This window comes from Shewanella sp. 30m-14 (genome assembly GCF_052977125.1).
Genome location: NZ_JBRILW010000022.1, coordinates 1 through 57,671, shown reverse-complemented (window position 1 = coordinate 57,671; position 57,671 = coordinate 1). Strand labels below are relative to the sequence as shown.

Here is a 57,671-nt window from a genome sequence, read left to right as displayed (position 1 = left end):
CGTTTAGACGCGGCTAAAGCTGAAACAGCAATGCGACCTAGCGCAACGCTCAATAGCATTGTTGGCTAAAGCGCTTGATCAATGCTTAAACACAAAGGCCTGCATTCATGCAGGCCTTTTTATTTGAGAACTGTTTATTGAGAGACGGTTATTGACTAACGGCTATTGAGAAAGTTTAGGCAATAAAAAAGCAGAGTAGCTAACTACTCTGCTTTTTTGTTTCTCTCCAACTTAATACCAAGCTAAATAAGTATCTGAATACTTGCTTATCTAGATGCTTACCTAGATAGGTATTAGTTCGTTGGCGATATTGCTGACGCGTGCATACCTTTTGGACCTGCTTCTACTTCAAAACTGACTGGTTGGCCTGCTTTTAGAGTTCGATAGCCTTCCATTTCAATGGTAGAATAGTGTGCAAAAACATCTTCACCGCCAGCATCAGGGCATATAAACCCGAATCCTTTGGCGTTGTTGAACCATTTAACAGTTCCGCTTGCCATACTTCCACTTCCTTCTGTTGTTCACTTCCCAGTAAGATAGTAAAACTTATCAGCGGGGAAACTCCTCGCTTAATGAACAGAATGAAAGCTGGATAAGTGGTTGTCAAGATAAAGTTAACAAAAAGATAACATTTTTTAACAAGTCGTACCTGAGTATAATTTGATAGAATTTGTTCAACAAACAGACTGAGTTACATAATCGATTGGTACAAGCCAAGACTAGAGGCTAATATTGGGATATGAGTAGAACAGAAAACATTGAACATGTAGAAGAGAGTGTTGAAGCCGAATTTAAACAGCCTTCTATGTATAAAGTTGTTTTAAACAATGATGATTACACACCGATGGACTTTGTCATTGAGATTTTACAACTGTTTTTTAAGAAAGATGAGCAGCAAGCAACGGAAATCATGCTGGCAATTCATCATAAAGGCAAAGGGATCTGTGGAATTTACCCCTTTGGAATTGCAGAAACTAAGGTTGCGCAAGTAAATCAATTTGCAAGACAAAACCAACATCCGTTACTGTGTTCATTAGAGGAAGCCTAATTGGGTTCGCTCTGTTGTTAATTTTTTTAGGGGGTGCTTATGTTAAATAAAGATCTTGAAGTCACCTTAAACCTGGCTTTTCAACAAGCCAGAGATGCACGTCATGAATACATGACGGTAGAGCATCTATTGTTGGCGTTAATCGATAATCCTGCCGCACAAGAGGCGTTAGTTGCTTGCGGAGCAAATTTAGAAAAACTCAGGGATGAAGTGGCTAGCTTCATTCAACAAACGACTCCGATTATTTCCGATCCAGAAGACGAAAAAGAAACTCAACCAACGCTTGGTTTTCAACGTGTTTTACAAAGAGCGGTGTTTCATGTGCAGTCTTCAGGGCGCAATGAAGTCAATGGTGCCAACGTCTTAGTTGCCATTTTTAGTGAGCAAGAATCTCAAGCTGTTTACCTGCTGCGCACAGGCGATGTGACACGTTTAGATGTTGTTAATTTTATTTCTCATGGTTTTTCAAAAAACGATATCGATACCGACTCTGAACCTAATAGGAGCGAGGAGCAAACTGAGGCAGAAGAAGAGCGCAGTATCTTGTCACAGTTTACCGCTAACCTAAATGAATTAGCCAAGAGCGGCAGTATAGACCCACTTATTGGCCGCACAGAAGAGATTGAGCGTTCGATTCAAATTCTTTGCCGTCGCCGTAAGAATAACCCATTGCTTGTCGGTGAAGCGGGGGTGGGTAAAACGGCAATAGCCGAAGGCTTAGCTTATCGTATCGTCAAGCAAGAAGTACCTGAAGTGATGAGTCAGGCCACTGTCTATTCGCTCGACTTAGGTGCGCTGCTCGCGGGTACAAAATACCGCGGCGACTTTGAAAAACGCTTTAAAGGTTTGCTAAAAGAGCTGGCAAATGACGAACATGCGATATTGTTTATCGATGAGATCCACACCATTATTGGTGCAGGCTCCGCGTCAGGCGGCGTCATGGATGCCTCTAATTTGCTAAAGCCGTTGTTATCTGGCGGCAAGTTACGTTGCATGGGCTCAACAACGTTCCAAGAGTATCAAAGTATTTTTGAAAAAGATCGTGCCTTAGCCCGTCGATTCCAAAAAGTGGATATTAACGAGCCCTCGGTTGCTGAGACCACCAAGATTTTACAAGGTCTTAAGTCAAAGTACGAAGAGCACCATAATGTGCGTTACACCATGGCTGCGCTGAGTGTGGCGGCGAAATTGTCCGACAAGCACATCAATGATAGACATCTACCTGATAAGGCCATTGACGTGATTGATGAAGCGGGGGCGCGTATGGCGATGCAGCCAGCGAGCAAACGTAAAAAGACCATTGGTCAGTCAGAAATTGAATCGATTATCGCGAAGATGGCGCGGATCCCTGAGAAGTCCGTATCGAGCTCTGACAAGGATATGCTTAAAAACCTTGAGCGTAACCTTAAGATGGTCGTGTTTGGTCAAGATATGGCGATTGAAGGGCTTAGCTCTGCGATTCGCTTGTCTCGAAGTGGACTCAGTGGCGAAAACAAACCAGTGGGTAGCTTTTTGTTTGCAGGCCCTACTGGTGTGGGTAAGACCGAGGTGACCAGCCAGTTAGCCAAGTGCTTAAGCCTTAATCTCGTTCGTTTCGATATGTCTGAATACATGGAAAGTCATACGGTATCGCGTCTAATTGGTGCGCCGCCAGGTTATGTTGGTTATGACCAAGGTGGATTACTCACTGATGCTGTGATTAAAAACCCGCACTGCGTAGTGCTTCTCGATGAGATTGAAAAAGCTCACCCAGATGTTTACAACTTACTATTGCAGGTAATGGATCACGGTACCTTGACTGACAATAATGGTCGCAAGGCTGATTTTAGACACGTCACCCTAGTGATGACCACCAATGCGGGTGTACAAGAAACCATCCGTAAGTCTATAGGCTTTAAGCAGCAGGATCATACTCAGGATGCGTTATCGGAAATCAATAAGGTGTTTTCACCTGAATTCCGTAACCGTTTAGATTCAATTATCTGGTTTAACCACTTAGATATGACGGTGATTGCGAAAGTGGTTGATAAGTTCTTAGTTGAATTGCAAGCGCAGCTCGATGATAAGTCAGTGACACTCGAAGTGAGTGATGAAGCTCGAACATTACTGGCTGAGAAAGGCTATGACAAGTCCATGGGCGCGCGTCCAATGGCCAGAGTCGTGACTGAACTGATTAAGCGACCATTAGCCGATGAAATCTTATTTGGTGAACTTGAGAAGGGCGGTATTGCTCGGGTTGACACTAAGGGAGATGAGATAGTTATCACCACTGAATCGTTAGAGAAAGTGACGCACTAACCTTGGTTTATACCAATCAGTATAAGCTAGGGTATTGAATGTACCTTGTATGAGTCAGTAACCCGTTTACTGGCTCCATGCACGAGCATAATGAACAGGTTCATTGCACCATCAATCAATGCAGTGTATCGAGTCATTATGATGATAGGGGGGGATTATAGCTGTAGTTCAGATCCAACTATTGATACTAAAAACGACACAAAAAATCGAACACAGAAATAGAAGACAACAAAAAGCCGGCGCGAGCCGGCTTTTTTATAATTTACGTTACATAGGCTAATAACTTAGCGTGCACGGAAGACGATGCGTCCTTTGCTCAAATCGTAAGGTGTTAACTGAACCGTTACCTTGTCACCCGTAAGAATACGGATGTAGTTTTTACGCATTTTTCCTGAAATGTGTGCCGTTACGACATGACCATTTTCAAGTTCTACACGAAACATTGTATTTGGCAAGGTTTCAAGGATTGTGCCTTGCATTTCAATGTTGTCTTCTTTCGCCATTAATCAGTTATCCTGTTAGCCTTCAAATAATAAAACGGGCATATCATGCCGCAAATTAACCCAACTGTAAAGCAATGGTTGAGTATATACGCTATCTGTAGCTTCGTTATGGTTTAATTCACTGGTTTTTGATTGTTATCTCGGTAACCCATCCAGAATGAGTTAAGATCTGGTGTGGTCTGTAATCGCGTTTGTAGTTCATTTTTCTCGATTCATCAATTTGATAGCCTAGATATAGAAACTGCTTTTTCATCATTTTTGCAATTTCAGTTTGCAGCAAAATAAGTAGACTTCCTAATGAACGTTTATGGTGCTCGGGAGCAAAGTAGCTATATATGGCAGATAAACTGTGTGGCAGCACGTCGGTCACGGCTACGCCGATTAATTCATCGCCTTGCCTTAGCTCGATAAATAACGGTTGCATCCAAGTCGCGGTGGCAAAACTATCGTATTGCTCTGGGGTCGCTGGAAACATTGGGCCGTCGTGATGGCGAGTATTAACGTAGCGTTCGTACAATTGATATTGCTGCTTAGTTTTATGGTTAACAATCTTCCAGCTTAAATCTTGGTTATTTTTTAATGTTCTCTTTTGTCTTTTAGAAATTGTAAACTCATTAATGGGCAATCTAATGGGTAAACAGGCACTACATTGAGGGCATTGGGGTTTATAGATCATGCTGCCGCTACGACGAAAACCAAGCGCCAACAGTTGCTCGAATAAGTTAGCGTCAATAACATCTTCTTGCAATACCATTAATTGCTCTTGCTGATTGTCTAAGTAGCTACAAGCAAAGGGCTTTGTTCTGCCCACCGTGACGGGTCTAGATTTAGAGTTCAATAGATACCTCGGCCTTACTCCAGCTATCAATGCTCACTTCGCCATCTCTTAAGTGGGTTAATAGCCTAAGAAAATCATCGCGCCTAATCGACTTCGCACCAAGGCTATCTAGATGAGGGTTTACCACCTGTGCATCGATTAGTTTAAAACCGCAGCGCTGTAAATGCTGCTGTAATACGATCATAGCAGCTTTAGAGGCATTCGTTGCACGATGAAACATCGACTCGCCGCAAAATACTTGCCCAATAGCCAAGCCATAAAGCCCACCAATAAGCTGTTTATCTTGCCAAACTTCCAGAGAATGGGCATGACCTTGTTGATGTAAAGACAGATAGGCTTGTTGGATTTCAGTTGAAATCCAGGTGCCATCTTGTCCTGCTCTGGGCTCAGCACAACCAGCGGTAACCGCCTCAAAGTGATGGTTTATGGTATAGGTCCACTGTTGTTTTTTAAGGTACTTGACTAGGCTACGGCTAATTTTCATATTGCCAGGTACAAATACCGCACGGGGATCTGGCGACCACCATAGAATAGGATCATCTAGATTAAACCAAGGAAAAATCCCGTTATAATAAGCGGTTAGTAAACGTTCTGGGTGTAAGTCACCACCAACCGCTAATAAGCCATTAGGATCGCTTAATGCTTGCTCGGGCGGCGGAAAACCTTGTTGATCATGATTTAAATAGGACAGTGAGTTCACAATTGAGTAAGATTAATAAATATACTTACCCTTAAAGTTAGCGGAAAAAGTCCTATGTTGAAACCTCATCTTATTGTTTTCACGGTTATCTGTTTAATTTTTGGTATGCAGACCGCAATTGCCGCACCATATGATCGCAATCAAGCGGTTCCAGTTGAAAAGGTGGAGTTTGGACAAGTGGTTTCTGTGCGTAATATTACGCAAAAGCAGCTGGTTGAAGATAGAAACACCGGTTGGAAGACATTTGGCGGCGCGTTGATAGGTGGGGTGATAGGTCATCAGTTTGGTGGCGGCTCTGGCCAAGATGTTGCCACGGTTCTGGGCGCATTACTGGGTGCTGGAGTTGGTAATCGCTACGGAGATAGCTCTTACTATGAAGAATTACGCTTAGTAGAGATGATGATTACTTTAGAGTCTGGCGAGCAGGTCATGGTGATCCAAGACTTAGATCCAGGAATGATATTCAGTGTGAACGATGATGTGAGAGTCGTTTACTTGCAAGGCTATGTTCGGGTCGATCAGCAGATGTAGTGCTGGAATCACTTTTTTCGAAAGTACTTTCCTCAAAGTATTTTTCCGAAAGTATGATGTCCCAAGGCACTCGCCTCACCAACAATCAACTATCGATTTTTTCTGTGCACAGGGGCAAGTTAAGCTTCTATCTATCCATTAGGCTCGAAGTGTGGCTAAAGCGAATGCCGACCACATGGGTATAGAGTTTTGTATCGTTGGTATATAGCACCTATGTCGCTCTTAATGTAGCCCTGTAGTTTTTAAATCAGTATGCGCAAGAACAATAGCACTTTTAAACTAACTTCGATTTACATGATTACTCGATTCTATTTTCGTTTATCTAAGTTCTCGATTTAGCGAGAGCGAATGCTCAAATTGAAGATTGTTTTCGCCGCCTGAACCTGGAAAAACGACTCTAACTTGTCACTTAAATTGCAGCTCAATGGCATTCATTTCTTCTTTCAACAGGTGCAGCAACGTCAGCAGTCAGAATCAATATCTCCTCCGAAAAAGCCTGATGAGCAGCCACTCTGAACATCGATTTCGTCGATAAAGCTCGCTATGTTATTGCTCCATTATGACTGGCTATAGTGTTTAATTCTTATCCATGATGACTTTTTTTACTTGTCGGCGTAACTCTTGGTGAGCTTTGTTATTGATGTTTACTCGGTGGTAAAGCAATTCAAATTTTGCTTTGGATAACTTTACTGGGCAAGGAAAAAAGTCTAACCCTAAAGGCGCAGCGTATTTGGCGATTCTTGTGGTAGTCAGGCCTAGCGCTTGGCTATTTGCAACATAAGTGAGTTGGGTCATCATTGTACTGGCTGTAAATACGATATTTCTAGGTTTAGGGTTATCGGCAAGCAAGGTAAAGGTATCAATATCTTGGCGGCGAGCTTTAATTGCGACATGTTGCTCAGCATAGTATTCATCCACTGTCATGTCAGCTTTGATTCGCGGGTGGCCCTTGGCTACGGCAATTAACATGGGTTCTTCATACAAAAACTCGCTGATAATACTAGCATCATTGGTTGTCACCAGATCCACCACTAAATCGACTTTACGCCTTCGTAAATCATCAAGCAGTTGTGATTGGCTATCTGGGGAGGCAAGAATATTAATATTCGAACCAACTAAATCAAAAGCAAACTGCTCTTGTACATAGATTTTATGGCCTATTTCATATAGGGCTTCACGAACTAAGTGTTCCGCTGGTTCTAGCTTTGTCATCATGTAGTTAGCGTGTGCAGTGGCTTCAATTGAGCGTCCTTTGCGAATAAACAAAACTGTATTTAAGTTTTGTTCTAAATGCTTTATGCGCTGAGATACCGCTGCTTGGCTTATATTTAACTCGTTAGCTGCTTTGGTGTAAGAAAGGTGTTTGTAAACCTTAGTAAAGGTGCCTAGTAAGTTTAAATCCATGAATTACTGTCCACTTAGTATTTATTTAATATTTAGTTAACCTGTTATTAACACTTATTGTGTATTGTGGCATGCTTGTGAGTCATTTTTTAGATATAAGTATGGCTTATGAGTAATACAATTGTGAACTCATGTTTTTAACTATTCTTCCTGATTATCATGGATCCATTAATTGGGTAATGAAGTTCGCCTTTATGACGCAATTAGTCCCGTTAATTGTGTTGCTTCATTGAACTACTTCTTAAGCACCCTAGCGTTTATTATTAACTAATAAAAAGGTCATTTATGAACAAATCAATCATCGCAGTAGCAGTCATTGCTAGTTTGTCTAATGTATTAACTGCGAATGCAACGAGTCATTCTCACCAACATGAAGATGGACACCAATGTGAATTAGAGCATTTTACCCCAGCACAGTTAAGAGACATGGATGGTAAGCCTGCCACACTTGCTACCATAGAAGCTAATAAGCAGGTGGCAAAAACATTAAATTATGCAGATACCAAGGTATTTGAAGATAATAATCGTGGCTTGATTGCGGTACTTGATACTGCGACCGGTGAAGTGATACGCAACAAGTTCAGCACTTTTATTGATGTTACCCCTAAAGCGGCCAAAGCATATCCTGACAGTGTTAACCCATCACTTTGGCGTCAAGCTGTTGCTAATCAGGCTGCAAATGGTTTGTACGAAGTGGTTCCGGGGCAAGTTTATCAGGTGCGAGGTGTTGATTTAGCATCTGCTACATTTATTCGCGGTAAAACGGGCTGGATTGTTTATGACGTCTTAACGACTAAAGAGTCAATGGCTGCGGCACTTAACTTTTTCTTATCCGAAGTCCCTGAGGGGGGAGATTTAAAGGTCGTTGCCATGCTTTACTCACATTCTCACGGTGATCACTTTGGTGGTTCACGCGCAGTATTGGAGCACAACCCTGATGTTAAAGTTTATGGTTCTCGAAATATTACTAAAGAAATCGTTGATGAGAACGTATTAGCAGGCAACGCCATGTCAAGACGAGTCACCTATCAATACGGTAACTCACTAGGACGCAATGCTCATGGTATTGTCGATGCTGCACTTGCAAAAGGGGTCGCTAACGGTGAGTTGTCTTATGTACTTCCCGATAAAGAAATGAACTGGGACAGTGAGTATGAGGTGCATTCAATTGATGGTGTTGAAATGCACTTTTTAGATGCTTCTGGTACTGAGGCCGCATCTGAAATGGTGACATTTATCCCTTCTTTGAAGTCTATTTGGACAGGCGAATTAACTTATCAAGGTATGCATAATATTTATACATTACGTGGTGCCAAGGTTCGTGATTCACTTAAATGGTCTAAGAAAATCAATGAGATGATACAATTGTGGGGCCATGAGGCAGAGCATTTGTTTGGCTCTCACTCTGCACCTATTTGGGACAAAGATAATATAAATGAATATTTAAAAATGCAACGTGATGCTTATGGTTTCACACATAACCAAACATTACGTTTAGCTAATAATGGTATGGTTATGCAAGATCTTGGTGATGCTATTTACCAAGTTATGCCTGAATCTATTCAGCAGTCTTGGCATACCAACGGTTACCATGGTAGTTACAGTCACAATGCCCGTGCAGTATATAATATGTACCTTGGCTATTTTGATATGAATCCATCCAATTTAAACCCTTTACCCGTAGATGCTGAGGCACTTAAATTTGTTGAATATATGGGTGGGTGTGATGTCGTAACAGAAAAAGCAAAAGCGGACTTTGTTAAAGGAGAATATCGTTTTGTTGCGACTGCCATGGACAAAGTTGTGAATGTCTGTCCTGACAATCGTTCTGCACGTAGTTTACTCGCCGACACATATGAGCAGTTAGGCTATCAAGCTGAAAGTGCTGGCTGGCGAAATGTTTACCTAACGGGTGCACAAGAAACCAGAGTTGGCATTCAGCCAGGTTCAATAAAAGCGGCCAGTAATGATGTGTTGTCCAATATGGGGATTGATAACCTACTCGATTTTATTGCTGTAAAAGTAGATTCCACAGTGGCGCAACATACGCCGTTTACGTTTAATATTGATGTGACAGATACAAAAGAGTTCTACGTTACTGAAATGGCAAATGGTAATTTTAATAATTTTGAATGGTCAAAATATGCCAGTGAATTATCAAATGTGGAGAAGCCAAGGGCGGATGCAACATTACGTATTACTCGCCAAGATGTGGCAAAAATACTGATGGGCGCAGTAAGCATTAATGATTTACTAAAATCAGGTAAAGCTGAATTTATTGGTGACCAATCAGTACTCACCAAGCTAAAATCCGCTCAAGTTGATTTTGATGAGAAGTTCGAAATCGTCCCACAGCCAACTGCAGAGCAGGCTGTAGACAGTGAACTTTATATTAAGTAACTGCTAACTAATTAGTTGCTTAATTGAATAAAGCAGCTCTTCGTTAGTCATACCGATCATTTAGTCTATAAATGATCGGTTGACGAAGAGTTAAACTTGGAGCCATCCTTAACGTTTTAGCCACCTCTGTTCAAAATCAAATTGCCCCTTGCTTTGTATCAAAAATGCTAATCACACCACGAAACGCGCCGCTTTGAAGAAGATCACCTAGGTAAAGATCAAGATTACCAATGGTAAGGCTATTGCCTTTCTTTGTGGGTTAGGTGTTTCTTGCGACGAGCCGCTTGTGTTCTAAAACGAGCTGTATTTACTTAAACTTATATTTGTTACTTATATTTGTTAGTTAGCTACATATCTACTTACTAGTAATATGTTCTAGCCGAACGCAAAGCTCTCACCACAGTCAAGCCAAGTTGGGTATTTACCCATAACCGCACTAAATTCATCACTTTCTATCTGGGCCTTTAGCCAGCGCTGCACATTCAGGTAATCGCTATTATCAAACCAGCTTTTATCTACGCTAGCGAATTGGCGAATAAACGGGAAAATAGCGTAATCGGCAATTGACACTTGATTACCCATAAGTTGCGGATGCTTTGACAAGATACTTTCAAGCTGCGCGATATACTGCTCGCCTTGCTGTCGATAATATTGCTTGCTGTGCTCTGGGTGCCTATCGGCATACTTGTATTTATCTAGCCAAGGTTTAAAACTGTGGTCATTACTATGGATCAGCGCTTTAGCGATTTCTTGTTTTTGCGGATCATTGCGCTGCAATAAATTGTGCGGATCATTCTTCATCAGTGCCCAGCACATGATCTCTAGGCTCTCTTCAATCACAGCACCGTCTTGTAGGATCAGCACTGGCACAGTGCCTTTGGGGGAGGCTGCTAACATAGGCTCTGGTTTATGTTTTAGCACTATTTCTCTGAGACTAACATGTTGGCCTGATAAGAAAATGCCGAGTCTGGCGCGCATCGCGTAAGGGCAGCGTCTGAAGGAGTAGAGTGTGGGCAGAGGCATATTTTGGTCTTAAATAATTGTGCTATGCCGCTATTTTCAACGCTTATTTGTTAAATAACAATCATTAATATTAATTATAATGCTAATGAATAGGGCTTTATTTGTTTGTTTTCCGGTAAGTTAAGCATAACTTACCTTCATTCAACCCTTCATTCCATTTTTCACTCAAGCTAAGTAACCCTACTTTTTATCCCTGTTTGTGCTGGTGTGATCCGTGTAGAATTCGCGGATAATTTTGCGTGGTGGCTCATGTTTTGCTGCCGATAATAGATGCACTGAAGGTTAAGCTTCAGCTAGCAGTAAAAGGATGAATATGTCAAAAGTAGTTGTTTGTGCCCTGTATAAGTTTGTGACCTTGGCTGAGTTTGAGAAGTTACAAAGCCCGTTATTGAAGGTGATGGAAGAGTCGGAAATTAAAGGCACATTACTGTTAGCACAAGAAGGGATTAATGGCACGGTTGCGGGATCACAAACCGCTATCGATAATTTATTGGCTTGGTTAGCGAGCCAGCCAGGTTTAGACAATATTGTTTATAAACTCTCTTTTGACCCAGTGATGCCATTTTACCGCACTAAAGTAAAACTTAAGAAAGAGATCGTTACCATGGGCGTAGAAGGCGTTGATCCTAATAAAGTAGTCGGCACCTATGTTAAACCAAAAGACTGGAACCAGTTGATTTCAGATCCTGACGTCTTGCTTGTCGATACCCGCAATGATTACGAAGTTCAGATTGGCACCTTTAAAAATGCCGTCGATCCCAAAACAGAAACTTTTAGTGAATTCCCTGAGTACGTGAAGCAAAACCTCGATCCAGTAAAGCACAAGAAGGTGGCTATGTTTTGTACTGGAGGCATTCGCTGCGAAAAATCGACCGCGTACTTAAAAGAGCAGGGCTTTGATGAGGTCTATCATCTTGAAGGCGGGATCTTAAAATACCTTGAAGAGGTCAAGCAAGAAGAAAGCTTATGGCAAGGTGAGTGTTTTGTATTTGATAACCGCGTAGCGGTAAACCATAGCCTTGAAAAAGGACAATACGATCAATGTAATGCTTGTCGTATGCCTATCACTTCTGAAGAGATGGCTTTGGATAGTTTTGTTCAAGGAGTAAGCTGCTTGCATTGTATCGATAAGGTCAGTGATAAGCAGCGTCAGCGATTTATGGAACGAGAGCGCCAAGTGCAGCTATCTAAGCAGCGCGGTGAAGCACATATTGGTAGTGATGTCAGTCAGGTGATTGAACGTCGTCGAACTCACAAAGAGCGGCTTAAAAAAGCACAAAATGAAAAGAGCGCATAGGGTTTAAAATTAAGCCTGCTAGCTTAAAGATGAGCTAAATTTACAGACATATTAACAGGCAGCCTTTGGCTGCTTTTTTTATTTATCAAAGACACTTTTTCCCTGAGCCTGACTGTGCTATTTTGCACGGCTTTTTTACGCTTTAAAGGATAAGGGAATGTTTGTAGGTTTTGACTACGGTAGTGCTAACTGTGCGATTGGTGTTATTGAAGACGGTGATGTGCGTTTGGTACCCTTATCTGGTGACTCTAAGTATTTGAGCTCAACGCTTTACGCGATGGATAGGGAACTCATTGCTGAGGCAGTGTTAAAGCAATTACCTCAAGCAGAACAGGCTGAGTATACTCGTTTACGTTCGGCGCAATTAAGCCGCGCCGCAGCTGCCCGTCGAGAGTTGGATCTGTTGCCTAACGAACAAGCGGTGTTTGTCGGTGAGCAAGCGATCGACGCTTATTTAGATATGCCTGATGAAGGCTTTTATGTGCGTTCGCCTAAATCATTTCTTGGCGCAACAGGACTAAGAGAGAGCCAAATTGCGCTGTTTGAAGATATCGTCACCTTGATGATGATGCATATTAAAACTCAAGCGGAAAAGAATTTAGGTACGAAAGTCATTACTCATGCTGTGATTGGTCGTCCTGTTAACTTTCAGGGGATAGGTGGCGAGCAGAGTAATCAACAGGCTGAAGCGATATTATCGTTAGCGGCAAAACGCGCAGGATTTATCGACGTTGATTTTCTGTTTGAGCCACTAGCGGCAGGGATGGATTATGAAGCGTCACTTGATGAAAACTTAACCGTGCTGGTGGTTGACGTTGGTGGCGGTACGACTGATTGCTCTATGGTGAAAATGGGACCTAATCATATTGATAACCGTGACCGTAGCGCAGATTTTTTAGGTCATAGTGGCCAGCGTATTGGTGGTAATGATTTAGATATTGCGCTTTCTATGGCGTCATTTATGCCGCATTTAGGGCTTGGAAGCTTAATGGTAAATAAGCTGCCAGTGCCAAGTAAACCTTTTTGGAATGCAGTGGCAGTAAATGATATCAGTGCGCAGCGAGACTTTAGTGCTTTGGCCTCTAAAAAGCTAATCGAAGACTTGATTAAAGAGGCCCAAAACCCACAGCTTATTCAGCGTCTGCTAAAAGTTCAAAAAGACCAATTAGGTTATAAATTAGTACGCAGCGCCGAACAAAGTAAGATAGCGTTATCAAGCAGCGATAGCGTCGATACGCCACTTGAATATATTGCTAACGGATTACATGCTAGGGTGAGTGAAGCTGATTTTGAAACTGCGATAACGATACCGTTATCAAAGGTCGAAGCCTTGATGCGGGAAGCACTTGAGCAATCAGGGGTGATGCCAGACCGTATTTATGTGACTGGCGGCACCGCGAGAAGCCCGGCTATTTACCAACGCATTTCGGGCTTATTCCCTGAGATCCCAATTGTGGTAGGGGATCACTTTGGTAGTGTAACGGCTGGACTGACTCGCTGGGCACAAAGGGTATTTGCTTAACGGGCAATGAAAAATAGCGCGACTCAGCGCTATTTCGTTTACTGTTAGCGCTGACTATTGGCGTTTAGATTGACACAAATAGTATTACATCAGTCACAATGACTCATTGATTGACTCAATCGCTAAAGGAAATGGATATGAAGGGCTTAACTAAAGGGCTGTTAATTAGCTTGGGACTGTCACTGACCGTAACACTTGGTCTAAGTGGTTGTGGCGATGATGTGGGTAAGGTGAGTTTAGGTTTATTTACCACCAAAGATGTGATTATTGATGCTAGGCACGACCCTAAAATCCCTGGTGTGACGTGTCATGTTAGCCGTATTGAGGCCGATTTAAGCCTGGCGGACCCATCGGATATGAGTATTTCTTGTCGTCAAACAGGGCCGATCACCGCTGCTGAAATTGCCAGTATCGATAAGAGTAAAAACGGTGAAGTGGTGTTTAAAGAATCATTAAGCATCTTATTTAAATCGCTAAAAGTACGCCGTATTTATGATGCAAAGAACCAAACATTACTGTATTTGTCTTACTCAACCAAAGAGACCAATGGTAGCCACAAGCATGCGCTCTCAACCGTGCCACTTTATGGCACACAAGCGTGGGTCCCTGGTGGAGCAGTGATTAACAACTGATCTGCTTGCGGCTCAGTTTTGCTCTTCACTACTCACTATTGAACAATGAGGCGAAATGGGCTAGATAAGAGTGCTTGATAAGTGAGTTAAGTCAATCAGCCTTAGCACACGAAAACAGTACAAGCACACAATCCATCTACACAATTTAAGTACACAATCTAAGTGCATCATATAAGCACTATAAAGGCGGATCATATCCGCCTTTATGCTTTGAGCGAAAGCAATAAATTGGCTGCTAGCTTGTAAAGCTGGGCTTAATCGTTAATAAGCGCAATAACACTACCAGCGACTGAGTCATAGAGGATTTTTATATCGGCTTGTTGGCGGCTCTTGGTATCGCCAAGGGTGCGCAGTACATAAGTGCACTGTGTTTGACCATCGGGATTGCTAGCTGCTTGATGACGATAGGCTTGAAAGTCACTGCTATTGTCTATGCTAGATAACGAAACACTGGCTGGATCTTGTTGTAGGATATTCCATAAATCAACACAGCCTTGCTCACCTTGGCCGATATTTTTTGGTTGTCCCATCGGGTTACCTTTACCAATACCAAGGGGATAACCAAAGCTGTTCATATCAAGCTCCCCTCCGGCAAAGTCAGGTAGATCGTTCAACGCACCAACTCCTGCGATAAGCTGCCATTTAGTGTGGGAGAAGGTAACTGATTGCTGCAATGCAGCGGCAACGGCCTTGACCCGAGCTATTTCAGCATCACGCTTAAAGTCTACATATTTAGCCGCAGCGATAACTGCTAATATGCCAAGCACAATAATCACGATAACAAGTTCGATGAGGGTAAAGCCTTTTGAGGCGGTGGCGCGCTGCATTAAAAAGATTCTCTAGGTTTGGTCATTTACGCTGTTAATAATAAAGCATTTAACCTAATAGCTAAAACAAAGAATCTTTTTCTGTGACAAATGCAAACAAGCCGACAACATGGCCGGCTTGTTTTGCTAAAAGCTAAATAGAGTTCGCTTAGGTGTTTAATACTCGATTATAGCGTTCAAACGCGGCCTCAAGATCGGCAATGAGATCATCGACGTTCTCTAAGCCGATATGCAATCTAATGAGTGGTTTACTGCTATCCCACTTTGTTGCAGTGCGCAGTTTATCGATGCCAAATACGCCTAAAATTAAGCTTTCAAAACCGCCCCAAGAAAAGCCCATTTTAAAGTGCTGCATATTTTCAACAAATGCGGTAACAGACCTAACATCACCTTGTTTTAATACAAACGAAAACAGTCCGTTTGAGGCGCTAAAGTCGCGTTTAAAAAACTCATGGCCCGGACATGACTCAAAAGCGGGGTGACGCAGGTGATCCACTTCAGGGCGGGTTGCAAGCCAGTTAGCCACTTTTAATGCATTTTGTTCATGCTGGGCTAAGCGAATACCTAAGGTTCTTAGGCCTCGGCTAGCAAGATATACATCATCTGGTGAGGTACATTGGCCTAGAAGGTAACTATTTTCTCGTAGCTGTTCCCAGTGTTTGTCGTTCGCGGTAGCAGTGCCCATCATCACATCTGAGTGGCCGACGATATACTTTGTCGCCGCTTGAATCGAAATATCGACCCCCATCTCAAAAGGGCGCGAGTTTATTGGTGATGCCCAGGTATTATCGAGCATCACCACGATATCGTGCTGGTGGGCGATACGGCTCAGAGTGGGGACATCTTGTATTTCCATGGTGATTGAACCGGGAGATTCTAAGAACAGCACCTTAGTATTAGGCTGTATTAAGGCTTCTATGCCATCACCAATCATAGGGTCGTAATAAGTGGTTTCGATGCCGTAACCGGCAAGCAGCTTATTACATAGATCACGAGTGGGCTCATAGGCGCTATCGACCATAAGCAGGTGATCGCCCGCTTTTAAAAATGACAGCAGGCTATTGCTGATGGCGGCGCTTCCTGATGGATATAGTGCTGTGCCCACTCCGCCTTCAAGTTCTGCAATCGCCGCTTGAAACGCAAAGTGAGTAGGGCCACCACGACGGCCATAGAACATTGCGCCATTAGCCTTATTTTTTGCAGCAAAACGCATATCTTCCATAGTATCGAACACCATAGTCGATGCGCGGTAAACAGGCGGGTTTATCACCCCTTGGGTCCATTTTTTATCTCGGCCTAGACTGATTATCTGCGTTTCTTTTTTCATCGGGCGAATTCCATCAGTTTAAATATCGATATCATTTTAGCCATCTTAACATCTAAACGGCTAAAATAAAGTGTCATTATTTTCAGTATAAACTTTCAGTCACTATTTTCTCTGTCGTCATAATTGGGATAGTTACAACTGCTTTAAAGACTTTCTTTGCTTATTGGTAGCTTAATCGTGATCTTAACGCCGCTGATATTCCCGGCCTTATCTTGGGTATTACTGGCGTTAATTTTACCGTCATGGAATTGGCAAATAAGTCTCGCAATATAAAGGCCTAAACCTAGATGCGGCTTATCTTGCGCTTTTTGTGCTCTCACAGACACCATAGACTCAAAAATCTGCTCGGCCATATTATCCGGTAGTGCGGGGCCTTGGTTACTGACGCTCAGCTCGGCATATTTATGCTTGAGTGTCAGCGCAACATTAATTGGGCTATCAGGATGACTAAACTCTAAGGCGTTAGCGATAAGTTTATCCATCAGCTGAGCGATATACTCCGGCACTCCTAACATCGCAATACTGTCCTGGGTAATATCGAGCTCAAATGCTTGTTGGGGATAGGTCATTTGATAGCCTTGCATACAGCCATTGATGACTTTTTCGAGCGGAAAAATAGTCGTTTCGGCATGAGATAAGCTCTCTTCTAAACGAGTGGCTTCGCTCATGTTGTTTAAGATCATATTGAGACGGTTAACGCCTTCTTGTGCCCGGTCAACATATTTGCGGCTATCAGGGCTAAGCTGTTGTAAACCAAGATGCTCAAGCGACGAGCGCACCACGGCGACAGGGGTGCGCAGTTCGTGAGATAAACGCGAAGACATATTCTCTAAATAATGAGTGTATTGGCTCAATCGGCTAACGATACTGGCAAAACTTCGTGATAGATCGCCGATCTCGTCGCGAACTTTAGAACCCTGAATCTCATTTTTTATTCGCCCTTGGCTGTCGATCGCTTGCTCAGCTTCATCGCGTAGTTTTCGAATACGGCTTGAGATGTTTGAAGCAAAGAAAAATAGCGCTAAAGTGCCCATACTCATGATGGTTAAAATCACATTAAACAGCTTCTCTAATGCTTTGTTGCGCAGGGTTCGAATACCATGAGTGGTTTCTTCGGCAATCACTACCCCCATTACTTTATCATCAATCCAAATAGGACTAGCAGCAGCGAGCACAACCGCTTTGCTGTCGGGAGTTAAGCGCCAGGTGGAACCTTGCTCGCCGCTTAAGGCTTTAGAGATATGACTGCCTTGCAACACTGTTGAGTCTTGCAGTGAATCAATAAAGTCTTTGGCTGGCGTGGTTAAAATTTTGTAGTAAAGCGGGTGCAAGTATTTATGTTTAAACTGCGTCCAACCCGAGTTGTCATCGTTATCGATATTAGTCCGTGACCAGACGCTGTTATCTGAACGAATATCGCCCGATTTTGCTAAAACGCGACCATGTTTATCGACCACCCAGATCCGCGAACTATTATGGCTCATGCCTTTAATAATACTTTCGATTTCAGGTGAGGGGACAAGTACGGTCCCCAACTTGCTTACATCATCAATTGCTGAGGTGCCAACGATGGTATCTAATACGCGGCTTTTTTTATCGTTTACGTCATAAACAGCAAAGCCCAGTTTACTGCCAACCATATTAAGCGGGATCCTAAGCTCGACATTGTAACCTTGCTTACTCTTGGTCCACTTTCCTTGAATTTTAACTTCAGGCGTTACAGGGGTAGACAGGTTGGGATCTTCTGGCAGTTCGAAGGCACTTATCCAACCATCTTGTGTGGTGGCGACAATATAGCGTCGAAATTTGCCATCCGGTGCGAGTGTCGCGATGGCGATATGATCGTTATTGTCTATGCTAAGGCTATTTTTTCCACGGTAGATCACGTGTGGATCGCGAACTTCGAAAAAGGCGTACAGGTAGCCGGCATATTTACCCACCATATGGGTAAAGCTGAGGTTTAACGGCTGGCCTTCGTCACGTTTATAAACCTGATAATCAGCCGCGTAATTAAGTGCACGATGGCGGTAGCTACTCCAATCTGACAATTTACCGTCTAGTTGAATAGGCCCTGAAAGTGGATAAGCGTATAGATCGCGCCCTTTTTCAACCTGTGTTAAAAAGCTCGCTTGGCTATCAAATAGCTTAGGTCTTTCGTGCAGTGCGGTTGCCAGTGCCTGAGTAGTGCCTTCTAAGGTTTTTTCTTGGCCGTGACGCAGATATTTCTCCATCTCCCACACGTACTGATAACCTAGCCACGGCAGGCAGAGTAAGAATAAAGACAATACTGCGACTTTACTTCGCAGCCCTATTGGCAAATTAAACATGGCGTAACAACTACCTAAATGATGGCCATCAACAATGACCTGACTATGACCTAAATGATCAGGCAATGACCTAAAACTACTTGACCATGACCAAAAATGACTCGATTGATGAACTAATTTATCAGCGGACGACATTCCACAAGCGAGGGTTCGCTTAGCATCAAGTTTCGATGCTCAATGCTCAATGCTCAATGCTAATGCTCAAGGTTAATTGTGGGAATCCCAGCGATAACCCATGCCATACACGGTATCGATACAATCAAAGTTAGGGTCCTGGGCAATAAACTTCTTTCTAATCCGTTTTACATGGGAAGTAATCGTCGAATCATCGACGAATATTTTGGCCTCTTGCATCAACTCTTGGCGCTGGCGTACATGTCCTGGGCGCTTTGCGAGCGCATGCACCATCCAAAATTCGGTTACGGTAAGCTCAATCTGTATTGAGTTCCAAAATACCTGCATGCGATTCACATCGATTGTCAGCAAACCATGTTCAACGATATGACTTTCATCGTTACTCGCATTTTTTAGATCTGAGCGTCTAAATAGCGCAGCTAATCTGGCTATTAGGTGTGGGAAACTGACATCTTTACTTAAATAATCGTCGGCCCCCAGTCGCAGACCGCATACGGTATCGAAATCACTGTCACGTGCGGTCAAGAAAATAATCGGCAAGGTACTCGACATGGCTCTTAATGATTGGCATAGAGTAAAACCGCCATCGATTTCATTTTCAAGGCCAATATCGATAATGGCAAGATCGGGTAGGCGCGTGTTAAATGCCAACATAGCTTGTGGGCGGTTGGCATAAGCTTGTACACAATAACCTTGTTGCTGCAAAACCTCTTTGTAGTTTTCTCTAATTGCAGCTTCATCTTCTACTATGGCAATTCGTTTCATAACGTCTTAATGAGGGCCTTAACTGTCTAATTGATTGTGACTATACAGGAAAATATCTCTGTTTGAAGACGTGAACCGTGATTGCCATTTTGTTGCCACAATTGAACCTCAAAACGCCACTTTTACTCCCCTTAAAAGCCATTTCGGTAGGGTTTAATAGCCCTATCGAATAAAGCGCAGTTAACAACTTTAAAACGGCAAGCTTTATTAGCCAATTTGAATTTAGTTTAAAAATTACTATCCCAAGGGGAATAACATGAAAAAACAACTTATCTCAACACTCGTCATTAGCGCGTTAGTATTTTCAACTCAAGCATCAGCACAGCAGGTTGTAGACACCGAGCGTAGCAATAACGAAGAACTCATCGGGTTAACTTCAGGCATTGTGCTTGGGGCTGTGGTGGGTGGGCCCGTCGGAGCCATTATCGGCGCATTTACTGGCACCTTGGTGGGTAAATCAGTGGGCGATGATGATGCGTTGCAAACACAGCAAGCCATGCTTGATGAAAAAGAGCTGGAGCTTATTGTACTAAATCAGCAAAACCAATCATTGGTTGAACTTTCAGATCAGTATGAGCAAGCGCAGCAACAGCTTACCAGTTTAAAAATGGCGCAAGAGCAGAAGTTAACTGAATTGGCACTGGGACTGAATGTACAGTTTAAAACGGGTTCATCAACGATTGAGCCTCACTTTCAAAATCAGCTAAATGATATTGCTTTTGCGATGTCACTCTCACCTGAATTGACATTGGACTTGACGGGGTACGCTGACCGCCGTGGTGATGGTGATTATAACCAAGCCTTGTCAGAACAGCGTGTAGCAGAAGTCAAAAGCTATCTTATAGAGCAAGGCGTTACCGAGGCGCGTTTGCATAACCAAGCCTATGGTGACTCTTCTCCTTTGATGGCAGAGCAAAGCTTTGAGAATGACTTTTTTGACCGTCGCGTGACATTGAAGTTGCAAAATCAAGACAGCGCTTTAGCGGCTAATTAACCCCCAGTCATGTAACCGTAAATTTAACTGCCAATTTAACCGAAAGTGACCTGTTTAGTTGAATGTTTTAGACAGGTTTTCGGTGCCACAGAGTCTGCCTCATCGCATCTTTGGGGTAAACAGTCAAAAGGAGTAACAGATGACTGCGTATATATTAAAGCGTGGATTAGCGAATGTTTTAGAGCCTATCGCTAAGCAGAGTCATCGCCAAGGAGGCTCTATTTTTGAGGCGCTTATGGCAAAGAGAGTCGCAATTGGGGCATCGATAGGATCGCTGCAAGCTCGATTACTGCAAGGGGTATTATTGCAGGGGTTATTATTACTTAGTGTATTCGTGCCGCAAAGTGCGATGGCATTAGCGTCAACGGAACCAGTTTCTTTAGATAGCATTACTCAAGGTAGTTTGATATTTGAAAGCGCACAAGGGCAGGTCGCGATTGCGCTACCAATGAAAACCGACATCAGTATGCATATATCAGGCTGGGTGAACCGAGTTTCTGTACGCCATGAATTTAAAAACACGTCGACAGAGTGGGTTAATGGTCAGTATCTATTTCCTTTACCTAATGAAGCGGCGGTTGACCAGCTTAAGCTACATATTGGCGATAGGGAGATAGAAGGACAGATCCAGCCTAAAGCTAAGGCTAAAGCCATATATGAACAAGCAAAGGCTGAAGGTAAAAAAACCAGTTTACTTGAGCAAAAACGTGCCAATATCTTTAGTGCTCAGGTGGCAAATTTAGCGCCAAATGAAGTGTTGATTGTGGAGCTCACTTATCAAGAAACCTTAGACTATAAAGATGGTTTGTTTAGTCTACGTTTTCCGATGGCGATAGCGCCAAGATATACGCCGAAACAAAGTGGGCATAGCGACAAGCAACGTGGTGAGTTACATCAACAAGTCGCTGCATTCAAGTGGACTAATGCTAAAGAGCAAGCGGGCCGAGAGCAAACAAACACGGAACAAACCATCGCTCAAAACTTAGTTTCGATAACCGTAAAGTTTGACGCCGCAATGGCAATAGAAAACATCGACAGCCCCTACCATTCTATTAATGTCGAAATGGTCGAAGATGCTGCAGCGCAAGTGAGCTTAGATAACAATGCAGTTGCTAATCGTGATTTTGTGCTGACATGGCAGCCCGTACAAGGCCGTGAGCCTACCGCGGTAGTTTTTTCTCAACAAGGTAAAACCCACGCTGCGTTAGCCTCACAAGTTGTGCAAGGCGATAGTCAGTTTAATCAGGGAGTCTCTAGAAGTAAGCCAAAGTATCAACCTCAGTCACAGTCACAACTACAGCCACTGCCACAGTTAGAGCTAGAGCAGCATAGTCACAACCAACGAACTGACTCAAAAAAGGCGTTAGAAAAATATGCTTTGGTGATGTTAATGCCACCTCAAGGTAGCGTAACTGAGTCATCGTCGATTTCACGTGAACTGATCTTGGTTATCGATACATCAGGTTCGATGTCAGGAGATGCCATCATTCAGGCTAAATCGGCGCTTAAGCATGCGTTAGCGGGATTAAAGCCCCAAGATAGCTTCAATATTTTGCAGTTCAACTCAACTGTTGAGCAGTGGTCTAAGTATGCAATGCCAGCAACGGCTAGCAATCTTGCTCGAGCACAAGGTTATATCAATGCACTACACGCCGATGGCGGCACTGAAATGTCATTAGCGCTCGATGCTGCATTAACTCGTCTTGGTAATAATAGTGACCATGAAAGAGATGAGCAAAACGCCGCGGCGTCATTACGTCAGGTGTTATTTATTACCGACGGCGCAGTTGCTAATGAGTCTGTGCTATTTGAGCAGATAAAAGATCAATTAGCTGAAAGTCGTTTATTTACTATCGGAATTGGCTCAGCGCCTAATGCCCATTTTATGCAAAGAGCTGCTGAAGTCGGTAGGGGGACTTATACCTACATTGGCAAACTTGATGAGGTTAACCAAAAAGTGGTGTCGCTATTGGAGAAAATAGCGCAGCCTCAAGTCACCGATGTTGATCTTCGTTTTAGCGATGGCAGTGTCCCTGACTATTGGCCTGTACGTATTCCTGATCTTTATGCTCACGAGCCTATCTTGGTCGCTGTAAGAATTCCAAGCTTTGTCAGTAATGACTTACTGATCCAAGGGCAATTAGCGGGGCAATTTTGGCAGCGACGCTTAGAGTTTAATACTGGCAGTCAAGTTAATAACTTGGAGCAAGCCAAAGGTTTAGATTTAATATGGGCAAGAAAACAGATCGCTGCACTAGAGCTGACTAAGCAAGCTGCGAATAAAGAGAGGATTGAAAAGCAGATCGAGGCCATAGCGATGAATTTTCATATTATGAGCGCTTACACTAGCTTAGTCGCAGTGGATGTCTCGCCAATAAAACCTGCCAGTATTGAAACAAAGGAGGCGAGGGTGATGCAGCATCTGCCAAGCGGATGGCAAAAGCTATCACATACGCTTCCGCAAACCGGAACAAATAGTGTTGTGTTGATGATTTTTGGCTCGACTCTGTTGCTGCTAGCGGCTCTATATCGTTTATCGTTTAGGCGTACGGACACCAGTGGATCTGACTATGAGTAGTATTACTGAGCAAGGCAATAATTTTAATGCTGATGCAAGGTGTGATAAACGCCTTATTAGACGATTTCATCGGTATGCGCCGTGGTTGTTATTGGTCGCGGGAGCCGTTTTAGTAATACAAGGTGGATATATGCAAGCTAAAGCACATTTTGCCCAATTTCTTATTCAGCAGGCTTGGCAGAAAACACTTGCAGACCAAAAGCCGCATAAACCTTGGTCATGGGCCGATACGCATCCAGTTGCCAAACTCGACTTTTTTCCGGTTACGACTCACTTAAGCAAGGATTTTGTTGAGTCGGGCAAAAACAACAATATTAATAACCATGACAGTCTATACGTACTAGCGGGGGCATCGGGCCGAAACTTGGCTTTTGGTCCTGCACAAATGTTATCGTCGGCGAGCGTTAATAGTCAGGGTAACACCGTTATTGCTGGTCATAGAGATACGCACTTTGCAAGACTTAATGGTATTCAAGTCGGCCAGTTGATCCAGTTACAAAACGCATCAGGTAAGAGCCGTATCTATCGTGTGGCTACAGCGCAAGTGACTCACGAATCTGATCTAAGTGTGATTGAAGATAATGGTCAGAGCATATTAACCTTGGTGACCTGTTATCCATTTGGCGTTGAGTTTGCTGGTGGGCCACTGCGGTTTGTTGTTAAGGCGGAGCCTGTTAATTAGAGTGAGCCTTGTTAACGATAAAAAGTACGTGAGTAAGGCTGGCGCTAGGAGTTGTTGTAACCTTAGCGCCACTTCACTTAGTCCATTTTATTTAGTCCACTTAACCTATCACCACAAAAGCTTGCGCTACTTTTCTTCGTGGCACTTATTCCTGTGTGAGTTAATCGAACCTAATGTTATTGCATCTAAGGTCAGCTTAGGCTGAGATTGGCATGACACGGTTTCGGCCTAAGCGCTTAGCTTCATAAAGCTGTTTGTCTGCGCGCTCTATTAGCAGGCTATCAGTATCGTTTAACTGACATTGAGCGACACCAAAAGAGGCGGTGATGTTATTGATAGTGTCGCCTTTTCGTTTGTCTTTCAAAATCAACTTTTCTAGGCTTCGACGCATAGATTCGGCCAGTTGTCGTGTTCGGCCTAATTGGCTCTTTGGCACGATTAAAGCAAACTCTTCACCGCCAAATCGATACAGTTTAGTGCCATCTTGGCAAGCTTCACTTAGGCGTTTTGTCACGGCTTTTAACACTTGGTCGCCAAGCTGGTGGCCATAGGTGTCGTTAAACACTTTAAAATGGTCAATATCGGCAATGATTAAGCATAATCCTTGGGGGTGTTGTTCGATAATCCCTTTGAGGTCTTGATTAAATGCGCGTCGGTTTAATACATTGGTTAAGGCGTCAAAATGCATCTCATGTTCAGATTGCTTTAATTTTAGTTTCAAAGCATCTATTTCAGATTGTGCTTTGGCTAGTTGGGCTGTGAAATGCTGGGCACTTTCGCGGATCTCGTTTGAATCTTTAACAAGATGTTTAACGACCGATAGTACTTCTTCAATGGTAAAGCCATCATTTTCGATCTTATTAAGCTTGTTGTAATTATTATCAATTTTGCTATTGAAATGGTTTGCATCAATGTTGGTGTCTTTAAGCGATTGGGAGAGCTCAGTGACCATAGCATCGAGATTAAGGCGCATATCGACGACATCAAGTTCGACGGCATCCGAGAGAAACTCTTGGTAAAGGCGTTCACTTTGACTTGGCGGACAGGTGTTGTAGTGGCTGACGACTTGATCTAAATGCTTATTTAGTTTGACATTTTTTTCACCAACATAAGCATACCATAGCGCATAGTTTATCGGTGTCGTTGGAATTTGATATTTAAGCATTAAAGGAATGGCTTTTTTTAGCTTAGATGCCGATTCCTTTAGCAGTGGACTAGCCATTATGGTCCCTTATTAACAATAGATTATTGGCGCGGTTAATTATATGCCAATGTAAAGTAACGCTATTGTGCATTTTATTTGGCCATTCTATTACGTTTTGATCTGATACAAAACTTGAAAAACGTTTAACTCGTACATAAAAACAGCGAACAAAAATCAGCAGTCAACTTATCCCCATTAGTGACTAAGCATTAAAGGGGTGAATACAGGTCATTAATGGCAGTCTGCTATCAGTGCCGATTGTATGTTTAATGCCAAGTGATAAGCAAAAAGGGCCCGATGAGGTGCCTTTTTTGTAGTAATAAGGTGCTTTTTGTAGTGAAAAATGACCTGGCTTAAAACTGGTAACTTACCGAAAGCATAGGGCCAATAAAGCTATACTCGATGTTGTAATCGGCAATCTTAATACCCGCATCAGTAAAGGTTGAGGTGTATTCAACGTTGACTTCGTAGTAGTTAAAGGCTGCTGTCATATGCCAATTTTCACTGATTGCGGCTTCAACCCCCATTCTTACATCAACTAAACCGCCCTTAAGATCATCTAGCTTGATATAAAAGTATTGCGCATGACCACTGAATTTAAAGCCAGGATAGAACTCGTAAGAGCCGAAAACACCAATATCAGGCAGTGGAGCTGTCAGTTTTTCGTCAACCACTTTGGGAATATCGATAGTGTCTGGGCAGCGTGTTTCTGTGGCAACATCGCAGATCCCTATGTTGCCTTTAAATGCTGTTTTGATAAACATGGCATGTAGGCCTACAGATACACCAACATCATAGTTATGACCTTGCCAGATATCATAACCATAACCAATACGCATGATATCGATATTAAGGGTGCTATCTAGCGAAATGCCAGACTTGATATCGTAAGTGGTGTCATCCCACGTAAACTGAAATGGTTTTTCGACTGACTGCACTAATGCATTACGATGAAGCTGTTTCCAATCTGCATAAAGCGTATGACGGTCGTTAAAGTGGTGAGAGAACTCGAAGAAGGGAAGAAATTGAGATTCTTCTAATTTTAAATCCGATTCAAAATCGAGCTTAAAAGCATTACCAAGGAGAGGATCGTTCACATCTATGGTTGAGTCCGTATTGGCATAAAAGCCACCGATACGGATAACAGTATTGTTATTTGCATAGGTCATTGGGCTCGCGACCAAGGCCAATGTTGTAGCACTGCGAATGATGAAACTTTTAAGCATTAAAAGTGACTCCGTCGTTCTTATTCTTATTAGTTTTAATTTTCGAATGTTTAATTATTCGGCTACTAGCATAGCAGGATCTATAGTGATGTGAATAAATTGTTTCGAAAAATGTATGGTTTGTTTGATCTAATGCAAGTTAACCGTCATTACTTACATGCATGACAGGCTAGACATTGCGTACTACAGCGATTTTAGATGAGGGAAAGGCAATACTCTTAATGACACATTTATGATTAATATTGATAACATTTAAGACTTGCAGATTTTAGTAAACAGTCTAGCTTTGCCCAGTTATACGCTTATTTTGACAGCTAAAATATGTCATTTAAGGGGGCGCGGGGAGTGATGCTAAAAATAACAGGATTAGCTTTAACTAACGCCTTCAATTAAAACGGCACAATGAGAAGGCGTTAGTTAAAGCGCTCATGACATGAGTTGTTTAAAAGAGTTTAGGCAGCAAGATTAACGCCCAAGTTAGGCCGCAGAAAGCTAAGCTCATAAATACGGCTGCAGAGGCGATATCTTTTGCTCGACCGCTTAATGGATGGAGTTCATCGCTAATTCTGTCTACTACGGCTTCGATTGCTGAATTCAGAAGTTCAACGATTAACACCAAAAATAAACCTAGGATGAGTAAAACGCGCTCTACCGTTGTCACGTCTACTAATAATGCTATGGGTAGCATTATCGCTGCTAAGAGCAACTCTTGTCTAAATGCCGCCTCGTGTTTCCAAGCAAGCTGTAGGCCTTGTATTGAAAATCCAGTCGCTCTGATAACGCGTTTTATTCCGTGATTATTAGCAGGTTTCATAGCATTCCAAAATAGTATCCATAACAGTATTCATTATCGCGTTCATACATTATCGTGATAAAAATAGTGCTTTATCATGCGCGATAGTTGCTTGATAGCAATATATTAAGGCTGATAGTTCAAATTTTGAAGGATTATAACATGTTCCATTTTTGATTGAGTTAAAAAGCTAAATTAGCTGTGATCTTAGAGGTAGGGCAAGCATTGATAAGATAGAAATAACTGTTCCAGCAGGTGCCAATGGCATAGAGCCAAAAAGAGAGCTAGGCTTAACTCATGGTGCACAGGATGTGCAATCGAATGTTGAAAAATAGCAGCAAGGAGCAGTGACCATGTTCGTAATACGACTTTTCTTTTTTATCGCTAGCCTAATAACGGCGTTCCTATTTATAGTAACCCATCCTGTTGCAGCTTCGGCCGAAGTTGCACTAAATATGACAGATAAACCGTCAATCCAATTAGCTTCTAAAAGCACCCAACAAATAGCCAATATTTCCGATTACCTGGTCAGTGAGAAACTGGACGGTGTAAGGGGGTATTGGGATGGAAAAGCAATGTACAGTCGTTCAGGAAGATTGATTAATCTGCCGACTTGGTTTGTTGAGGGCTTTCCAGATTTTCCCTTAGACGGAGAGTTATGGATTGAAAGGGGCGCGTTCGAGCAGGTATCTGCAACCGTTAGAAAAACCAAGGCCGCAGACGCCGAATGGGCAAAGGTACGTTTTTGGGTCTTTGATCTACCGGATGATCCCAATGTATTTGAATTACGATATGACAGGGCTAGAAAAGTACTACAAGGTATCAGTCCATTTTTAGGGGTCATAAGGCAATATACATTAAGCACTCATCAAACATTAGACAGTGAGTTACAAAGCATTATTGATGGTAACGGTGAAGGTTTGATGTTACATAAGAAAACAGCCTTGTATAAAGTCGGTCGCAGTAAAGACATTGTTAAGCTGAAACCATTTTATGATGCCGAAGCACTCGTCGTTGCGCATACTCCAGGTAAAGGGAAATTTAGCGGTATGCTTGGGGCTTTAGTGGTTAAAAACGTTCAGGGAAAAGTGTTTAACTTAGGTTCTGGTTTTACGTTGGAGCAAAGGAGAAATCCACCTCAGATTGGTAGCCAAGTGACTTATAAATATTTTGGGCTAACCCAAAAAGGCACGCCAAGATTTGCCAGTTTCTTGCGGGAAAGGCAATCTCAATAATAGCGAATGAGACTCCTGTGAGTCAGGATGAACACCTCTTTTACGTTAATGTTTTCACGTTAATTTTTACGGCTAAAGCCTTTAATGTTTGCGTCTTTATTTTTAAACATGCATCTATGAGGGCAAATAGCTTTTACTAATATTTAGAAAGGTTCGGGCAGATGCTCCGAACCTCCAAAGATTGGTTTCACAGTACAGATAGACAAACAAGTGCATAAGCTCACTTGCCTAAATGACTCAAAATCGATTGGTATTATAAAACTTGCAGAACATCTTTCATTGCCAAACGAGATTTTGGCAGCGCTGCATTATAGTCTTCTTCTGAATGATGGTAGCCCATAGCTAGTGCGACATCACACTGAAAGCCGCCAAGCTCCTCTTTAAAGATCTCACCAATCAATTCACTATCAACACCTTCCATAGTGGTTGAGTCGATTCTTAAGCGAGCAAGGGTGTGCAATGTATTTCCTAGGGCTAAGTAAGTTTGAGATTTTGTCCAAGCAGCATTGTTACCCGCTTCATCCGTATTGAGTTCTACGAAAGCATAAGCGCCAAACGCCTGCTCTCTATCCTCAGCTCCCATACGGCCATCGGCAATACCCTTGTCGACAACCTTTGCATAATCTTCGCGAGTATAGTGAGGGTTGTAAGCAAACAGAACGATATGTGAAGCCGACTTGATATGTGGCTGATTAAATTGAAACTTGTTGGCAAATGAATCATGCATGCGTTGCTTGGCTTCATCACTTTCAATCACAATAAATTTCCAAGGCTGTGAATTGATAGAAGAGGCCGAAAGATTCATTGCTTTATAGATCACATCAAGATCTACTTGGGGAATACGCTTAGATGCATCATAACGTTTTGTGGTGTAACGACTTTCAAGATCGGTAATAATGGGATGAGTCATATTCATATCCTAATGTGGCAAGGTCAATCAATAATTTACGTTAGCGCTATCCTACCGCCATCTTAACCAATGAAGTAGTGCTGATTCGTTGAATTATTATCAATATTTTATTGGTAATAATTGTTTGTTGGTAAGGATTATTTGTTGCAATGAAAGTTTGTTGGCAGTGAAAGTTTGGTGATTGCGAGAGTTTATTGGCAATATGCAGCCATATTGCTTATGGGATCTTAGTGCTAAGCCATTAGATGCTCGTCGCGGTTAACTATGGCAGGCTATGATGACTCTATAGCGCGTAGACTGCTAACGACTGACTATTTTGGGTACTGATATGAAACTAATTTCCTCTGTTCTATTTGTATGTATGGGCTACATCTGTCGTTCTCCTTCGGCAGAGGCGATGTTTAGAGACAAAGCCACAACCGCAGGACTACATATAAAAGTTGATTCTGCGGGCACGATTGCTTATCACCAAGGGCACTATCCGGATGAGCGTTCAATTACTGCGGGAATTAAACGTGGTTTGAATTTTGATGGAATGCGAGCAAGACAGGTTGAAGTTAATGATTTTGAAGACTTTGATTTGATCTTAGCGGCAGATGAGCAAAACCTTCAAGACTTAAAGCGTATATGCCCGCAGCAACATCAGTTTAAGCTTGCCCTCATTTTAGATTTCTGCGATTTCGCTACTCATGAGGTGATTTATACTGAGGTACCAGATCCCTATTATGGGGCGGGTGATGGCTTCGAATTGGTCCTTGATCTGCTTGATAATAGCTGCGAGCAACTGGTGAAGCGTATTCAAGAAGGAAATTTATTGAGCTCTTAATCTATGTTTAGCTCAGATTAGATGAATATGGGTTAAAGTTTTTTTCGCGATATATTTGCAGGTGTGATGGTAAAAACAGAAAAAGCGCTAAACAGCGCTTTTTCTAGGTTGTGAGATAAGCAAAAAACTTAGTTTTCTTAGTTTTAAGACTTAGCTTAAACGCTTGCCTGAACGCTTTAAACGCTCTAATTCTCGTTTTGCTTCTTCTTTCGCTTCTTTCTCTGCGAGCATTTTAGCAACTTCAGCTTTCTCGATTTCAGCCATTGCAGGTGTTTCAAGTGATAGTTGGCCTATTCTGCCTGCACGGAAATCATGAAGTAGCACTTCTGAGGCTTTGTGAAGATCGATTCTTCCACCTGGACGCAGTGCACCGCGGTTGCGGCCAATTGCCTCTAATAGCTCAATGTCAGTATCTGGCATCTGCTTGATCTTATAGCGTTCTGCAATCGCTTCAGGATAAGCGGTAAGAAAATACTCTGCAGCAAACATGGCTACATCTTCATATTCCATCGCGGTATCTTTAATCGCGCCAGTTACGGCCAAACGATAGCTACTTTTTTCGTTATCGACTTTAGGCCACAAAATACCCGGTGTGTCAGACAGTACAATACCATTACGTAAGTTAATACGTTGCTGGGTTTTGGTTACCGCAGGCTCGTTACCTGTTTTGGCAATCATTCTGCCAGCAAGTGTGTTGATGATGGTAGATTTACCGACGTTCGGGATCCCCATGATCATGGTGCGAATATCTTTTTCGATTTTGTCGCGACCGGGTACAAATTTACGACATAAATCGGGGATTTTTTTTACTTGTCCAGCCTGCAATGTGGTAATTGCCATTGCTCTTACCCCTTGCTCTTGCTCAAGGTATTCAATCCAAGCCTGAGTTGTCTCTGGATCGGCTAAGTCGGATTTATTCAGTAGTTTGATACATGGCTTATCACCACGCAGCGTTTGCACCATTGGGTTTTCACTACTGTAAGGGATCCTCGCATCAAGCACTTCTATCACCAAATCGACTTGAGGCATAACCTCTTCGATCTCTTTACGTGCTTTGTGCATGTGTCCTGGATACCACTGAATTGCCATGTGTGCGCTCTACTATCAAATTACATAATTAAGAGGATTTTACCTTGTAACGCTTAAGTTTAACAAACAAAAAGCGCCCTAAGGCGCTTATTGGGCTCTTATTGAATGCGAAAGCGGCTAAATAACACCTAATTCACGTAAACGTTCCATCAAATAACTGTCGGCGGTATATTTATCTGACAGCTTTACCTCTGGGTTGGGATGTAAAAATAGCGGTAAAGAAATTCGCGATTTTGTTTTATCCATGCCCTGTGGGTTAATCACTCGATGGCTGGTTGATGGAAAGTAGCCACCCGATGCTTCTTGCAGCATGTCGCCAATGTTAATGATCAAATTGCCAAAGTTGCTTGGCACATCGACCCATTCACCATCTTTGAGCTGTACTTGTAAGCCGGGTTCATTCGCTGCAGGTAGTACTGTGATTAGATTAATATCTTCATGAGCTGCGGCTCGAATCGCGCCAGGTTCCTCATTACCTGACATAGGTGGGTAATGCAGTACTCGCAGCAGTGTTTTTTGGCTATTTTCAATCATCTTTGGTAGTGCGATTGAAAACTTCTGTTTCACTTCGGCAGGAGAATGTCGTTCTATCCATTCTAATAGCTCAGAGGCTAGCGCATTAGCGTTATCGTAATACTTAAGAATATTTTCTTTTAGAGAGTCTGGGATCCGCCCCCAAGGGTAGATATGAAAATATTCTTTGATATCTTTTACGCTGTGACCTTTGGCGGTTTCGGAGATCTCAGCCGGAAAGAATCCATCTTGTGTTTCAGGCTTAAACAGATATGCTTTTTTCTCTTCTGTATTAAAAAATGCGTGCCACTCTTGGTAAATATTCTCCACTAATTCTTTATCAATAGGGTGGTTGGTTAATACCCCAAACCCGGTTTCTCGTAGTGAAGATACAAATTGTTCTGCCGCGTCGTTTGCGCGGTAATCGATTGTTTTTAATGTCATCTTGATTCTTTTTTTTATTAAACCCAATCCGAGTTTAACTAGGGTAAACGGTCGACGCAAACCTAAGTGATGTCGATCACACTGATGATTGTTTAGGCTAACGAATAGTGTCGAATTATACTGGGATAATTGATTAATATTGAGTTAGTTATGGCTTAACACTCTTTGTTCATAATAATTAAAAAATGTTGAATACTTTTCCTGTATAAGCACTGCACAGGCGGCAAGTAACAATTTACGCTGAATGGAAACTTTAAGGATAGAAAAATAGCTCGACTAGGGGGCAAGCCTCTCAATAAACGTTAGAATTAAAGTCATCTTGAAAGCCTTTGTGCGCGTATAGGGTCTAATAACGGGCATGAGGGGAACGTTTAAAGCCAGTTGGACATAAACCTCAGTGATTCATTGAGCGAAAGTCGATAGTTGAGCGGATTAGAGAGTGTAAAATGAGAAAACTAACAGAGTTCGAAAAGCATGTAATTGAAGATAAAGGCACTGAAAGGCCATTTAGTGGTGAATATAATCAACACACAGCTCAAGGGACCTATTGCTGTAAAAGATGTGATGCACCTTTATATCGCTCTGAGAGTAAGTTTAACGCCCACTGTGGTTGGCCTGCTTTTGATGACGAATTAGATGGGGCCGTTAAACGTAATACCGATGCGGATGGAATGCGAGTCGAAATCGTTTGTGCTGAGTGTGATGCTCATTTAGGGCATGTGTTTGAGGGGGAGTTACTCACGCCAAAGAATATCAGGCATTGTGTTAATTCAGTTTCAATGACGTTCAAATCAATCGATAACTCGCCCATAACTAAGCCTGAGTTACAACTTGCTACGTTGGGAGGAGGTTGTTTCTGGTGTATTGAGGCGGTATTTGCAGCCATTAAAGGCGTTAAAACGGTCACTTCTGGTTACGCTGGAGGCGATGGGCATGATGCTAACTATAAAGCGGTTTGTAGCGGTAACACTGCTCATGCTGAAGTTGTACAAATAGAGTTTGATCCAAACGAGGTGAGTTTTGAAAGTTTGCTTGAGGTGTTTTGGGTCAGTCATGATCCCACAAGCTTAAATCAACAAGGCAACGATGTTGGTCCTCAGTATCGTTCGGTGATCTTTATTCATAATGAACTGCAAGCCGAGCTGGCTAATAATATGATTGAAGACTTAACCAGAGTTGCTGCATGGCCAAATCCAATTGTGACTCAAGTGGTCGCTTACACAGGCTTTTTCGCTGCTGAAAATTATCACAACGATTACTTTGAATTACATGGTGAGCAGCCATATTGCCAGATGGTCATAAAACCTAAGGTGGATAAAGTCAAAGCACTGTTTGCAGACAAGCTTAAGTGACTTATACCGGGTTAGAAAATAAAAAAGACAGGCATTGCCTGTCTTTTTCGTTAATCGTCGTCGATAGCTAGCGCTTATGAGTCAAGCTTATCGTCAGCAACTTTATAATGTGGATCTTCAATTAGATTGACTTCAACGAGATCACCGGCCTTCGCGAGTAATTCTTTACAGTCATTGCTTAAATGACGTAAATGTAAACGTTTACCTGCGCTCACATATCGCTCTGCTAACGTATCGATAGCATCTAGGGCTGAGTGATCGCACACGCGCGAGTTTTGGAAATCGACAATCACATCTTGAGGATCCGTTTTAGCGTGGAATAACTCCAAAAATTCTGCCACTGAGCCAAAGAAGAGTGGACCGTTAAGCTTATAGACTTTCCAGCCATTTTGATCTTCGCTCACTTCAACATTAATGTGTTTAGCATGTTCCCAAGCGAACACCAGTGCAGACACGATAACACCCACAAATACAGCGAAAGCTAAATCGGTAAATACGGTGACAATTGTCACTAGAATAATAACAAATGCGTCATGTTTTGGTACTTTGCGCATCACTTTAAAGCTAGCCCATTCAAATGTACCTAGGACCACCATAAACATCACACCGACGAGGGCTGCTAGCGGGATCATTTCGATAAGTGCTGAGCCGAACAAAATGAAAGCAAGTAGAGCCACTGCTGCAGTAATGCCGGATAAGCGCCCACGGCCGCCAGAGTTAATATTGATCATCGATTGGCCAATCATGGCACAACCACCCATGGCACCAAAGAAGCCACTCGTGATGTTACCGACACCTTGACCAATACACTCTTTGTTTCCACGGCCACGAGTGCCTGTCATCTCATCAATAACGGTAAGCGTTAGTAATGATTCGATTAGACCTACAGCAGCAAGAATAAGTGAGTAAGGTAAAATGATGTATAAGGTTTCTAGCGTAAACTCGACAGCTGGAATAGAGAAGGTCGGTAAGCTACCTGCAATCGTTGCGTTGTCATTACCGCTCATTGATTTAAGGAAGTCGAGAACGGTTCGAGTATCTAAATTCAAGAAGGTAACGAGCAATGTTACCGTCAAAATCGCAGCTAGCGAAGAGGGGATCGCTGTCGTGATTTTAGGTAAGAACTGGATAATCGCCATGGTTAGTGCGACTAGGCCTAACATGAGTAATAGTTGGTTTTGCGGTAACCAAGTCATCACACCATTTGCGTCGGGTGTTTGAAATTGACCTAACTGAGCAAGGAAGATAACAATCGCTAAACCGTTCACAAAACCTATCATTACAGGGTAGGGAACGATACGGATAAATTTACCGAGTTTGAAGATACCGGCTGAAACTTGAATAAGGCCTGCAAGTACTACTGCGGCAAATAAGTATTGAACTCCATGTTCAGCAACAAGCGCAACCATCACGACCGCCATGGCGCCAGTGGCGCCAGAGATCATACCTGGGCGGCCACCAATCAATGCAGTGATAAGTCCCATAATAAATGCTGCATACAAACCAACCATTGGCTCAACACCAGCGACGAATGCAAATGCAACAGCTTCAGGAACCAAAGCTAAGGCTACGGTGAGTCCTGATAATAAATCTGCTCTATGACTGGCAGTTTTGTGACGAATAAGATCGAACATTTAACCTCTGTTGGAAAGTTGTTGAAATAGTTAGGGGTATTGGCCGCGAATACTAACAAAATTACCGCAGCTTGAATATAAAAAAGCCATGCATTGCTGCATGGCTTTTTGGCAAACTGATTAACTCAGGTTACGTGCGAACAGTTTCTGAATTAGCACTGTTTGCAGTTCTTGGTTTTGCAGTGTCACCAGAGTCAATAGTTTCATATTGGCGTCCTGTAGGGGTCGCAATATTTTCTCTGCTTTCAACTGTTGGCTTAGTTGTGTCTGACATTACCATAGAACCAAAACGGCTAGCAGCTTTGGCTACAGGCTTAACTTCAACAGTAGCCTCTACAGCAGGCGCTTTTTCAGCAATTGGCGTATCTACCACTGTTTGCTGGGTAGGCTTAATTGCAGCAGGCTTAGCCATAGGGGCTGACGCGCCTAGTTTAGCTTCAGCTTTCGGTTCAACAGCTGTTGTGACCACTGGCGCTTGGGCTTTAACTTCAGGAGCAGCTTCAACCACTGGCGCTTCAGTTTTAACTTCAACAGGAGCTTCAACCGGCGCTGTAACTACTGGCGCTTCAGTTTTAACTTCAACAGGAGCTTCAACCGGCGCTGTAACCACTGGCGCTTGGGCTTTATCTTCAGCAGGCGCTTCAACTGGTGCCGTGACCACAGGTGCTTGAGCTTTAACTTCAGTAGGCGCTGTAACCACTGGCGCTTGGGCTTTAACTTCAGTAGGTGCTGCAACTGGTGCTGTAACCACAGGAGCTTCAACTTGTATTGGCTCTATTGTTGTCTCTTCAACCACTATAACCGGTGCTTGAGTCGTTGCTGCTGCGTTTTCAACATCGTTAGGAACGAAAACAGGAACAGATGAACCATCTTCATTATGCTGAGAATCTTCGTCACGACGACGACGCTGTCCCGCTGCACGTAAGTGACGTGGGCTACGACGACTTCTACGCTGACCTTCACGAGGCTCACGACCATTTTCTTCTGCAGAGTGAGTCTCATCAGTCATTTCAACTTTTGATTCGACAGCTTCTACTTGTGTGTCAGTTTTAACTTCGACAGCTGTTGATGTTTCAACCTGAGTCTCTACCGCTACAGGGGCTTCAACGTTTGTTATCGCATCTGTTTGTTCAGCTGTGTCAACAGTTTCAACTTTTGCTTTTGGCTTACGTGGCTGACGCTTTGGACGCGCAGGCTTATCATCATTTGATGTTTTAGCTTGCACTGGCGCTTCAGTTAACGCGACCTCTACTTTAGTTTCTTCTTGTTGCTCGTTGTTTACACGTACTTTACGACGCATGTTACGACGCTGGCGACGTTCACGTGCAGCTTCTTGCTTAGGCTGCTCGATAGCTGGAGCTTCAACTTTCGTCTCTTTGCGCGGCTTGTCGTTACGAGGTTGACGTTTGGTTGTCTCTTCAGATGTTGAACGCGTGTCAGAATTTTCATTACGACTGTTTTTCGTTCTCTTATCTTTAGATGGCTCAGCATCATTACGATTGTCGCTGCGATTGTCGTTACGGTTACGGCGAGGATCGTTACGACGATTGCTATTACGGCGATTATTATTACGGCCTTGATTACGGCTGTCTTTATCTTGCTTCTTAGGCTCAGTCTTTGGCTCTTCTTTAGCGCCAAATAGTGAGCTAATAGCAGCGGCAATCTTAGCGAAGAAACCAGGTGCTTCTTCTTTCTTAGGTGCTGCCACAGGCTTAGTTTCTTCTACTTCAATTTTCTTTGGTGTAGAGAAACCTTTTAATGCTGGTTGAGGCGCCGCAGCTCGTTCAAGTTTACGAGGCTCGTATAGCTTAGCTTCTTCTTTTTCAAGTAGCTTGTAGCTAGATTCGCTGATCTCGTCATCTTTACGATGGCGAACTACGCGGTAATCAGGGGTTGTCATGTTTGGATCTGGAATGACATACACTTCAACGTTATGGCGCTTTTCGGTAATACGGATCGCTTTACGCTTTTCGTTCAATAGGAACGCTGCAACATCAACTGGAACAACCGCTTCAATTTGCGATGTGTTCTCTTTAATTGCTTCTTCTTCCATTAGACGAAGAATTGATAGCGCTAAAGATTCTGTACCACGGATAGTACCTTGTCCATGACAGCGTGGACATAGGTGCGCTGCAGACTCTTCTAATGAAGGACGCAGACGTTGACGTGACATTTCCATTAAACCAAAACGTGAAATTCGGCCTAACTGTACACGTGCTCTATCGTGATGTACCGCATCTTGCATACGCTTTTCAACTTCACGTTGATGACGTACTGGTGTCATATCGATGAAGTCGATAACAACTAAACCACCTAAGTCACGTAGACGTAATTGACGTGCAATTTCATCAGCCGCTTCTAAGTTAGTATTAAGTGCTGTCTCTTCGATGTCGCCGCCTTTAGTTGCGCGAGCAGAGTTAATATCGATAGAGGTTAGAGCCTCTGTTGGGTCGATAACAATCGAACCACCAGATGGTAGACGTACTTCACGTTGGAATGCAGACTCGATTTGAGTTTCAATCTGGTAATGCGTAAACAGTGGAACTTCAGCATCGTAACGCTTAATACGCTCTACAAAGTCAGGGCGAACAAGAGATACGTGCTCTTTTGCCTGCTCATAAATACGCGGGTGGTCGATCAAGATTTCGCCAACATCACGGCGTAAGTAGTCACGGATCGCGCGAACGATAACGTTACTTTCTTGATGGATTAAGAACGGTGCTGGCGCACTCTCTGCAGCTTCTTTGATTGCCGCCCAGTGGTGCTGAAGTACTTTTAAGTCCCACTTTAGTTCAGCTGGATCTTTGCCTACACCAGCGGTGCGTACAATTAGACCCATGCCTTGTGGTACTTCAAGCTCTGCTAGTGCAGCTTTAAGCTCGGTACGCTCATCACCTTCGATACGACGTGAAATACCGCCAGCACGAGGGTTGTTTGGCATTAATACAAGGTAAGAACCTGCAAGACTGATAAAGGTAGTCAGTGCGGCGCCTTTATTGCCGCGCTCTTCTTTATCAATTTGAATGATGACTTCCTGACCTTCTTTAACCACTTCCTTAATGTTAGGACGGCCTTGGAAAGAATAACCTTTAGGAAAGTATTCACGAGCAATTTCTTTAAGGGGTAAGAAGCCATGACGGTCAGCACCATAATCAACGAAAGCCGCTTCAAGAGACGGTTCTACTCGTGTGATTGTGCCTTTGTAAATATTGGCTTTCTTTTGTTCATGACCTGGGCTTTCAATATCCAAATCATACAGTTGTTGCCCATCAACAAGGGCAACGCGCAACTCTTCAGATTGAGTCGCATTGATTAACATCCGTTTCATGATGACGTAATTCTTCTTTAATAAAGGTCATCAAACGATACTTATTTCACTGCATTACGGGCCTAGGATTATAAAACAAAACCTCACGGTCAGTCTCTAGGCAAGGTGCGCATTGCTGTTAGACGCATTCTCTGCGTGTCGCATCCTATTTATGGCTTATTTTTTTATGTTTATAAAAAACAAGGAATTCGTTGTTAAATGTCAACCAACCCCATAAATTCTTAAAATACTTTCCAGTAATGCCAATTCGAAATGGTAGCGTCTGACGACGAGTTAAAATTATTCTTCGAAATTGGAGCGTTTCCAGTTGAGAAACCAGTCGTAAGTTGGGTTTTCGTTTTAATTTAGTCGTGAAGGCGCATGTACTGGCCTTTTGATTGATACAACGACCCGTAAATCAATGATTTACTATCAAACCGTAAACATTTTTAGTCTCATTCTGTAACGTAACACTAGGCTGATTGGTGGATACTTTATCCACGGGTTATCACCGTTAGCGGGGGAAATATAGCAATAATAGATAAAATCAGCAAATGGAAAGGCACAATTCTTTTGAGTTGTTGTACAATGTGCCGTAACGAAATACATAACGGCGCAGCATGAATACTCCATCTCAAAAAGCACAAGTTCAATTGGTTACTATTGATGAAGACCACGTTGGACAACGTATCGATAATTTTCTTCTGACAAAACTCAAGGGTGTACCTAAAAGTATGATCTACAGGATCGTGCGTAAAGGTGAAGTGCGAGTTAATAAAAAGCGTATTAAGCCTGAGTATAAATTAGCCGATGGTGACATTGTCCGTATTCCTCCTGTCAGAGTGTCTGAAAGTGATAGCAAACCAGGTCCTTCGGCTAAGCTGACTAAAGTGTCTCAGCTTGAAGAACGGATCCTTTTTGAAGATAAGTATCTCATTGTCCTCAACAAGCCGTCAGGTATTGCTGTTCACGGTGGTAGTGGCGTTGAGTTTGGTGTGATTGAAGCGATGCGCTCTTTACGTACTCAGCAAAAGTTTCTAGAGTTGGTTCACCGCCTAGATAAAGAAACTTCTGGTGTGTTACTGATCGCTAAGAAACGAAGTGCTTTAAGACATCTTCATGATCAACTGAGATATAAGAAGATGCAAAAAGACTATGTAGCGCTTGTGAGAGGCGAGTGGCAGAGCCACGACAAAGTCATTAAAGCACCATTACTTAAGTTAACGCTTAAATCAGGTGAACGAATTGTTCGCGTGAATAAAGAGGGTAAAGAGTCTGAAACTCGCTTTAAGGTTTTGCAGCGTTATAGCGATTCAACGTTAGTGCAAGCCAGTCCTGTTACTGGGCGAACCCACCAGATCCGTGTTCATTGCCAGTTCGCAGGACACCCGATTGCATGCGATGAAAAGTACAGTGAACAAAAGTTTGATGACTCAATGCGGGCACAAGGCTTAAACAGGTTGTTCTTACATGCGGCTCAACTTAAGTTTACTCATCCAGAAACTGAAGAAGTGATGCAAGTTAAAGCCCCACTAGATCTAATACTCGAATCAACCTTAAAGAAGTTAAAGAAAGTATGAAGCCCTACGAATTAGTCATCTTTGATTGGGATGGAACCTTAATGGACTCCATCAGTAAAATTGTTACCTGCATGCAGCAGATGGCCATGTCGTTATCTATGGTTAGCCCGTCAGAGTTAGCGATACGAGATGTGATTGGTCTGTCTATGGATGAAGCGCTCAAAACGCTATATCCGATGATGCCTGTAGCAGATTTCGAACCCATGATTAATTCGTATAAAGAGCACTACTTAACACTTAATTCTACGCCGAGTCCGATGTTTGATGGCAGTGAACTGTTATTGAATGAGTTGAGCGCAAGGGATTATCGCCTTGCTGTCGCAACAGGAAAAGGCCGTAATGGGTTAAACCGTGTATTAAATGAAACAGGGTTGGCGCGCCACTTTGAATCAAGTCGCTGCGCCGATGAATCAAAGAGTAAGCCCAACCCTGATATGATCCACGAGTTACTAGAAGAGCTTAAGGTTAAGCCTGAGCGTGCTATTATGGTCGGCGATTCACTGCATGATCTTAATATGGCCAATAATGCCGGGGTTGATGCAATTGGCGTGAGTTATGGTGCACATAGTGAGTCAAAATTGCTGCTTGCCAAACCTAAAGCCATTATCCATAAGCCGATAGATTTACTCGGTGTACTGGCGTAATTTTATTTAGTCACTCTCTTATACTTAATGGTATTCCAATCTGAGTGAGAGGGGGCTTCAGTCTTACTCAAGCGATTCTGGTTAAGATAACGCTAGCTCAGATAATGTTGACTAAGACGCACGACTAAACTGTGTTTAAAACATGCCAATAAGTGCTTTGCAATTTGCAATTGCTGCATTTGACCGTTAAACCCGAATCGCTCTGGTTTGTTTATGTTTAAACATCTCATTATCGGCACAGCTAATAAGCGAAGATAATTCAACCGAAGTATCATCGACTAGATGAAGCCCAATGCTGGCACTAATCTTGATTGGCGCTCCATTGATCGTAATATGGGTGCAGAGTGCTCGCTCAAGTTGCTTTCTGAGCCTATATAGTAAGCTTTGGTAGCCAAAAGGATGTTGTTTACATTCTAAGGTGGTGATTAGAAGAAACTCATCACCACCAATACGGGCCACAGCATCACCTTGTATGCTAGTTTCAGTCAAAATATTCGCGACCGCTTTTAACACCTGATCACCTATTTGGTGGCCATACTTATCATTAATTGACTTGAATTCATCAATATCTAAGTATGCAATCGCCAGTTTCCTACCATTGCGTCGGCCTACCTCTATGAGTTTTTCAAAAAGTTGGAATAATGCGCGCCTGTTAGCTAAGCCGGTAAGGTAGTCGTGATTGGCCAGATATTCGACTTTATTTTTTGCGTGCTCAAGCTCGGTAATATTGTGAGCTGACACTATGGAGCCTCTAATTTTTCCTGCCGAATTAAAGTAGGGGTTATGATGCACGTTGAGAAATAATGGGCTTTCAATATTGGGCGGGTGAACCCAAATTTGAGTTTTGATTTGCTCACCTTTATAGCATCGGTCCAGTAATGGTTTTATCTGATGTTCAAACGTTTCCAGGCCGTGAAGTTCTATAACGGATTTGCCAATGATCTGATCTTGGGGGAGGTTAAATAATGTCTCATAACCTTTGGAAACGACGCGGTAAATGTAATCAGTATCGACAAATGACATATATTGTTCAGACGAAGCTATCATCTGTTGACGCTGCTCTAGTTTTTTGGTGACAAGATATCGATGGTATTCAACACCAATTCGTTGTGCCAGTAGCCTAAAAAAGGCCATGGATTTGCTGTTTTCAGTTTGGGGATGGGGATCTAACACGAAAATGTGACCGAGTACTTCACCCGCTTCACTTATTATTTTTTCTGCTTGGTAACTATTTGCCCCCAAGGTTTTGATGATATGAAAATCTGGAAACCGTTTTTGTAGATCACGACTAAAGGTAAAATGGAGTTTTTCTTTTTCTATATATACCCGTTCACAGGGGGAACCTTTTAGTTCAAATTCAAACCGAGGTAAACTTTTTTGTTGGTCACAAAATGCTATGACCTCACCGAAGCCTGCCCGCTTTGATGGACGAGCAAAGCCCGCCCAACGACAATGTGTCACAAGCGTTAAGGCGCCTAATGCACGAGTAAAGAAGCGCTCATCGGTACAAGGTGCTGCAAGTAAAGCTAGCGCTTCTTCAATGTTGGTCATAATCCTTGCTCAAAAGTTATGCCGTCTGTACTCTATAAAGCCTTAATTAACTGCCTGTTTGTTGTAGATTTCTATTGTTCTACGTAGATTAAATGACGACATCTATTCCAATTAGTAGCTAAATTTTAGTAGAGGTATTATTAATCTGCTTTATATTTTCAGCCCCTAATGGAGCTGTTGTTAGTATCGTGCGGGGAATTAAAGTACGTCCACACCCTGTAAATGAAGCAAGTCTATTAGTGAAATTAATGGTAATCCAATAAGTGTGTTTGGGTCCTTTCCTTCTAATCTCTCAAATAATGAGATCCCAAGCCCTTCACTTTTAAAGCTGCCAGCACAGTAGAAAGGTTGTTCCATATCGACATAACGACAGATCTGCTGATGATTCAGAGTCCGAAAGTGGACAATAAAGGGCTCAACGATCGCTTCCACATGCGAATTCTTACCATTATGTACAGCAAGGCCTGTATAGAAGGTAATTGCTTGCCCGCTAGCAGCTGTTAGTTGTTCAATCGCTTTTTCACGAGTTAATGGTTTACCAATAATTTGTCCATCGATCACGGCGACTTGATCTGAACCTATCACTATACTATTGGGATTGCGCTGTACACCTGCAGCGGCTTTGAGTTTTGCTAAGCGCAAAACTAAATCGGTTGGTGACTCATTATCTAACGCCGTTTCGTCAACTTCAGGAGAGCAACAGCTAAATTCCAATGCAAGTTTTTGCAGAAGTTGTTGGCGAAAAGGTGAGGTTGAAGCAAGAACAATTGAAGCTGACATAGACTTAAGCCTTGAAGTGTTTATCGCGATATTATGATAGGCGCGTTTGAATGGATGATTATACGAATTATTTTACTTGAATAAATACGCAAATTGACACTGAAATTCACGATCATAGGGTGATTAATATTAGGTGTAGGTGGTAAGGGGGGAAACACATTCTTGTTCTTTGCGCTTAATGGTTTCGTTACGCTTTATAAGTTGATGTACCCACAAACAGTTGGCGGCATAGGCGAAAGTAGTCATCGCTATCATGTACCAAAGCACCCTCCCGTAAACCCTTGAGCATAAGAAAATTGAGAAGGGGTAGTATACTTACACTAAAATTTGAAGTTACGAGCGTTAAAGGTGGCATCTTACTCGCGCTAACGCTGTAGTATTATCAGCCCAATGAGCATGATTATTGGTTTTGATGGCTAGATTATTAATAATATTACGTTATTCAGAGACTTGAATTTTATGTTTATCAATGCGGTTTATTGGCCCGTAATGAGAGAGAATAGAGGCAATCGGTTGCAGTTTATGGTCATCTTTATTAAGAGCGTCACAAAAAAAGATTAACGCGATGGAATTACGAACACTTAAACGCATTTATAGATGAAATATAATGTCATGCTTGCTGTGTTTCTTGTACAATGCGGTTACCTAACAACTCACTTAGCTGAATCAAACGGCTGTTCATCACCTAGAATGTATAAGGGTGTTGACTTCTGTAAAAATTCACCTAAAATGCGCGCCTTATGCAAACAGTAAAGATACCGGTTTCAATTGATCCCGTTCGCGCTGCCAGTAGCCAACTTTCCTATGAAGGCTTGGTGCCTGGTAAGCAGTTAAAGCGATTAAATGAATTATGTGCCGGCGACTGTTCTGATGTGGCAGTGTCGCTTGAATGTGGCGTCGATATACAGGGGATAGTCTACCTTAACGGGAAGGCTGTGACGGAGCTCACTCTGGATTGTCAACGTTGTATGACACTATTTACCACTGAGGTTACGGTCGAGTTTAGTTTTGGTCTTTGTAAGACTGAAGCCGAAATCGATGAGCTCCCGGATGCGTATGAGCCTATTGAGTGCAATGAAATTGGCGAAATTCGTCTGCATCAATTGATCGAAGATGAATTGATAGTTGCTATGCCCTTGATTGCCATGCATGAGAATGAAGATTGTCATCTTGGTAAACAAGATATAGTAGTAGGCGAGATCGAACCCGCTCAAGAGGAGCGTCCAAATCCGTTTGCAGTGTTAGAAAAACTGAAGAGCAAGTAATCTAGGAGACAGGGCCAATGGCTGTACAACAGAATAAAAAATCTCGTTCTAAGCGCGGAATGCGTCGTTCACACGATTCTTTGGGCACAGCTCAATTATCAGTGGATGCAACGAGTGGTGAACTTCACCGTCGTCACAACGTGACTGCGGACGGTTTCTACCGTGGTCAAAAGGTTATCAACAAGTAATTTGTTGAGACCCTGATGACAAATCTGACGCTTGCGTTAGATGCGATGGGGGGCGACTTTGGTCCCCGCATCACAGTGCCTGCAACTTTGCAGGCACTTCGCTTAAACCCCCTCCTAAAAATCGTACTCGTTGGCGACAAGTCGCAAATAGACGAACATTTAGTGTCTGCCGAACCGGCAATAAAAAATCGCATCGAAATTAAACATACAACTGAAGTCGTTGCTATGTCAGATCGTCCTGTTCATGCCCTAAGAAACCGCAAACAAAGCTCAATGCGTTTAGCAATCGAGTTAGTACGTGACGGTAAGGCACAAGCGTGCCTGAGCGCTGGCAATACAGGAGCGTTAATGGCGATGTCAAAAGTCTTGCTTAAGACTTTGCCTGGTATCGACCGCCCAGCACTTGTTAGCTGTCTACCTGCGGTAAATAATACTCCCGTTTATTTACTAGACTTAGGTGCAAATGTATCGTGCGATTCTGAAACCTTATTTCAATTTGCGGTGATGGGCTCGGTGCTTAGTGAAACAGTTGATAAAACCGTCTCACCTAAAGTCGCGTTACTCAATGTGGGTATCGAAGAAATTAAAGGTAATGATCAAGTCCAACAGGCTGGTCAGTTGCTGCAACAAATTCCTCAAATAAACTATACCGGTTTTATTGAGGGCGATGAGATTTACTCTGGTAATGTAGACGTGATCGTTTGTGATGGTTTTGTAGGTAATATCACTTTGAAAACCTCAGAGGGTATTGCTCGTTTACTGGTCCATCAGCTTAAAAAAGCGCTAGGACAAGGTTTTTTTGTCCGACTTTTGGCTAAAATCATCGCTCCACGTATACGTTCTTTGTTAAATCAGATGAACCCCGACCACTATAATGGCGCAAGTCTGATAGGATTGCGCGGAATTGTAGTAAAAAGTCATGGGTGCGCAGATGAAGCTGCTTTTTTACAAGCAATTACTTTGGCAGTAACCGAAGCGCAACGTCGACTCCCGCAGATGATTGAAGATCGTCTGGAGTCGATTCTTTTAGACATTAATAGCTGATAAATTCCTTATGTATACAAAAATTCTTGGTACTGGTAGTTATCTACCGGTGCAGGTGCGTAGTAATCTCGATCTTGAAAAGATGGTTGAGACGACAGATCAATGGATCGTAGAGCGCACTGGTATTTCAGAACGTAGAATCGCCGCAGCGGACGAAACCGTTGCCACCATGGGATATAGAGCTGCATTAAAAGCCATTGAAATGGCGGGTATTGATGCAAGTGAAATTGACATGATTGTGTGCGGTACAACGAGTGCTAGTAATGCATTCCCTGCAGCAGCATGTGAAATACAAGCGATGTTAGGGATTCATACTATTCCTGCATTTGATATAGCGGCGGCCTGTTCAGGGTTTGTTTACGCTTTATCTATTGCCGATCAGTATGTGAAATCGGGCGCCGCGAAAAATGTCTTAGTGATTGGCGCTGATGTGCTTTCACGTCTTTGCGAACCTGAAGACCGTTCGACCATTATTTTATTTGGTGATGGTGCCGGCGCTGCAGTGGTTGGGGCGTCAACAGAGCCGGGAATTATCTCTACTCATATTTTCGCCGACGGTCGTCATGGTGATTTACTGAAATGCTCAATCCCGCCACGCAAAGGTGAAACGTCTGAAGCGGTGGGTTATATGACCATGAAGGGCAACGATGTATTCAAAGTTGCTGTGACTCAGCTATCTCATGTTGTGACTGAAACATTGCGTCATAACAATATTGATAAATCAGAAATTGATTGGTTAGTTCCGCATCAAGCGAACTTTAGGATTATTAAAGCGACGGCAAAAAAACTTGATATGAGTTTAGATAAAGTCGTTTTAACACTGGCTAAACACGGTAATACGTCAGCAGCTTCTGTGCCTATCGCGCTAGATGAAGCGGTGAGAGACGGACGTATTCAACGTGGTCAAATGTTACTACTAGAAGCCTTCGGCGCAGGATTTGCCTGGGGAAGTGCTTTAGTTCGTTTTTAATAATCGTCTTAGAATGTGCAGATGTTGATTTAAAAAGGTGATAAATATGGAAAATACTGCTTTTGTATTCCCTGGGCAAGGTTCTCAAGCATTGGGTATGTTAGCTGAGCTAGCACAAGACAATGCCATCATTACAGAAACCTTTGCTCAAGCAAGCAGCACGCTTGGCTATGATTTATGGGCGCTTGTACAACAAGGTCCCGCTGAAACATTAAATGAAACGGACAAAACACAGCCTGCTTTATTAGCTGCCAGTGTCGCTATTTACCGCGCTTATTTAGCATCAGGGAAGGCTATGCCTTCAGTGATGGCTGGCCACAGTTTAGGCGAGTACTCAGCATTAGTATGTGCTGGAGTGATTGATTTTGAAGCGGCAATTAAGCTAGTAGAACTTCGTGGTCAGCTAATGCAGCAAGCGGTACCAGCTGGTACCGGTGCAATGTTCGCCATTATTGGTTTAGATAATGACGCTATTGCTAAAGCGTGTGAAGAAGCAGCACAAGGCGATATCGTGAGTCCTGTTAATTACAACAGTCCAGGTCAAGTGGTCATAGCAGGTGAGAAAGCCGCTGTTGAGCGCGCTGCTGCACTATGCAAAGCTAACGGCGCAAAAATGGCTGTTGCACTCCCTGTAAGCGTGCCTTCGCATTGCCAATTAATGAAACCAGCAGCAGAACAATTAGCCGCTGCATTAGAATCGATTGAGTTCAGCGAACCTTCAGTGAAAGTGATCAACAATGTTGATGTTGCCAGTCCAACGTCAGCGGCAGAGATTAAAGATGCCTTAGTTCGTCAACTTTATTGTCCCGTTCGTTGGTCTGAAACTGTAGAGCTAATGGCATCAAAGGGTGTGACTAATTTGTTTGAAATGGGACCAGGTAAAGTACTAACAGGCCTAACAAAACGTATTAATCGTTCGCTTTCAGCACAAGCTGTAAACGATGTTGCATCACTAACGGCGTTGACCGAATAAGGAAATCTGATGAGTATAAGTTTTGACCTGACGGGTAAAGTTGCCCTAGTCACTGGCGCTAGCCGAGGAATTGGCCGTGCAGTAGCAGAAACATTAGTTTCAGCAGGTGCGGTGGTTATCGGTACCGCAACCAGCGAGCGTGGCGCAGAAGCGATTCAAGCTTATTTAGGCGATAAAGGCCATGGTCTTGTTTTAAACGTAACAGATGCTGACTCTGTAAAAAGTTTGTTTGAAACGATTAAAGAAAAAGCAGGCGATGTTGACATTCTTGTTAACAATGCCGGTATCACGCGTGACAATTTGTTAATGCGAATGAAAGATGACGAATGGCAAGATATCATTGATACTAACCTCACATCAATCTTCCGCACTTCAAAAGCGGTCATGAGACCTATGATGAAAAAGCGTCACGGACGCATCATCAATATTGGCTCTGTGGTAGGTACCATGGGCAATGCAGGGCAGACTAACTACTCTGCTGCTAAAGCTGGTTTGATTGGATTTACAAAATCTCTTGCAAGAGAGGTTGCATCTCGTCAAATTACAGTTAATGCTATTGCACCTGGATTTATCCAGACAGATATGACAGATGAGCTGACGGAAGACCAGCAACAAGCTATTATGTCTCAGGTGCCAATGGAAAGACTTGGTCAGGCGCAGGAAATTGCTAACGCAGTCCTCTTTTTAGCGTCAGACTCTGCTGCTTACATCACAGGGGAAACTCTCCATGTGAATGGCGGTATGTACATGGTTTAAAGGGAACGGCAGACAGCTATCGCCTCATGGGGTGATCTGCATCAACTGTGGGCCTGATTGTGGTTAGACCACGAAAGTTAAGCTTGCAATGTCTGCCAAATTCAATAAACTACTCGCAATCTTGCGCAAGTGCGTAATTTGAATAGGAAAGAAAACTAATGAGCAACATCGAAGAACGTGTAAAGAAAATCATCATCGAGCAACTAGGTGTAAAAGAAGAAGACGTTAAATCAGCAGCATCTTTCGTTGACGATTTGGGTGCGGATTCTCTAGACACTGTTGAGTTGGTTATGGCTCTGGAAGAAGAGTTTGACACCGAGATCCCTGATGAAGAAGCTGAAAAGATCACTACTGTTCAAGCAGCGATCGATTACGTTTCTAAGAATCAGTAATCTAGAATTCTTGAAAACAGGCGGCATTTTTGCCGCCTGTTTTTGTTTGTAAAAGCCGCTGGTTGACATAACGTTTTAATCTTCGCTTTCTCAATACTTGTTGACCTAAAATAAGTATTATCCCAACCAGAACTGGCACATACCCGTTGAAACCGTGTTTTCAAGACAAGGGTATAGGCATTGGTAGTTCAATCTCTTTGCAGCTATCATCATTATTCATTTTTAAAGTAAAAAGGTGACCGCGTGTCTAAACGTCGAGTAGTCATAACGGGCTTAGGCTTAGTCAGCCCAGTGGGAAATACAGTAGATTCTTCTTGGAAAGCATTGGTTTCTGGAAAGAGTGGTATCGCGCCGATAACTAAATTTGATGCTAGTGAGTTCACGACTCGAATTAGCGGTTCTGTAAAAGACTTTGATGTCGAACAGTACATGTCTCGTAAAGACGCGCGTAAGATGGACTTGTTTATTCAGTATGGTATGGCTGCAGGCATTCAAGCTGTCGAAGACTCAGGTCTTGAGATGGATAAACTTGATCCATCACGAGTCGGTACGGCTATTGGTGCGGGTATGGGCGGCATGCCGCTTATTGAGCAAAACCATGCAGCGCTGCTAAAGGGCGGCCCACGAAAAGTTTCACCTTTCTTCGTTCCAAGCACGATCATCAACATGATTGCTGGCCATCTTTCGATTAAATACGGCATGACGGGCCCGAACTTTGCTGTGACTACGGCTTGTACTACAGGTGTGCACAACATCGGTTTTGCTGCGCGTACTATTGCTTATGGCGATGCTGATGTAATGGTTGCTGGCGGCGCTGAAGACGTAACTTGTCCATTAGCGGTTGCAGGTTTTGGCTCAGCTAAGGCACTTTCTACCCGTAATGACAATCCTGAAGCGGCAAGCCGCCCTTGGGATAAAGACCGCGATGGTTTTGTTATTGGTGATGGTGCTGGAGTCATGGTTGTTGAAGAGTACGAGCACGCTAAAGCCCGTGGAGCAACGATTTATGCCGAACTTGTAGGTTTTGGTATGAGTGGCGATGCTTTCCATATGACATCGCCACCAAGTGATGGTGCAGGCGCAGCTGCGGCAATGGTTAATGCAATTAACGATGCCAAAATTGCAAATGAGTCGATTGGTTACATTAACGCACACGGCACCTCAACACCTGCTGGCGATAGAGCAGAAGCCGCAGCGGTTAAGTCGGTATTTGGTGCTCACGCTTATGATCTGTTGGTGAGCTCGACCAAATCCATGACTGGCCATCTGCTTGGCGCTGCGGGTTCTGTTGAAGCCATTATCACCATATTGGCGTTGAAAGATCAGGTTGTTCCTCCAACACTCAACCTTGATAACCCTGATGAAGGTTGTGATTTAGATTTCGTTGCTCATACCGCGAGAGATTATAAGTTTGAATATGGACTATGTAACTCATTTGGTTTTGGTGGCACAAACGGCTCATTACTTTTCAAAAAAGTATAGTCGGCTGATTTAATATAAAAAAAGCGCCTTATGGCGCTTTTTTTATATGTGGAGTTATTAATGGGATCCGGTAATGATTTAATAATTAATGCAGAGTTATACCAATCTGTATAAGAAGTTGATCTACTCAGAACGTTTTTTGGCAAACTAATTCAAGGCGAATAACTGAAAGAATGGTTGCTCCCTTATGAAGTTGTTCAAGGCAGAAGTAGGTAGCCAAAACGCTCCAGAATGGTGAGTTTTATCGGCTCTGATACTGTGACTCTTATGGAACAAGAGGGAGCTTAAACTTAGAATGACTATGCGCTTCACTCGTTGCAAACCACATGGTCTTATATGTTCCCGACATACATAAGACATTTCCTCCATCCCTGGAGGTCAGATGTGGTGAATGTCATTAATGCACGACTATATGGATATAGGAGGTAGAGTAACGCAGGAGCAGTTATCGAGGAGCATTTAATGACCTTGTCTCAGTGCCGCTATACTCTCGCTGAGCGACCAAATCTTTATACTGGTTGGTATTAACAGCCAAAATACTCTTATTTTTTCTTTCATTTTAGCTTTAGGGGTTCAAAAATTTGCGTTGTTTCACATTATTAAAGGTAAATATTAAACCATCATGTTGGCCAGATTAACCTTGGTTAATGTGCAGGGAAGACGCTAGAATTTCAGTGCCATTAGGAAGATACTGCAAATAGCTGCTCAGACTATGAGCCTTGCATAATTTATCTAAGGGACACGAAAGTGCTTAATCCAATAGTTATTCCTATCATGCCACTGCTAGGCATTATTACCGCCAATATTAATGAGCTTATTCGTGGTGAATCAGTAGCCCGCTTCCCTAAATTGCAGTTGGGTGTAAAGACATTTAACCTAGCGGTTGCGGCTTTCACCGTGGTGTGGTTTGCCTTGCTGGTAACGGCTATTGATGTAAGTAACGCAAACAGTGTACTTGCAGGCATTGAAGTGATGGGGCTATTTTTAGCTGGTATTGGTATTTATACCCTGTCCAATGGTGGTAAGTATTTTAGTGAGAAAACACAGTTATGGGTTTATCGCTTGGCTTTACCTACAGTGTTAGCGGGTTGCTTTTTCGTCGGTCAGTTTGGGTAAACAGTGCTGCTAGGCTGAATTTGGCGTAAGATACTCAATAGTCAGTAAATGTATTGAGGTCCTATATGGCGGGTTTAGAAAGACAGTTAACATTAAGGTTCCTAGCGGAGCCTGCTGATGTTAACTTTGGCGGTAAAGTTCACGGCGGCGCGGTAATGAAGTGGATTGACCTTGCTGGCTATGCTTGTGCGGCAGGCTGGAGTGGTAAATACTGCATTACGGCTTATGCAGGTGGTATTCGATTTGTTAAACCGATTCACGTGGGTAATATCGTCGAAGTAACCGCGAAGGTGATTTACACTGGCAGAACCTCCATGCACTTAGGGGTTGATGTTAAAGCTGGCGATCCTAAGTTTCCCGAGCGCCACTTAACAACCCATTGTGTGTTAGTTATGGTTGCAGTTGATGATGACGGACAACCAACCGCAGTCCCTGATTGGCAGCCAGTACTTGCTGCTGATATTGAGCTTCGAGAATCAGCCATTCGACTCATGGATATGCGTAAGAAGATTGGAGCTGAAATGCAAGCGCATGTGGATCTGCAACCTTCACTGCAGTGAGCCACGCACTATCTGCTTAATTAGTTGACTAAAGCTAGCCTAAGGGCTGGCTTTTTTATTGTCTGTTTAACGCTGTTTTATTTTATTATTAGCTATTAGAATGGGTAAAAATATTATAAACCTCCCTCTACAATAGGACGTAAAATGGCTAAAGTCGGATTCATTGGTTTAGGTGTTATGGGTTACCCCATGGCGGGGCACTTAGCAAAACACGGTCACCAAGTTACAGTTTACAACCGTACAGAGGCTAAAGCGCAGGCATGGGCAAAAGAGTTTGCTGGCGAGTATCAAACTACCCCAAGAGCTGCAGCGCAAGGACAAGAGATTGTTTTTGTTTGTGTGGGTAATGATGATGACCTACGCCAAGTCACCTTAGGTGACAACGGGGCATTAGCCGGGATGAACGCTGGCAGTATCTTGGTGGATCACACTACAGCTTCAGCCGATGTCGCACGTGAAATTGCTGTCGCAGCCAAAGCACACAATATTGGTTTTATGGATGCTCCAGTGTCAGGTGGACAAGCGGGGGCTGAGAATGGTGTGTTGACTGTAATGGCTGGAGGCGAACAAGTCACATTTGATACGGCTAAGCCAGTTATTGACGCCTACGCTCGTTGTGCTGAGCTGCTTGGAGATGTGGGAGCGGGTCAATTAACTAAAATGGTCAATCAGATCTGTATTGCCGGTGTTGTGCAAGGCCTTGCTGAAGGATTACATTTTGCCCGTAGCGCAGGCCTGGATGGCGAGAAAGTGGTCGAGGTGATAAGCCATGGGGCGGCGCAGTCTTGGCAGATGGAAAACCGCTACCAGACTATGTGGAAGGGGGATTATGATTTCGGCTTTGCAGTGGATTGGATGCGAAAAGACTTAGGCATAGCGCTAGAAGAGGCGCGCCGAAATGGCTCTCATCTGCCACTCACCGCTTTAGTTGATCAGTTTTATTCTGAAGTGCAGGGGATCGGTGGCAAGCGTTGGGATACATCGAGCTTAATGGCCAAGCTAGAGAAGAACCGCGGCTAATGGCTTTAACGTAGCAAATAGCAATTAAAAGTTACCCATAAAAAAGGACCATGAGAATGGTCCTTTTTAGTCGCAGAGGCTAATGAAGTTACTCTGGTTCTACAACGATATGTTCAAGTTCAACAGCGGCAACATTATGTAGGGCGTCCATTGCTGCACCTACCAATGAAATTGTACCTTTAGAAGACTCAATCAATACGGCGCGATTGATCTCGCTGAAATCGCGGTTATGACGTGCCATGGTTGACAAGGCCATCTGCATTGGCTGCATTGATGGGTTAAACGCAGCGTTCTCAGCATAACGGCCACAATAGGTCGCACCATCTTTAGTTTCTAGTACCACAGCGGCATAATTTTGGGTGTACGGCGCATAACTTAGGCTAGCATGATCGAGACCTTCAATAATCATAGGATCAGTAGAATCTAACGTCAGGGTATGCTGCTGCTTAGTTAGCAAGGGCTCGGTAACGTTTAAGTCACTTGGCCCGAACGCATAAGGTAAGTAGTGCGTTAACGGCTCAACTTTCTGAGCGGGTAGATGGATCTTTACCTTGCTACCTTCAACCAACTCATTGATAAATTGACGACAATGTCCACAAGGTGATGCGTTGACTATGATGTCTTCAATAATGGTCTCACCGCTTAACCAAGCATGACTAATCGCGCTTTGTTCGGCATGAACAGAGTGAAAAAGCGCTTCACTGGGGAGCTCAATATTCGCGCCCATATAGATATCGCCACTTTTGCCTTTGGCGATAGCACCAACGTAAAACTCACTAATCGGTGGTCTAGCTAAAGCCGCAGCAATAGGCAGCAACGCTAATAGTAATTCGTTAAGCTCCATGTTGCTTTTAGCTTGGAGCTCGCTTAGTTGCTGTGCATCGATATGGCCAGCAAAATCTTTATCGAGTAACGGCACAATTGCCGTTGCTAATGACTCAGGTAACTTAGCTATGCTTTTTAAGAAGCGGTCTTGCATACGCTATTTCCTTTTTGTTAACGCTAATGAAATATCATTCTAGTAAGCTTGTTACATACAGAATGAGATGAAGGTCGCATTTATTGGCTATAAAATTTATAAGCTTCTAAGATAATGACACAAAGCTGCTAATAATTTTTGTTTGGATTCATCTTGCTCGGTTTCTTCGAGTAAGTTTTCTAGACGAATGATGTAATCAGGATCATTGAGTCTAGTTTGGCAGAATTCGCGCCAGCGGTACTGCTCTGAGTCACTTAAGGTTTCAGGGTAGTTACGTGCTCGGTATCTAAACAACATTTCGCCTAGGCGTTCGTCGTCAAAATCAAGCTCTATCGCCGCAAGGTTGCTTGCTTGTGTGTTGCGGATGATTTCAATCTTGGCTTTGTCAGCAGAGCTGAAAAAACCACCGCTATATAAAGCTTGGTCGGTGTCTACGGCTCTGTCTTCGTGCTCAACATCAAATACTGCAACCAGCTTTTCTCTCAGCTCAGGGTGTAGCTTCAATTTTTTGTATTGCTGACGAGCAAATGCTTTATCAAAATCGAGTCTGGCAGCATTCTCGTCAGTTAACGTATTGGCAGCAGCAATAAAGGGACTCTTGTTGATATGGATTTGCTTTAACCCAATCGGTAACTCATCGGGTGCTAAGTCACTGCGACGGGTATACATGCGCTCACGAATTTCATCGACGCTTAATTCAAGTAACGGCGAGATATCCATCGCCAAATTAACGCAAATTACCGCATTTTTATTAGTAGAGTGATAGGCCACAGGTGCAATGATGGTGGTACAACCATTCAGTGCACTGATTTTAGAGCTAACATGCACAAGTGGCTTCATTTCAAGCACGTCAATTAACTTTGATACTGCTTGTTTTTGTCTCAGGCTAAAGTAATAGTCAAATAGCTTAGGTTGCACAGATTTAATCAATTTAGCCATATCGATAGTCGCATAAACATCTGACATCGCATCATGGGCTTTTTCATGGCTTAAACCATTGGCGACGGTAAGCTGCTCAAGTTTAAAACTTGGTGAGCCATCTTCTTTTTCCGGCCAATTTATGCCTTCAGGTCTAAAAGCGTAGCAGGCACGAACAAGATCGATAATATCCCAACGACTATTGCCGTTTTGCCATTCGCGAGCATAAGGGTCGATAAAATTACGATAAAAACCGTAGCGCGATACTTCATCATCAAACCGTAATGAGTTATAACCCACAACACAGGTCTTAGGCTGACTAAATAAGCCGTTAATTTTGTCCATAAACTCAGCTTCAGGCATACCTTTAAGGTTTGCTAGCTGAGGAGTAATACCCGTGATGAGTATTGCTTCTGGTGACGGTAGATAATCGTTAGCGACCTTACAATAAAAGGTTTCAGGCTCACCGATAATATTAAGATCCATATCTGTGCGCACGCCAGCAAACTGAGAAGGCCGGTCTTTCGCTGGGTTAGCACCAAAAGTCTCGTAATCGTGCCAGAAGAGGGTAGGTTGGTTATTTGCAGACATAAATTTAGTGGCTATCACAAACAATAATTGTGGTTATCATAGCACTGCCACACTTTAAATGTCTTCGTTTGCGGAGTCTAATGTACCTTATTAGCTTGAGTTTAAGCCTATTTGCTGACTGGATCGAAAAAGATAAGCGCAGTAGAATAGCGCTCCGTTTTTAGGGGGGCAATTTTAAAGCTCTTTTGACTCTGTCATACCCATTGAGCCCTAATGAAAGTTTTAATGTGGATCCTAATGTGAGTATTAGTACAAACTACTCATTTTCGATCGGTTTACTTGAACACGTCGGATTGCTTCGATGCATTCCTGAGATACTAAGGACATGCTTTGGCTCTCATTCGTGGGCTGATAGTGGGCAACTACAATCGGGGCCATGCCAAGTCGCTCTGCTTAACACTCATTTTGTGCGTGCTTTAGGGGGGCTAGATAGAGACTGCTTCTTGACGCCGGGTGATCTTCGGTACTTTATACTAACCTGTTTTGGCCATTAGCCATTGAATTGGGCTCTACTTAGTGATGACGCTTTATCTTGCATCTTTATTAACAACTTGTTCAGACAAGACCTTATAGATTTCGCTGGCCTCAGCATTGAGGCCCCCCTTTTTTGGAGATTGATAAATGATTTACCGCTGCCCGTTATGTGAACAGGCTTTATCTAAAGATGATAAAACTTGGTATTGCGCCGCAAACCATAGGTTTGACTGCGCCAAAGAAGGTTATGTAAATCTGCTACCAGTGCAAAAGAAAAAGTCCAATGACCCTGGTGACAATAAAGAGATGATGTTTGCCAGACGTGAATTTCTGAACAAGGGGTATTATCAAGTTCTGAGCGATAAAGTGAACCTGCTCGCTAATGAATACTTAGAAGATGCACGTTTCGGTTTAGATATAGGTTGCGGCGAAGGCTACTACTCCAATCGTTTGGTAGAAAGCTTGCCGAGTGATTTCAGCCTTTATGGTGTCGATATCAGTAAATCAGCGCTTAAGTATGCCGCTAAGCGTTACCCCAATATTTCATTTAGTGTGGCAAGTGCATTTGATATGCCATTTCCTGATGATAGCTTTGACTTTATGCTACGTATTTACGCTCCATCATTGGATGTAGAGCTTAAACGAGTGATTAAATCTGGAGGTATCTTAATTACTGTTTGTGCTGGGCCTAGACACCATTTCGCACTTAAAGAGCTTATATACGATAATCCGAAAGAGCACACCGAGGAATCTTCTCAGATAGAAGGCTTCGAGTTAATCCATCAAGAGAGAATAGAGCAAGTACTAACGCTCGAGGATGCTGCCGATATTGGTCACTTTTTAAAAATGACACCTTATAACTGGAAGTTAACAGAAGAGCAAAAATTAGCGTTAGCTAAATCAGGCTTAAGTTGTGAGCTAGACTTTAAAGTTGAAGTCTTTAGAGCCTTGTAAATCAAAGGGTGTAGCTTGTTGCCTGTTTTTTAAACGGTTATTGGGGGTGGGATTTTAATTTGTTGGATGTGATTTTTTGATACATTTAGCAAGCTATAGAAATATAAGTAAAAACACCTTAAATAACGATGCGAATGAGTGTTGACATATGATGAGAATGGTTTATAGTGGTTGCAGCTTGAAGGTTAGGCTTATTTTTATGTGTTCAATACGACATGTTCGTCCTGTTAACATTAAGTAAACCGGCATTTTCCAGCTCTACTGCCGTTAAGGCTTTAATTTATATTTACAGGATTCAATATTATGTCTCAAGTTACTGGCGTTGTTAAGTGGTTCAACTCTGATAAAGGTTTCGGATTTATCGAGCAAGAGTCTGGTCCAGACGTATTCGTACACTTCCGCGCTATCAACTCTGACGGTTTCAAAACTCTTGACGAAGGTCAAAAAGTTCAGTTTACTGTTACTCAAGGTCAAAAAGGCCCACAAGCTGAGAACGTAACTGTAGTTTAAGTTACCAGCTTGATTAGCACTAGCTAATCACACAGAATTTTGAAGAGCCGTGGTTTACCACGGCTCTTTTTTCGTTTACGACTTTTGAAAATAAAATACTAAATATAAGCGTGATATAAGCCTCTCGTAGTTAACTTCTTGTTAGTAGCAAGCTATTCGCCTGTTCGTTAGTATCCAGGTCTGTGCTTCCCGTTTCTATCTAAACTTGCTTAGCTTTGACATTATGCATTTATCCTAATCAGCAATCAGCAATCAGCAATCAGCAATCAGCAATCAGCAATCAGCAATCAAACAAATCAATCATTCTCGCGAAATAATACGCATACCTTGACGTTTACCTATGGCCTTGAATGCTGGTAAAGCTTTTAAGCTTCTAGACATCAGATGTTTGCTGTAAATAAAGTCGTTATAAAAAACTGGCGATAATCTCACTCGAAACATACGGATAGTCAAAAGTGCTTATTATTAAACGGCGCCTAATGGCTAATGCCGATCATTTAGCAGTTTATTGATCGGTTGACCGATCTTTATAAGATGGCAAAATCCGAGTGTTTTTAAAC

Annotated in this window: 51 protein-coding genes (1 of these 51 running past the window's edge); 29 read left to right on the top strand and 22 right to left on the bottom strand. The window is 42.9% G+C overall.

The genetic code is table 11. The features are described from left to right. Positions 1 to 69, top strand: partial view of an NADP-dependent isocitrate dehydrogenase gene (locus tag ACVBIU_RS15700; RefSeq protein WP_447164220.1) — the 3' end only. It extends 2,154 nt beyond the left edge of the window; only the last 69 of its 2,223 coding nucleotides appear in the window; its start codon lies off the left edge, out of view; it ends in the stop codon at positions 67 to 69. A gap of 224 nt (positions 70 to 293) precedes the next feature. Here ACVBIU_RS15700 and cspD read toward each other — a convergent pair whose 3' ends face one another. Continuing rightward, positions 294 to 500: a cold shock domain-containing protein CspD gene (cspD, locus tag ACVBIU_RS15695; RefSeq protein WP_012155761.1), complete on the bottom strand. Its 207-nt coding sequence runs from the start codon at positions 498 to 500 to the stop codon at positions 294 to 296. Between the two features lie 239 nt (positions 501 to 739). On the opposite strand from cspD, the gene clpS reads away from it, so the two are divergent. Continuing rightward, positions 740 to 1,048 carry an ATP-dependent Clp protease adapter ClpS gene (clpS, locus tag ACVBIU_RS15690; protein WP_447159987.1) on the top strand — a complete coding sequence of 103 codons (309 nt, stop codon included), beginning with the start codon at positions 740 to 742 and terminating at the stop codon, positions 1,046 to 1,048. Between the two features lie 39 nt (positions 1,049 to 1,087). Continuing rightward, positions 1,088 to 3,346: an ATP-dependent Clp protease ATP-binding subunit ClpA gene (clpA, locus tag ACVBIU_RS15685; protein WP_447164221.1), complete on the top strand. Its 2,259-nt coding sequence runs from the start codon at positions 1,088 to 1,090 to the stop codon at positions 3,344 to 3,346. Between the two features lie 284 nt (positions 3,347 to 3,630). Here clpA and infA read toward each other — a convergent pair whose 3' ends face one another. From infA to aat, 3 genes are all read right to left on the bottom strand, one after another. After that, the gene (infA, locus tag ACVBIU_RS15680) at positions 3,631 to 3,849 is read right to left on the bottom strand and encodes a translation initiation factor IF-1 (RefSeq protein WP_026959988.1); all 219 of its coding nucleotides are present in this window, start codon (positions 3,847 to 3,849) and stop codon (positions 3,631 to 3,633) included. A gap of 118 nt (positions 3,850 to 3,967) precedes the next feature. After that, positions 3,968 to 4,687 (bottom strand): arginyltransferase, encoded by a 720-nt coding sequence (locus tag ACVBIU_RS15675; RefSeq protein WP_447159985.1) that lies wholly within the window; start codon positions 4,685 to 4,687, stop codon positions 3,968 to 3,970. Next, positions 4,677 to 5,387, bottom strand: a complete 711-nt coding sequence (gene aat / locus ACVBIU_RS15670) for a leucyl/phenylalanyl-tRNA--protein transferase (protein WP_447159984.1) — start codon at positions 5,385 to 5,387, stop codon at positions 4,677 to 4,679. Before aat ends, ACVBIU_RS15675 begins: the two co-directional genes overlap by 11 nt. Before the next feature lie 54 nt (positions 5,388 to 5,441). Between aat and ACVBIU_RS15665 the strand changes: the two genes are divergently transcribed. Then, the gene (locus ACVBIU_RS15665; RefSeq protein WP_447159983.1) at positions 5,442 to 5,918 is read left to right on the top strand and encodes a glycine zipper 2TM domain-containing protein; all 477 of its coding nucleotides are present in this window, start codon (positions 5,442 to 5,444) and stop codon (positions 5,916 to 5,918) included. A gap of 576 nt (positions 5,919 to 6,494) precedes the next feature. Here ACVBIU_RS15665 and ACVBIU_RS15660 read toward each other — a convergent pair. Beyond that, complete coding sequence (locus tag ACVBIU_RS15660) at positions 6,495 to 7,322, bottom strand: LysR family transcriptional regulator (RefSeq protein WP_447159982.1); 828 nt, start codon at positions 7,320 to 7,322, stop codon at positions 6,495 to 6,497. Positions 7,323 to 7,607: 285 nt separating this feature from the next. Between ACVBIU_RS15660 and ACVBIU_RS15655 the strand changes: the two genes are divergently transcribed. Further along, a complete protein-coding gene (locus tag ACVBIU_RS15655) occupies positions 7,608 to 9,722 on the top strand; it encodes an alkyl/aryl-sulfatase (RefSeq protein WP_447164222.1) in 2,115 nt (704 codons plus the stop codon). 375 nt (positions 9,723 to 10,097) lie between these two features. On the opposite strand, the gene ACVBIU_RS15650 is transcribed toward ACVBIU_RS15655, so the two are convergent. Next, positions 10,098 to 10,745 (bottom strand): glutathione S-transferase, encoded by a 648-nt coding sequence (locus tag ACVBIU_RS15650; RefSeq protein ID WP_447164223.1) that lies wholly within the window; start codon positions 10,743 to 10,745, stop codon positions 10,098 to 10,100. 313 nt (positions 10,746 to 11,058) lie between these two features. On the opposite strand from ACVBIU_RS15650, the gene trhO reads away from it, so the two are divergent. The 3 genes from trhO to ACVBIU_RS15635 all read left to right on the top strand — a co-directional run bounded on the left by trhO (position 11,059) and on the right by ACVBIU_RS15635 (position 14,196). Beyond that, positions 11,059 to 12,042: an oxygen-dependent tRNA uridine(34) hydroxylase TrhO gene (gene trhO, locus ACVBIU_RS15645; RefSeq protein WP_447164224.1), complete on the top strand. Its 984-nt coding sequence runs from the start codon at positions 11,059 to 11,061 to the stop codon at positions 12,040 to 12,042. 157 nt (positions 12,043 to 12,199) lie between these two features. Next, on the top strand, positions 12,200 to 13,564 hold the full coding sequence (gene yegD, locus ACVBIU_RS15640) for a molecular chaperone (RefSeq protein ID WP_447159978.1): 1,365 nt from the start codon (positions 12,200 to 12,202) through the stop codon (positions 13,562 to 13,564). Positions 13,565 to 13,701: 137 nt separating this feature from the next. Continuing rightward, a complete protein-coding gene (locus ACVBIU_RS15635) occupies positions 13,702 to 14,196 on the top strand; it encodes a CreA family protein (protein ID WP_447159977.1) in 495 nt (164 codons plus the stop codon). Positions 14,197 to 14,450: 254 nt separating this feature from the next. On the opposite strand, the gene ACVBIU_RS15630 is transcribed toward ACVBIU_RS15635, so the two are convergent. The 4 genes from ACVBIU_RS15630 to pdsR all read right to left on the bottom strand — a co-directional run bounded on the left by ACVBIU_RS15630 (position 14,451) and on the right by pdsR (position 19,577). Further along, a complete protein-coding gene (locus ACVBIU_RS15630) occupies positions 14,451 to 15,023 on the bottom strand; it encodes a type IV pilin protein (RefSeq protein WP_447159976.1) in 573 nt (190 codons plus the stop codon). Between the two features lie 148 nt (positions 15,024 to 15,171). Then, positions 15,172 to 16,350, bottom strand: a complete 1,179-nt coding sequence (locus ACVBIU_RS15625) for a cystathionine beta-lyase (RefSeq protein ID WP_447164225.1) — start codon at positions 16,348 to 16,350, stop codon at positions 15,172 to 15,174. 143 nt (positions 16,351 to 16,493) lie between these two features. After that, complete coding sequence (gene pdsS / locus ACVBIU_RS15620; protein ID WP_447164240.1) at positions 16,494 to 18,677, bottom strand: proteobacterial dedicated sortase system histidine kinase; 2,184 nt, start codon at positions 18,675 to 18,677, stop codon at positions 16,494 to 16,496. A 207-nt stretch (positions 18,678 to 18,884) separates the two neighbouring features. Beyond that, complete coding sequence (gene pdsR, locus ACVBIU_RS15615; protein WP_447159974.1) at positions 18,885 to 19,577, bottom strand: proteobacterial dedicated sortase system response regulator; 693 nt, start codon at positions 19,575 to 19,577, stop codon at positions 18,885 to 18,887. A 256-nt stretch (positions 19,578 to 19,833) separates the two neighbouring features. Here pdsR and pdsO point away from each other — a divergent pair, with 256 nt between their 5' ends. From pdsO to ACVBIU_RS15600, 3 genes are all read left to right on the top strand, one after another. After that, positions 19,834 to 20,571 (top strand): sortase-associated OmpA-like protein PdsO, encoded by a 738-nt coding sequence (gene pdsO, locus ACVBIU_RS15610; protein WP_447159973.1) that lies wholly within the window; start codon positions 19,834 to 19,836, stop codon positions 20,569 to 20,571. A 139-nt stretch (positions 20,572 to 20,710) separates the two neighbouring features. After that, a complete protein-coding gene (locus tag ACVBIU_RS15605; RefSeq protein ID WP_447164226.1) occupies positions 20,711 to 23,149 on the top strand; it encodes a marine proteobacterial sortase target protein in 2,439 nt (812 codons plus the stop codon). Continuing rightward, positions 23,142 to 23,831 (top strand): class GN sortase, encoded by a 690-nt coding sequence (locus ACVBIU_RS15600; protein WP_447159971.1) that lies wholly within the window; start codon positions 23,142 to 23,144, stop codon positions 23,829 to 23,831. The genes ACVBIU_RS15605 and ACVBIU_RS15600 overlap by 8 nt, the downstream gene beginning before the upstream one ends. A gap of 196 nt (positions 23,832 to 24,027) precedes the next feature. On the opposite strand, the gene ACVBIU_RS15595 is transcribed toward ACVBIU_RS15600, so the two are convergent. From ACVBIU_RS15595 to ACVBIU_RS15585, 3 genes are all read right to left on the bottom strand, one after another. Continuing rightward, the gene (locus ACVBIU_RS15595; RefSeq protein WP_447159970.1) at positions 24,028 to 25,053 is read right to left on the bottom strand and encodes a GGDEF domain-containing protein; all 1,026 of its coding nucleotides are present in this window, start codon (positions 25,051 to 25,053) and stop codon (positions 24,028 to 24,030) included. Positions 25,054 to 25,388: 335 nt separating this feature from the next. After that, positions 25,389 to 26,261 carry a hypothetical protein gene (locus ACVBIU_RS15590; protein WP_447164227.1) on the bottom strand — a complete coding sequence of 291 codons (873 nt, stop codon included), beginning with the start codon at positions 26,259 to 26,261 and terminating at the stop codon, positions 25,389 to 25,391. A gap of 442 nt (positions 26,262 to 26,703) precedes the next feature. Further along, positions 26,704 to 27,075, bottom strand: coding sequence for a diacylglycerol kinase (locus ACVBIU_RS15585; RefSeq protein WP_447159968.1), 372 nt, complete (start codon positions 27,073 to 27,075; stop codon positions 26,704 to 26,706). A gap of 332 nt (positions 27,076 to 27,407) precedes the next feature. On the opposite strand from ACVBIU_RS15585, the gene ACVBIU_RS15580 reads away from it, so the two are divergent. After that, positions 27,408 to 28,289 carry a DNA ligase gene (locus tag ACVBIU_RS15580; RefSeq protein WP_447164228.1) on the top strand — a complete coding sequence of 294 codons (882 nt, stop codon included), beginning with the start codon at positions 27,408 to 27,410 and terminating at the stop codon, positions 28,287 to 28,289. 253 nt (positions 28,290 to 28,542) lie between these two features. Here ACVBIU_RS15580 and ACVBIU_RS15575 read toward each other — a convergent pair whose 3' ends face one another. Then, the gene (locus ACVBIU_RS15575) at positions 28,543 to 29,199 is read right to left on the bottom strand and encodes a nitroreductase family protein (RefSeq protein WP_447159966.1); all 657 of its coding nucleotides are present in this window, start codon (positions 29,197 to 29,199) and stop codon (positions 28,543 to 28,545) included. A 328-nt stretch (positions 29,200 to 29,527) separates the two neighbouring features. Here ACVBIU_RS15575 and ACVBIU_RS15570 point away from each other — a divergent pair, with 328 nt between their 5' ends. Beyond that, positions 29,528 to 30,025 (top strand): low molecular weight protein-tyrosine-phosphatase, encoded by a 498-nt coding sequence (locus tag ACVBIU_RS15570; protein ID WP_447164229.1) that lies wholly within the window; start codon positions 29,528 to 29,530, stop codon positions 30,023 to 30,025. Between the two features lie 150 nt (positions 30,026 to 30,175). Here ACVBIU_RS15570 and ylqF read toward each other — a convergent pair whose 3' ends face one another. Together ylqF and ACVBIU_RS15560 are read right to left on the bottom strand one after the other, a co-directional pair. Next, the gene (gene ylqF / locus ACVBIU_RS15565; protein ID WP_447159964.1) at positions 30,176 to 31,114 is read right to left on the bottom strand and encodes a ribosome biogenesis GTPase YlqF; all 939 of its coding nucleotides are present in this window, start codon (positions 31,112 to 31,114) and stop codon (positions 30,176 to 30,178) included. Between the two features lie 117 nt (positions 31,115 to 31,231). Beyond that, positions 31,232 to 32,071, bottom strand: a complete 840-nt coding sequence (locus tag ACVBIU_RS15560) for an isopenicillin N synthase family dioxygenase (RefSeq protein ID WP_447164230.1) — start codon at positions 32,069 to 32,071, stop codon at positions 31,232 to 31,234. Positions 32,072 to 32,517: 446 nt separating this feature from the next. Here ACVBIU_RS15560 and ACVBIU_RS15555 point away from each other — a divergent pair, with 446 nt between their 5' ends. Next, positions 32,518 to 33,423, top strand: a complete 906-nt coding sequence (locus ACVBIU_RS15555; RefSeq protein ID WP_447164231.1) for a bifunctional methionine sulfoxide reductase B/A protein — start codon at positions 32,518 to 32,520, stop codon at positions 33,421 to 33,423. A 74-nt stretch (positions 33,424 to 33,497) separates the two neighbouring features. On the opposite strand, the gene ACVBIU_RS15550 is transcribed toward ACVBIU_RS15555, so the two are convergent. Then, the gene (locus tag ACVBIU_RS15550) at positions 33,498 to 35,057 is read right to left on the bottom strand and encodes a SulP family inorganic anion transporter (RefSeq protein ID WP_447164232.1); all 1,560 of its coding nucleotides are present in this window, start codon (positions 35,055 to 35,057) and stop codon (positions 33,498 to 33,500) included. Positions 35,058 to 35,187: 130 nt separating this feature from the next. Next, positions 35,188 to 38,385: a ribonuclease E gene (gene rne / locus ACVBIU_RS15545; RefSeq protein WP_447164233.1), complete on the bottom strand. Its 3,198-nt coding sequence runs from the start codon at positions 38,383 to 38,385 to the stop codon at positions 35,188 to 35,190. Positions 38,386 to 38,984: 599 nt separating this feature from the next. Here rne and rluC point away from each other — a divergent pair. Then, on the top strand, positions 38,985 to 39,944 hold the full coding sequence (gene rluC / locus ACVBIU_RS15540) for a 23S rRNA pseudouridine(955/2504/2580) synthase RluC (RefSeq protein ID WP_447159959.1): 960 nt from the start codon (positions 38,985 to 38,987) through the stop codon (positions 39,942 to 39,944). Further along, positions 39,941 to 40,588, top strand: coding sequence for an HAD-IA family hydrolase (locus ACVBIU_RS15535; RefSeq protein WP_447159958.1), 648 nt, complete (start codon positions 39,941 to 39,943; stop codon positions 40,586 to 40,588). Before rluC ends, ACVBIU_RS15535 begins: the two co-directional genes overlap by 4 nt. 186 nt (positions 40,589 to 40,774) lie before the next feature. On the opposite strand, the gene ACVBIU_RS15530 is transcribed toward ACVBIU_RS15535, so the two are convergent. Together ACVBIU_RS15530 and ACVBIU_RS15525 are read right to left on the bottom strand one after the other, a co-directional pair. Continuing rightward, positions 40,775 to 42,139, bottom strand: a complete 1,365-nt coding sequence (locus ACVBIU_RS15530) for a diguanylate cyclase (RefSeq protein WP_447164234.1) — start codon at positions 42,137 to 42,139, stop codon at positions 40,775 to 40,777. Between the two features lie 198 nt (positions 42,140 to 42,337). Next, a complete protein-coding gene (locus ACVBIU_RS15525) occupies positions 42,338 to 42,919 on the bottom strand; it encodes a Maf family protein (RefSeq protein WP_447159956.1) in 582 nt (193 codons plus the stop codon). Between the two features lie 740 nt (positions 42,920 to 43,659). Here ACVBIU_RS15525 and yceD point away from each other — a divergent pair. The 11 genes from yceD to ACVBIU_RS15470 all read left to right on the top strand — a co-directional run bounded on the left by yceD (position 43,660) and on the right by ACVBIU_RS15470 (position 52,685). Next, positions 43,660 to 44,184, top strand: a complete 525-nt coding sequence (yceD, locus tag ACVBIU_RS15520) for a 23S rRNA accumulation protein YceD (protein WP_447159955.1) — start codon at positions 43,660 to 43,662, stop codon at positions 44,182 to 44,184. Between the two features lie 17 nt (positions 44,185 to 44,201). After that, on the top strand, positions 44,202 to 44,372 hold the full coding sequence (gene rpmF, locus ACVBIU_RS15515; RefSeq protein ID WP_012276873.1) for a 50S ribosomal protein L32: 171 nt from the start codon (positions 44,202 to 44,204) through the stop codon (positions 44,370 to 44,372). A gap of 15 nt (positions 44,373 to 44,387) precedes the next feature. Further along, positions 44,388 to 45,416, top strand: a complete 1,029-nt coding sequence (gene plsX, locus ACVBIU_RS15510) for a phosphate acyltransferase PlsX (protein WP_447159954.1) — start codon at positions 44,388 to 44,390, stop codon at positions 45,414 to 45,416. Between the two features lie 10 nt (positions 45,417 to 45,426). Beyond that, a complete protein-coding gene (locus tag ACVBIU_RS15505) occupies positions 45,427 to 46,386 on the top strand; it encodes a beta-ketoacyl-ACP synthase III (RefSeq protein WP_447159953.1) in 960 nt (319 codons plus the stop codon). A gap of 46 nt (positions 46,387 to 46,432) precedes the next feature. Further along, the gene (gene fabD, locus ACVBIU_RS15500) at positions 46,433 to 47,359 is read left to right on the top strand and encodes an ACP S-malonyltransferase (RefSeq protein WP_447159952.1); all 927 of its coding nucleotides are present in this window, start codon (positions 46,433 to 46,435) and stop codon (positions 47,357 to 47,359) included. A gap of 9 nt (positions 47,360 to 47,368) precedes the next feature. Continuing rightward, complete coding sequence (fabG, locus tag ACVBIU_RS15495) at positions 47,369 to 48,115, top strand: 3-oxoacyl-ACP reductase FabG (protein WP_447159951.1); 747 nt, start codon at positions 47,369 to 47,371, stop codon at positions 48,113 to 48,115. A gap of 158 nt (positions 48,116 to 48,273) precedes the next feature. Next, positions 48,274 to 48,507 (top strand): acyl carrier protein, encoded by a 234-nt coding sequence (acpP, locus tag ACVBIU_RS15490; protein WP_011496723.1) that lies wholly within the window; start codon positions 48,274 to 48,276, stop codon positions 48,505 to 48,507. A gap of 243 nt (positions 48,508 to 48,750) precedes the next feature. Then, complete coding sequence (fabF, locus tag ACVBIU_RS15485; RefSeq protein ID WP_447164235.1) at positions 48,751 to 49,989, top strand: beta-ketoacyl-ACP synthase II; 1,239 nt, start codon at positions 48,751 to 48,753, stop codon at positions 49,987 to 49,989. Between the two features lie 747 nt (positions 49,990 to 50,736). Then, a complete protein-coding gene (locus tag ACVBIU_RS15480) occupies positions 50,737 to 51,105 on the top strand; it encodes a hypothetical protein (protein ID WP_447159949.1) in 369 nt (122 codons plus the stop codon). A gap of 65 nt (positions 51,106 to 51,170) precedes the next feature. Further along, positions 51,171 to 51,665, top strand: a complete 495-nt coding sequence (locus tag ACVBIU_RS15475) for an acyl-CoA thioesterase (protein ID WP_447159948.1) — start codon at positions 51,171 to 51,173, stop codon at positions 51,663 to 51,665. Positions 51,666 to 51,809: 144 nt separating this feature from the next. Beyond that, a complete protein-coding gene (locus tag ACVBIU_RS15470; protein ID WP_447164236.1) occupies positions 51,810 to 52,685 on the top strand; it encodes an NAD(P)-dependent oxidoreductase in 876 nt (291 codons plus the stop codon). 88 nt (positions 52,686 to 52,773) lie between these two features. Here ACVBIU_RS15470 and cdd read toward each other — a convergent pair whose 3' ends face one another. Beyond that, positions 52,774 to 53,664 carry a cytidine deaminase gene (gene cdd / locus ACVBIU_RS15465; RefSeq protein WP_447159946.1) on the bottom strand — a complete coding sequence of 297 codons (891 nt, stop codon included), beginning with the start codon at positions 53,662 to 53,664 and terminating at the stop codon, positions 52,774 to 52,776. A 96-nt stretch (positions 53,665 to 53,760) separates the two neighbouring features. Beyond that, complete coding sequence (gene sbcB / locus ACVBIU_RS15460; protein ID WP_447164237.1) at positions 53,761 to 55,173, bottom strand: exodeoxyribonuclease I; 1,413 nt, start codon at positions 55,171 to 55,173, stop codon at positions 53,761 to 53,763. A 621-nt stretch (positions 55,174 to 55,794) separates the two neighbouring features. Here sbcB and rlmA point away from each other — a divergent pair. Both rlmA and ACVBIU_RS15450 read left to right on the top strand, forming a co-directional pair. Next, entirely contained in the window at positions 55,795 to 56,601 is an 807-nt protein-coding gene (rlmA, locus tag ACVBIU_RS15455; RefSeq protein ID WP_447159944.1) for a 23S rRNA (guanine(745)-N(1))-methyltransferase, read from the top strand. Positions 56,602 to 56,904: 303 nt separating this feature from the next. Next, positions 56,905 to 57,111 carry a cold-shock protein gene (locus ACVBIU_RS15450; protein ID WP_012155714.1) on the top strand — a complete coding sequence of 69 codons (207 nt, stop codon included), beginning with the start codon at positions 56,905 to 56,907 and terminating at the stop codon, positions 57,109 to 57,111. The last annotated feature ends 560 nt before the right edge of the window (positions 57,112 to 57,671 follow it).

Bases quoted from the DNA above. Each gene is read 5' to 3' on its own strand.
- rlmA (WP_447159944.1), top strand. From the start codon at position 55,795: ATGATTTACCGCTGCCCGTTATGTGAACAGGCTTTATCTAAAGATGAT.
- clpA (WP_447164221.1), top strand. From the start codon at position 1,088: ATGTTAAATAAAGATCTTGAAGTCACCTTAAACCTGGCTTTTCAACAA.
- cdd (WP_447159946.1), bottom strand. From the start codon at position 53,664: ATGCAAGACCGCTTCTTAAAAAGCATAGCTAAGTTACCTGAGTCATTA.
- fabD (WP_447159952.1), top strand. From the start codon at position 46,433: ATGGAAAATACTGCTTTTGTATTCCCTGGGCAAGGTTCTCAAGCATTG.
- ACVBIU_RS15475 (WP_447159948.1), top strand. From the start codon at position 51,171: ATGGCGGGTTTAGAAAGACAGTTAACATTAAGGTTCCTAGCGGAGCCT.
- rne (WP_447164233.1), bottom strand. From the start codon at position 38,385: ATGAAACGGATGTTAATCAATGCGACTCAATCTGAAGAGTTGCGCGTT.
- ACVBIU_RS15595 (WP_447159970.1), bottom strand. From the start codon at position 25,053: ATGGCTAGTCCACTGCTAAAGGAATCGGCATCTAAGCTAAAAAAAGCC.
- acpP (WP_011496723.1), top strand. From the start codon at position 48,274: ATGAGCAACATCGAAGAACGTGTAAAGAAAATCATCATCGAGCAACTA.
- ACVBIU_RS15470 (WP_447164236.1), top strand. From the start codon at position 51,810: ATGGCTAAAGTCGGATTCATTGGTTTAGGTGTTATGGGTTACCCCATG.
- ACVBIU_RS15650 (WP_447164223.1), bottom strand. From the start codon at position 10,745: ATGCCTCTGCCCACACTCTACTCCTTCAGACGCTGCCCTTACGCGATG.
- ACVBIU_RS15555 (WP_447164231.1), top strand. From the start codon at position 32,518: ATGAGAAAACTAACAGAGTTCGAAAAGCATGTAATTGAAGATAAAGGC.
- infA (WP_026959988.1), bottom strand. From the start codon at position 3,849: ATGGCGAAAGAAGACAACATTGAAATGCAAGGCACAATCCTTGAAACC.
- ACVBIU_RS15450 (WP_012155714.1), top strand. From the start codon at position 56,905: ATGTCTCAAGTTACTGGCGTTGTTAAGTGGTTCAACTCTGATAAAGGT.
- ACVBIU_RS15525 (WP_447159956.1), bottom strand. From the start codon at position 42,919: ATGTCAGCTTCAATTGTTCTTGCTTCAACCTCACCTTTTCGCCAACAA.
- ACVBIU_RS15550 (WP_447164232.1), bottom strand. From the start codon at position 35,057: ATGTTCGATCTTATTCGTCACAAAACTGCCAGTCATAGAGCAGATTTA.
- ACVBIU_RS15625 (WP_447164225.1), bottom strand. From the start codon at position 16,350: ATGAAAAAAGAAACGCAGATAATCAGTCTAGGCCGAGATAAAAAATGG.
- rluC (WP_447159959.1), top strand. From the start codon at position 38,985: ATGAATACTCCATCTCAAAAAGCACAAGTTCAATTGGTTACTATTGAT.
- pdsO (WP_447159973.1), top strand. From the start codon at position 19,834: ATGAAAAAACAACTTATCTCAACACTCGTCATTAGCGCGTTAGTATTT.
- ACVBIU_RS15505 (WP_447159953.1), top strand. From the start codon at position 45,427: ATGTATACAAAAATTCTTGGTACTGGTAGTTATCTACCGGTGCAGGTG.
- ACVBIU_RS15585 (WP_447159968.1), bottom strand. From the start codon at position 27,075: ATGAAACCTGCTAATAATCACGGAATAAAACGCGTTATCAGAGCGACT.
- ACVBIU_RS15660 (WP_447159982.1), bottom strand. From the start codon at position 7,322: ATGGATTTAAACTTACTAGGCACCTTTACTAAGGTTTACAAACACCTT.
- ACVBIU_RS15605 (WP_447164226.1), top strand. From the start codon at position 20,711: ATGACTGCGTATATATTAAAGCGTGGATTAGCGAATGTTTTAGAGCCT.
- ylqF (WP_447159964.1), bottom strand. From the start codon at position 31,114: ATGGCAATTCAGTGGTATCCAGGACACATGCACAAAGCACGTAAAGAG.
- ACVBIU_RS15590 (WP_447164227.1), bottom strand. From the start codon at position 26,261: ATGCTTAAAAGTTTCATCATTCGCAGTGCTACAACATTGGCCTTGGTC.
- ACVBIU_RS15630 (WP_447159976.1), bottom strand. From the start codon at position 15,023: ATGCAGCGCGCCACCGCCTCAAAAGGCTTTACCCTCATCGAACTTGTT.
- ACVBIU_RS15530 (WP_447164234.1), bottom strand. From the start codon at position 42,139: ATGACCAACATTGAAGAAGCGCTAGCTTTACTTGCAGCACCTTGTACC.
- ACVBIU_RS15665 (WP_447159983.1), top strand. From the start codon at position 5,442: ATGTTGAAACCTCATCTTATTGTTTTCACGGTTATCTGTTTAATTTTT.
- clpS (WP_447159987.1), top strand. From the start codon at position 740: ATGAGTAGAACAGAAAACATTGAACATGTAGAAGAGAGTGTTGAAGCC.
- pdsR (WP_447159974.1), bottom strand. From the start codon at position 19,577: ATGAAACGAATTGCCATAGTAGAAGATGAAGCTGCAATTAGAGAAAAC.
- ACVBIU_RS15575 (WP_447159966.1), bottom strand. From the start codon at position 29,199: ATGACTCATCCCATTATTACCGATCTTGAAAGTCGTTACACCACAAAA.
- fabG (WP_447159951.1), top strand. From the start codon at position 47,369: ATGAGTATAAGTTTTGACCTGACGGGTAAAGTTGCCCTAGTCACTGGC.
- cspD (WP_012155761.1), bottom strand. From the start codon at position 500: ATGGCAAGCGGAACTGTTAAATGGTTCAACAACGCCAAAGGATTCGGG.
- ACVBIU_RS15655 (WP_447164222.1), top strand. From the start codon at position 7,608: ATGAACAAATCAATCATCGCAGTAGCAGTCATTGCTAGTTTGTCTAAT.
- trhO (WP_447164224.1), top strand. From the start codon at position 11,059: ATGTCAAAAGTAGTTGTTTGTGCCCTGTATAAGTTTGTGACCTTGGCT.
- ACVBIU_RS15570 (WP_447164229.1), top strand. From the start codon at position 29,528: ATGAAACTAATTTCCTCTGTTCTATTTGTATGTATGGGCTACATCTGT.
- ACVBIU_RS15560 (WP_447164230.1), bottom strand. From the start codon at position 32,071: ATGACATTAAAAACAATCGATTACCGCGCAAACGACGCGGCAGAACAA.
- ACVBIU_RS15535 (WP_447159958.1), top strand. From the start codon at position 39,941: ATGAAGCCCTACGAATTAGTCATCTTTGATTGGGATGGAACCTTAATG.
- plsX (WP_447159954.1), top strand. From the start codon at position 44,388: ATGACAAATCTGACGCTTGCGTTAGATGCGATGGGGGGCGACTTTGGT.
- yceD (WP_447159955.1), top strand. From the start codon at position 43,660: ATGCAAACAGTAAAGATACCGGTTTCAATTGATCCCGTTCGCGCTGCC.
- ACVBIU_RS15600 (WP_447159971.1), top strand. From the start codon at position 23,142: ATGAGTAGTATTACTGAGCAAGGCAATAATTTTAATGCTGATGCAAGG.
- sbcB (WP_447164237.1), bottom strand. From the start codon at position 55,173: ATGTCTGCAAATAACCAACCTACCCTCTTCTGGCACGATTACGAGACT.
- ACVBIU_RS15635 (WP_447159977.1), top strand. From the start codon at position 13,702: ATGAAGGGCTTAACTAAAGGGCTGTTAATTAGCTTGGGACTGTCACTG.
- ACVBIU_RS15580 (WP_447164228.1), top strand. From the start codon at position 27,408: ATGTTCGTAATACGACTTTTCTTTTTTATCGCTAGCCTAATAACGGCG.
- rpmF (WP_012276873.1), top strand. From the start codon at position 44,202: ATGGCTGTACAACAGAATAAAAAATCTCGTTCTAAGCGCGGAATGCGT.
- pdsS (WP_447164240.1), bottom strand. From the start codon at position 18,677: ATGTTTAATTTGCCAATAGGGCTGCGAAGTAAAGTCGCAGTATTGTCT.
- yegD (WP_447159978.1), top strand. From the start codon at position 12,200: ATGTTTGTAGGTTTTGACTACGGTAGTGCTAACTGTGCGATTGGTGTT.